Origin of the sequence: Modestobacter muralis (genome assembly GCF_010682105.1) — a bacterium.
GTDB classification, from domain to species: Bacteria; Actinomycetota; Actinomycetes; order Mycobacteriales; family Geodermatophilaceae; genus Modestobacter; species Modestobacter muralis.
On the sequence record NZ_JAAGWH010000024.1, the window covers coordinates 1 to 40,627 of the forward strand.

General features: G+C 73.9%; 38 protein-coding genes and 2 tRNA genes. 19 read left to right on the forward strand and 21 right to left on the reverse strand.

Annotated features, from left to right (window positions below; all coding sequences use genetic code 11):
• Positions 1 to 137: 137 nt before the first annotated feature.
• Positions 138 to 1,277: a glycosyltransferase family 4 protein gene (locus tag GCU67_RS09955; protein ID WP_163611073.1), complete on the forward strand. Its 1,140-nt coding sequence runs from the start codon at positions 138 to 140 to the stop codon at positions 1,275 to 1,277.
• 6 nt (positions 1,278 to 1,283) lie between these two features.
• On the opposite strand, the gene GCU67_RS09960 is transcribed toward GCU67_RS09955, so the two are convergent.
• The gene (locus GCU67_RS09960; protein ID WP_163611074.1) at positions 1,284 to 2,678 is read right to left on the reverse strand and encodes an MATE family efflux transporter; all 1,395 of its coding nucleotides are present in this window, start codon (positions 2,676 to 2,678) and stop codon (positions 1,284 to 1,286) included.
• A gap of 106 nt (positions 2,679 to 2,784) precedes the next feature.
• Positions 2,785 to 3,873: a glycosyl hydrolase gene (locus GCU67_RS09965; protein WP_163611075.1), complete on the reverse strand. Its 1,089-nt coding sequence runs from the start codon at positions 3,871 to 3,873 to the stop codon at positions 2,785 to 2,787.
• Between the two features lie 102 nt (positions 3,874 to 3,975).
• Here GCU67_RS09965 and GCU67_RS09970 point away from each other — a divergent pair, with 102 nt between their 5' ends.
• Both GCU67_RS09970 and GCU67_RS09975 read left to right on the forward strand, forming a co-directional pair.
• A complete protein-coding gene (locus GCU67_RS09970; protein WP_163611076.1) occupies positions 3,976 to 5,034 on the forward strand; it encodes a glycosyltransferase in 1,059 nt (352 codons plus the stop codon).
• Between the two features lie 91 nt (positions 5,035 to 5,125).
• Positions 5,126 to 6,010 carry a hypothetical protein gene (locus GCU67_RS09975; RefSeq protein WP_163611077.1) on the forward strand — a complete coding sequence of 295 codons (885 nt, stop codon included), beginning with the start codon at positions 5,126 to 5,128 and terminating at the stop codon, positions 6,008 to 6,010.
• A 67-nt stretch (positions 6,011 to 6,077) separates the two neighbouring features.
• Here the strand turns inward: GCU67_RS09975 and GCU67_RS22805 are convergent, their stop codons facing one another.
• On the reverse strand, positions 6,078 to 7,229 hold the full coding sequence (locus GCU67_RS22805) for a glycosyltransferase (protein WP_163611078.1): 1,152 nt from the start codon (positions 7,227 to 7,229) through the stop codon (positions 6,078 to 6,080).
• 529 nt (positions 7,230 to 7,758) lie between these two features.
• Here GCU67_RS22805 and GCU67_RS09985 point away from each other — a divergent pair.
• Together GCU67_RS09985 and GCU67_RS09990 are read left to right on the forward strand one after the other, a co-directional pair.
• Complete coding sequence (locus GCU67_RS09985) at positions 7,759 to 9,264, forward strand: sugar transferase (protein ID WP_338104911.1); 1,506 nt, start codon at positions 7,759 to 7,761, stop codon at positions 9,262 to 9,264.
• Between the two features lie 116 nt (positions 9,265 to 9,380).
• Positions 9,381 to 10,142, forward strand: a complete 762-nt coding sequence (locus GCU67_RS09990; protein ID WP_163611080.1) for an inositol monophosphatase family protein — start codon at positions 9,381 to 9,383, stop codon at positions 10,140 to 10,142.
• Here the strand turns inward: GCU67_RS09990 and cysC are convergent.
• Together cysC and GCU67_RS10000 are read right to left on the reverse strand one after the other, a co-directional pair.
• Positions 10,101 to 11,138 (reverse strand): adenylyl-sulfate kinase, encoded by a 1,038-nt coding sequence (gene cysC, locus GCU67_RS21820; protein ID WP_246214915.1) that lies wholly within the window; start codon positions 11,136 to 11,138, stop codon positions 10,101 to 10,103. The genes GCU67_RS09990 and cysC overlap by 42 nt on opposite strands.
• A 64-nt stretch (positions 11,139 to 11,202) precedes the next feature.
• Entirely contained in the window at positions 11,203 to 11,358 is a 156-nt protein-coding gene (locus GCU67_RS10000) for a hypothetical protein (RefSeq protein WP_163611081.1), read from the reverse strand.
• Between the two features lie 130 nt (positions 11,359 to 11,488).
• On the opposite strand from GCU67_RS10000, the gene GCU67_RS10005 reads away from it, so the two are divergent.
• A complete protein-coding gene (locus GCU67_RS10005) occupies positions 11,489 to 12,547 on the forward strand; it encodes an alpha-hydroxy acid oxidase (RefSeq protein WP_170311037.1) in 1,059 nt (352 codons plus the stop codon).
• Positions 12,548 to 12,667: 120 nt separating this feature from the next.
• Positions 12,668 to 13,486 (forward strand): sugar phosphate nucleotidyltransferase, encoded by an 819-nt coding sequence (locus tag GCU67_RS10010; RefSeq protein ID WP_163611082.1) that lies wholly within the window; start codon positions 12,668 to 12,670, stop codon positions 13,484 to 13,486.
• A 42-nt stretch (positions 13,487 to 13,528) separates the two neighbouring features.
• On the opposite strand, the gene GCU67_RS10015 is transcribed toward GCU67_RS10010, so the two are convergent.
• Positions 13,529 to 14,575: a glycosyltransferase gene (locus tag GCU67_RS10015; protein WP_163611083.1), complete on the reverse strand. Its 1,047-nt coding sequence runs from the start codon at positions 14,573 to 14,575 to the stop codon at positions 13,529 to 13,531.
• A 321-nt stretch (positions 14,576 to 14,896) separates the two neighbouring features.
• Between GCU67_RS10015 and GCU67_RS10020 the strand changes: the two genes are divergently transcribed.
• The 4 genes from GCU67_RS10020 (at position 14,897) to GCU67_RS22810 (ending at position 19,540) form a co-directional block, all read left to right on the forward strand.
• Positions 14,897 to 15,922 (forward strand): NAD-dependent epimerase/dehydratase family protein, encoded by a 1,026-nt coding sequence (locus GCU67_RS10020; RefSeq protein WP_163611084.1) that lies wholly within the window; start codon positions 14,897 to 14,899, stop codon positions 15,920 to 15,922.
• Positions 15,919 to 16,488 (forward strand): dTDP-4-dehydrorhamnose 3,5-epimerase family protein, encoded by a 570-nt coding sequence (locus GCU67_RS10025; RefSeq protein ID WP_163611085.1) that lies wholly within the window; start codon positions 15,919 to 15,921, stop codon positions 16,486 to 16,488. The genes GCU67_RS10020 and GCU67_RS10025 overlap by 4 nt, the downstream gene beginning before the upstream one ends.
• Positions 16,485 to 17,813, forward strand: coding sequence for a Gfo/Idh/MocA family oxidoreductase (locus tag GCU67_RS10030; protein ID WP_163611086.1), 1,329 nt, complete (start codon positions 16,485 to 16,487; stop codon positions 17,811 to 17,813). Before GCU67_RS10025 ends, GCU67_RS10030 begins: the two co-directional genes overlap by 4 nt.
• A gap of 389 nt (positions 17,814 to 18,202) precedes the next feature.
• Complete coding sequence (locus tag GCU67_RS22810; protein ID WP_163611087.1) at positions 18,203 to 19,540, forward strand: glycosyl hydrolase; 1,338 nt, start codon at positions 18,203 to 18,205, stop codon at positions 19,538 to 19,540.
• A 222-nt stretch (positions 19,541 to 19,762) separates the two neighbouring features.
• On the opposite strand, the gene GCU67_RS10040 is transcribed toward GCU67_RS22810, so the two are convergent.
• Together GCU67_RS10040 and GCU67_RS10045 are read right to left on the reverse strand one after the other, a co-directional pair.
• The gene (locus GCU67_RS10040) at positions 19,763 to 21,043 is read right to left on the reverse strand and encodes a hypothetical protein (protein WP_163611088.1); all 1,281 of its coding nucleotides are present in this window, start codon (positions 21,041 to 21,043) and stop codon (positions 19,763 to 19,765) included.
• A complete protein-coding gene (locus GCU67_RS10045; protein WP_163611089.1) occupies positions 21,040 to 21,828 on the reverse strand; it encodes a GumC domain-containing protein in 789 nt (262 codons plus the stop codon). Before GCU67_RS10045 ends, GCU67_RS10040 begins: the two co-directional genes overlap by 4 nt.
• An 812-nt stretch (positions 21,829 to 22,640) precedes the next feature.
• Between GCU67_RS10045 and GCU67_RS10050 the strand changes: the two genes are divergently transcribed.
• Positions 22,641 to 23,723 (forward strand): glycosyl hydrolase, encoded by a 1,083-nt coding sequence (locus GCU67_RS10050; protein WP_163611090.1) that lies wholly within the window; start codon positions 22,641 to 22,643, stop codon positions 23,721 to 23,723.
• 51 nt (positions 23,724 to 23,774) lie between these two features.
• On the opposite strand, the gene GCU67_RS10055 is transcribed toward GCU67_RS10050, so the two are convergent.
• Positions 23,775 to 24,689, reverse strand: a complete 915-nt coding sequence (locus GCU67_RS10055; RefSeq protein WP_163611091.1) for a glycosyltransferase family 2 protein — start codon at positions 24,687 to 24,689, stop codon at positions 23,775 to 23,777.
• A 228-nt stretch (positions 24,690 to 24,917) separates the two neighbouring features.
• Here GCU67_RS10055 and GCU67_RS10060 point away from each other — a divergent pair, with 228 nt between their 5' ends.
• The gene (locus GCU67_RS10060) at positions 24,918 to 26,276 is read left to right on the forward strand and encodes an MATE family efflux transporter (RefSeq protein ID WP_163611092.1); all 1,359 of its coding nucleotides are present in this window, start codon (positions 24,918 to 24,920) and stop codon (positions 26,274 to 26,276) included.
• Between the two features lie 37 nt (positions 26,277 to 26,313).
• Here GCU67_RS10060 and GCU67_RS22415 read toward each other — a convergent pair whose 3' ends face one another.
• A complete protein-coding gene (locus tag GCU67_RS22415; RefSeq protein ID WP_276508489.1) occupies positions 26,314 to 26,445 on the reverse strand; it encodes a hypothetical protein in 132 nt (43 codons plus the stop codon).
• A gap of 47 nt (positions 26,446 to 26,492) precedes the next feature.
• Entirely contained in the window at positions 26,493 to 27,596 is a 1,104-nt protein-coding gene (locus GCU67_RS10065) for a glycosyltransferase family protein (RefSeq protein WP_163611093.1), read from the reverse strand.
• Between the two features lie 151 nt (positions 27,597 to 27,747).
• Between GCU67_RS10065 and GCU67_RS10070 the strand changes: the two genes are divergently transcribed.
• On the forward strand, positions 27,748 to 28,626 hold the full coding sequence (locus GCU67_RS10070) for an ATP-grasp fold amidoligase family protein (protein WP_163611094.1): 879 nt from the start codon (positions 27,748 to 27,750) through the stop codon (positions 28,624 to 28,626).
• Here the strand turns inward: GCU67_RS10070 and GCU67_RS10075 are convergent.
• The 7 genes from GCU67_RS10075 to GCU67_RS10105 all read right to left on the reverse strand — a co-directional run bounded on the left by GCU67_RS10075 (position 28,591) and on the right by GCU67_RS10105 (position 34,328).
• Positions 28,591 to 29,643, reverse strand: coding sequence for a PHP domain-containing protein (locus GCU67_RS10075; protein ID WP_246214924.1), 1,053 nt, complete (start codon positions 29,641 to 29,643; stop codon positions 28,591 to 28,593). The genes GCU67_RS10070 and GCU67_RS10075 overlap by 36 nt on opposite strands.
• Complete coding sequence (locus tag GCU67_RS10080) at positions 29,640 to 30,188, reverse strand: DoxX family protein (protein ID WP_163611095.1); 549 nt, start codon at positions 30,186 to 30,188, stop codon at positions 29,640 to 29,642. Before GCU67_RS10080 ends, GCU67_RS10075 begins: the two co-directional genes overlap by 4 nt.
• A 160-nt stretch (positions 30,189 to 30,348) precedes the next feature.
• The gene (locus GCU67_RS10085; protein WP_163611096.1) at positions 30,349 to 30,531 is read right to left on the reverse strand and encodes a hypothetical protein; all 183 of its coding nucleotides are present in this window, start codon (positions 30,529 to 30,531) and stop codon (positions 30,349 to 30,351) included.
• Positions 30,532 to 30,680: 149 nt separating this feature from the next.
• Positions 30,681 to 31,106 (reverse strand): hypothetical protein, encoded by a 426-nt coding sequence (locus GCU67_RS21830; protein WP_246214916.1) that lies wholly within the window; start codon positions 31,104 to 31,106, stop codon positions 30,681 to 30,683.
• Positions 31,107 to 31,597: 491 nt separating this feature from the next.
• Complete coding sequence (locus GCU67_RS10095) at positions 31,598 to 32,140, reverse strand: DUF6318 family protein (protein ID WP_163611098.1); 543 nt, start codon at positions 32,138 to 32,140, stop codon at positions 31,598 to 31,600.
• A 161-nt stretch (positions 32,141 to 32,301) separates the two neighbouring features.
• On the reverse strand, positions 32,302 to 33,732 hold the full coding sequence (locus tag GCU67_RS10100) for a bifunctional phosphatase PAP2/diacylglycerol kinase family protein (protein ID WP_163611099.1): 1,431 nt from the start codon (positions 33,730 to 33,732) through the stop codon (positions 32,302 to 32,304).
• 65 nt (positions 33,733 to 33,797) lie between these two features.
• Entirely contained in the window at positions 33,798 to 34,328 is a 531-nt protein-coding gene (locus GCU67_RS10105) for a CGNR zinc finger domain-containing protein (protein WP_163611100.1), read from the reverse strand.
• A 102-nt stretch (positions 34,329 to 34,430) separates the two neighbouring features.
• On the opposite strand from GCU67_RS10105, the gene GCU67_RS10110 reads away from it, so the two are divergent.
• The 3 genes from GCU67_RS10110 (at position 34,431) to GCU67_RS10120 (ending at position 35,911) form a co-directional block, all read left to right on the forward strand.
• Positions 34,431 to 35,639, forward strand: coding sequence for an MFS transporter (locus GCU67_RS10110; RefSeq protein ID WP_163611109.1), 1,209 nt, complete (start codon positions 34,431 to 34,433; stop codon positions 35,637 to 35,639).
• A 98-nt stretch (positions 35,640 to 35,737) separates the two neighbouring features.
• Positions 35,738 to 35,822: transfer RNA gene (locus tag GCU67_RS10115), tRNA-Ser, on the forward strand.
• Between the two features lie 16 nt (positions 35,823 to 35,838).
• Positions 35,839 to 35,911: transfer RNA gene (locus tag GCU67_RS10120), tRNA-Arg, on the forward strand.
• Between the two features lie 75 nt (positions 35,912 to 35,986).
• Here GCU67_RS10120 and GCU67_RS10125 read toward each other — a convergent pair.
• From GCU67_RS10125 to GCU67_RS10135, 3 genes are all read right to left on the reverse strand, one after another.
• On the reverse strand, positions 35,987 to 36,265 hold the full coding sequence (locus GCU67_RS10125; protein ID WP_163611101.1) for an MSMEG_0570 family nitrogen starvation response protein: 279 nt from the start codon (positions 36,263 to 36,265) through the stop codon (positions 35,987 to 35,989).
• Between the two features lie 152 nt (positions 36,266 to 36,417).
• A complete protein-coding gene (locus GCU67_RS10130; RefSeq protein ID WP_163611102.1) occupies positions 36,418 to 37,320 on the reverse strand; it encodes a universal stress protein in 903 nt (300 codons plus the stop codon).
• Between the two features lie 67 nt (positions 37,321 to 37,387).
• Positions 37,388 to 38,677: an alpha-hydroxy-acid oxidizing protein gene (locus GCU67_RS10135; protein ID WP_338104912.1), complete on the reverse strand. Its 1,290-nt coding sequence runs from the start codon at positions 38,675 to 38,677 to the stop codon at positions 37,388 to 37,390.
• A 197-nt stretch (positions 38,678 to 38,874) separates the two neighbouring features.
• Here GCU67_RS10135 and GCU67_RS10140 point away from each other — a divergent pair, with 197 nt between their 5' ends.
• Positions 38,875 to 39,978 carry a hypothetical protein gene (locus GCU67_RS10140; protein WP_163611104.1) on the forward strand — a complete coding sequence of 368 codons (1,104 nt, stop codon included), beginning with the start codon at positions 38,875 to 38,877 and terminating at the stop codon, positions 39,976 to 39,978.
• 97 nt (positions 39,979 to 40,075) lie between these two features.
• The gene (locus GCU67_RS10145; RefSeq protein WP_163611105.1) at positions 40,076 to 40,582 is read left to right on the forward strand and encodes a MarR family winged helix-turn-helix transcriptional regulator; all 507 of its coding nucleotides are present in this window, start codon (positions 40,076 to 40,078) and stop codon (positions 40,580 to 40,582) included.
• Positions 40,583 to 40,627 lie beyond the last annotated feature (45 nt).

Genomic DNA, 40,627 nt, shown 5'->3' on the forward strand with positions numbered 1-40,627 from the left:
GCCGCGCTCTCGCCGGCCTGACCGGGACCCCGGCCGGCGTCCCCGCTCCCGTGCGGGGACGCCGGCCGGCTGCCGCTCGCACCCGGGTCGACGCGCCGTCCCGTGGTCCAGCCCCGTTCGTCGACGAGGGAGTCGTCATGCGCATCCTGCTGCTGTCCCACTCACCGAACGACCCGGACGGTGGGGCGTCGCGGATCTACCACGTCCTCTCGGCGGGTCTGCGGGCTCGCGGGCACGACGTCGAGGTGCGGCACCAGGAGGACTACGGCCTGCCGGCCGGGCGGCTCCCGCGGCTGCTCGTCGAGCGGGTGGCCCTGCCGCAGTGGATCAGCCGGTCGGCGCGCAGCGCGCTGCCGGAGGAGCACGACGTGGTGATGGCCTCTGGCGGGACCACGTACCCGCTGTTCCGGCGGTTGCGGACCGCCGGCGGACGCCGCCCGCTGCTGGTGAGCCACGCCCATGGCATGTCGGTCTACGACCGGATCGCCAACCTCGGCGAGGCGCGGCTGGGCCACTTCCCCGCCTCGGCGGCCTACCGTGCCGCCTCCGCCCCGTTCTCCGACTGGTGGGAGTACCGCGGGGTGGCGGCCGCCGACGTCACGGTGGTGCAGAACCTGCGGGACCTGGACCAGCTGCGGTCCCGGGGCACCGTCGTCCACGTCCCGGCGGCGGTGCACCCCGAGCTGCTCGCCGGCAGTGCGGTCATCACCCCGCTGGACCAGCGCGTCCCGGGTCAGGTGCTGTGGTTCGGCACCTGGGAGTCACGCAAGGGCGCCTGGTACGTGCCGCGCGCGTTCCGTCGGCTCCGCGAGGCCGTCCCGGCTGCCCGGCTGGTCATCGGCGGGACGGGCAGGAGCCACGCCGACCTCGCCGCGCACTTCGACCCCCCCGACCGGGACGCGATCACCGTGCTGCCCCGGGTCAGCCGGGCCGAGCAGATGCAGCTGATGAACCAGAGCCAGGTCTTCCTGTTCCCCTCGCTGTCGGAGGGGTTCGGGCTCGCCCTGCCCGAGGCGATGTCCTTCGGGCTCGCCGCGGTCACCTCTCCGGTGGGCTTCGCGGCCGACCACCTCACCGACGGCGTCGACGCCCGCGTCGTCCCCGCCACCGCCGAGCACCTGGGCGCGGCGCTGGTGCAGCTGGTGACCGACGACGACGTCCGGGTGCGGATCGGCACCCGGGGCCGGGAGACGGCCCGGGCGTTCACCCCCGACCGGATGGTCGACGGCTACGACCGGCTGTTCCGCGAGCACGCAGGGAGCCGGGTCACCGTCTGACGGTGCTCACCGCGCGGGGACCCGTGTGGAGCCCCCGCCCGCGGCGGTGTGGTCCAGGTCCGCGGTCGAGGGCGGCTCGGCGTCGACCTCCCGGCGGCCCAGCCGGATCGCCTGCACCATGAGCAGCCAGGTCACCGGGATGACCAGCCCGGCGGCGACGGCGAACCCGATGGCCGCGCCGGTGGCGCCGTCGAGCAGGACGCCGGCCGCGGCCAGCCCCACGATCAGCGGGCCCAGCACGATGCTGGCCCGCAGCAGCAGGTTCGACCTGTTCAGCGCACGCATCACCGCGCCGGCACCGGTCGCCGCGCTGACGAGGCAGATGAAGGCGATCAACCAGGGCAGCACGGCGCGGGCGCTCGGCCAGGTCTCGCCCAGCAGGAAGACGCCCGCGCGCTCGGGCAGCAGCAGGAGCACCGCGCCCCAGCAGAGGTCCACGACGACGAGCAGCAGGCTGATGCCCGCCGCTGCGCGGACCAGCCCGCCGGGGGACAGGCGCCGGCGCACGATCTCGGGCACTGCGAAGGCGCTCGCCGCGAAGCCGATGATGTTGAGCGGTCCGAGCAGCGTCTGGGCCGCTCGCATCGCCCCGACGTCCTCGACCGCCCCCAGCGCCGCGATCAGGACGAAGGCGATCTGGGTGCTGCCCATGGTGGCCAGGGAGTTGGCCAGCGACGGCGTGCTGACCTCGCGGTGCCCGGTGAACCACCAGCGGGCGGTGCGCAGCGTCGGGGCGGAACGGTTCTGCGCCACGCCCACCAGCGCGGAGAGGACGGCCGCGCCGCCCCAGACCGCCACGAAGGGCAGCACCGTGTCCACGCCCAGCAGCAGCAGCGTGCCGATGCCGACGGCCTGCAGCACGATCCACGACGTGTCGTTGAGGAACGCCTGCACCGGGGTGCCGCGGCTGATGAACACCGTGCGCCAGCAGTCCTGCAGCACGAAGCCCGGCAGGAGCACGCCCACGGTCAGCAGCACCGCGCGCAGGGGCTCGTCGGAGGTCAGCGCCACCGCGACGGCCACGAGCGCGCAGACGAGACCGACCAGCACGGCCCCGCCCGCGGCGGCCGAGCTGGCCCGCACGTGCTCCGACCGCCGGCTGCCCGAGTACCGGATCACGACGACCTCGCCGTTCACCGACTGGGACAGCGACAGCACCAGGCTGTAGATGGTGAAGGCGAGGGCGAACGCGCCGTAGTCGGTGGGGGAGATGGTCCGCGCCAGGACGATGGTCAGGCCGGCGTTGGCCAGGCTCGACACGGCCTGGTCGGCGATCACCCAGAACGCCCGTGACCGGGTCGACGACCGGCCCTCGGGTGCGGTCGCCGGGTTCTCCTGGCCGGGGGAGGCGGGGTCGCGTGCGGTGCGGCTCGCGGCCGCCCCGTTCTCACGTGTGGTCACCGGACTCCCTGCTGTACCTGTGCGGCGGCCGTTGTGCGGGCGCCCTGTCCGGTGACCGACGGTAGCTGCGACCAGCGGGGAACGGGCGCCGATGCACCCGAACGGGTCACCGGACGGCGGAGGACCAGGCCCCCTGCAGCATCGACAGCGACTGGGGGGTGTCCTGCAGGGTCTGACCAACGCCGGCGTCGGGGGAGTTGAAGTAGACGAGGTACTCGGCCTCCTCACGGGCCGCCCAGTCCAACACCAGGGCCACGTAGGGCGGGAAGTCGCCCAGGCCCTGCATCTGCTCGTCGCCGCCGTCGGCCTTGTCGGCGACGTTGCCCCACTCGGCCATCGCCACGCCCTTGCCGTGGGACCGGGCGAACTGGGTGAACCGGTCCAGCTGCTGGCCGAGCAGCGCGAGCAGCTCGGCGTCGCTGGGCGTCGAGCTGCCCCAGCGCTGCCCGTAGGCGTCCAGGGCCATCAGGTCGACGAGGTCGTCGCCGGGGTAGAACTCCTCGTAGTCCGCGCCGTCGGCGTTCGGTGAGAAGACGACGGACAGCGTCTGACCGGGCCGGGCGCCGGCGGCGAAGCCCTCGCGGATCAGCGGCACGGCGTGGGCCCAGGCGGCCTTGAACAGCTCCCGGTCGATCCCGTCGGACATCGGGCGCAGGTTCATCTCCCACCACACCCGGGCGTAGACGGTCGCCGGTGAGGCCGCGGCGAGCCGGGTGCCCATCGAGCGGTAGTCGGCGTCCCGGGCGCCCGAGGCGGCTTCGCGGAGCAGGTCGTCGAAGGGGGTGTCGGAGTCGTGCGGCACCAGCGGCACCCCGATGTCGGCCGCGCCGTCGGGGTGCTCGGCGACGTAGGCGACGTAGGTCGGGTTGTCGGTCAGCCACTGGCCCAGGGCCAGGTTCTCCCAGGAGTCCCGGGCCATCCAGGTGCCGATGACCGACTGCTCGACCCCGGGCACCGCGTCGGCGCTCCAGCCCATCGCCGTCCCGACCAGCTCACCGGCTGCCGGCGCCGTGGCGCCCAGCTCCGTCGACGGCGAGGACGGTGAGGACGGCGCGGGCGCCGAGGTCGTCTCGGACCCGCTGCACGCGGTCAGGACGAGGGCGAGCGCGGCGATCGAGGCGCTCGCCCAGCGCCGGGGCCGTCGGGTGACCCGGCGCGGGTGGACTCCGGATCGCGCGGGGGTCGGGGAGGACATGACGGTGAGTATCCCCGACCGGGTGGTCGGACGGTCCCTCAGACGGGTGAAGCCGCGACGGACCGCCTCCATCCAGCAGGGTCCCGATTACGCTACGTCGTCGTGAGCAGCGATTCGATGTCCGGCACACCGCCCCTGACCACAGTCGCGGCAGGGTCCGAGCGCGTCTCGGTGATCGTCCCCTCACGTGACGAGGTCCACAACCTGCCCCGCGTGCTGGCGATGATCGCCGCGCAGACCCTCCGGCCCGACGAGCTGGTCATCGCCGACGGCATGTCCACCGACGGCAGCCGTGAGCTCCTCGCCGCCGCCGAGGCCGGCGGCATCCCGGTGCGCGTCGTCGACAACCCCGACCGCATCGTCCCCGCGGGGCTCAACCGTGCCCTGGAGGCGGCCACCGGCGACATCGTCGCGCGGATGGACACCCACGCCGACTACCAGCCCGACTACCTCGAGCAGGTCGTCGGCTTCCTCCGCGCCCACCCCGAGGTGGACGCGGTGGGCGGTGCGATGGCGACCGCCGGGCGCGGGCCCTGGGGCACCGCGATCGCGGCCACGCTGTCCCGTCCCTTCGGGCTCGGTGGTGCCCGGCACCGGGTGGGCGGCGAGGCCGGCCCCATCCAGCACGTGTTCTCCGGGTGCTACCGGCGCGAGGTCCTGCTCCGTGCCGGTGGCTGGGACGAGCGGTTCATCGCCAACGAGGACTTCGAGGCCGACCTTCGGGTGGCCGAGACCGGGGGCACCCTCTGGCTCCACCCGGCTGCCCGGTCCACCTGGTACGTCCGCACCTCACCGGCCGCGCTGGCCAAGCAGATGTGGCGGTACGGCCACTACAAGGGCCTGACCCTGCACGTGCACCCGGACTCCCTGCGACTGCGCCAGCTGGTCCCCCCGGCGGTGGTCGTCGCGCTGGCCGTCGCGCTGATCGCCAGGCCGGCACTGGGAGCGGTGGTCACCGCCGCCTACCTCCTCGTCGCCGGAGCCGCGGGCGCCCGGGCCGCCGCCGCGGACGGTGCCTCGCCGCTGCGGGGCGCGTGCGTGCCCGCGATCGTCCACCTGTCCTGGGGCGCCGGCCTGATCGCGGGCTTCGTGCGCTTCGCCGGTGCCCGTGGGACGAAGATCACCGCGGGCCGTACGGCGGCCGCGGCGAGCCACCGCTGAGGCGACGTCGCCCCGGGCCGGCGGCCGGCTGCGGCCGTCCCGGTCCGGCGCACGTGAGCGCCCGGTGCCCCGCCCTCACTAGGGTCGCCTGATGCACGTCCACGTCCTGTACCGGACCCACGCCGGGTCCAACAGCAAGCCGCGCCCCTCCTGGTTCGACCGTCGCACCGCCTGGGAGTCGCTGTGCGCGAGCCTGGCGCAGGTACCCGACGTGACCGTCACCGCCGTCGTCGACGGGAGCCTGCCGCCGGAGCTGGTCGCCCCGTTGCGCTCGGTCGAGCAGGTGACGGTGCGCGGCGGGCAGGCCTCGTCGTCCTTCCGGCGCGCCCTGACGCTGGCCGGGCAGCTGGCCGACCGGGCGCCGGAGGACACGCTCTTCTGGCTGGCCGAGGACGACTACCTCTACCGGCCCGAGGCGATGAGCAGCCTGCTGGCGGCCGCAGCGGCCGTCCCCTCGGCCGACTACCTCACGCTGCACACGCCCGACGACGCGGCCTGGCACGCCACGCACCCCAGCCAGCCGGACCCGCAGCCCCCGTCGCTCGCCGGCGGACCGGTGCAGGCCGGGAGCGCCACCTGGCAGCGGATCGGCAAGACGACGTCCACCTTCGGCGTCCGGGCCGCCGCCCTGCGCGAGGACCGCTGGCTGATGGACCTGGGCAGCCGGGTGGGCGCGCCCTTCGACATGGCGACCTGGCACGCCCTGCAGGGCTGGCAGCCCTTCCCGTGGGCGCACGTGCTGGACGACGTCGACCGGACGCCGGGCCTGCGCGGGTCGGCGAAGGTGGTGGCCAAGCCGGTGATGCGCTCGGTGCTGAACGTGGTGAGCCGGCGGGTGGCCCGGGAGCGCGTGCTCCTCGCGCCGACCGAGGACCTGGCCGTGCACATGGAGCTGGCCCAGGTGACGGACGACGCGGCCTGGGCCACGCTGGCCCGGGACACCGCCACCGACGCCGGCCGCCCCGCCGCCTCCTGACCCGGGCGGCCCCGCCGCCTGTCCACTCGGGCGGCCGGGCCGCCCCGCGACCCCGGCGGCGGGCCGGTCAGGCCGGGGTGCCGCCCTGCAGCTGGGCCAGCAGCGGCTGCACGGCCGCGCGCCAGCTGTGGTCGGCGTCGACCGCCTCCGCCCCCTGCAGGCCGAGCCGCTCACTGCGCGCCGGGTCGGTGAGCAGCGCAGCCACCTCGCGGGCCATCTGCGCCGGGTCGTCGGCGACGACGACGCCGCGGCCGACGAGGTCCTCGAGGCCCTCGACCCCGATGGCCGTCGACACGACCGGGCGGCCGGCGGCGAGCGCCTCCAGGATCTTCAACCGGGAACCACCGCCGGCCAGCAGCGGGGCGAGCGCGACCCGGGTGCGGGCGTACCAGGGGTCCAGGTCCGGCACCGTCCCGGTGACCTCGACGGAGGCACCGGCCAGGGCGCGCACCTCGTCGGTCGGGTTGCGGCCCACCAGCTGCAGGCGCGCGTCGGGCACGTCGGCGACGACTCGCGGCCACACCTCGGTGCAGAACCACACCGCCGCCTGGACGTTGGGCGTCCACGACAGCAGGGCCACGAAGCTCGCGACCGGACCCTCGGCCGCCGGGAGCGGGCGGGAGGCGTCCCAGGCGTTGGGGACCACCACGACACGGGGGTGCGAGACCAGCTCCTGCAGCGCGGTGCGGTCACCGTCGCTGACGACGGCGATGACGTCGACGTCGGTCACCCGGCGCTCCATCGCACGGAGGGCCCGCGCCTCCGCGGCGAGCACGACCCGGCGCAGGCCGGAGGAGGTGCGCGCCGTGCGGGCCGTCAGGGAGGACTCGATGTTGTGCATGTCGAGCACCCGGTGCCCGGCGCGGAGCCCGCGCGCGTAGGGCAGCAGCTGCACGTGCTCGACGAGCAGCACGTCGGTGTCCTCCTCGACCGCCTCGGCGACCTGGCGGGCCAGCTCGCCGTCCCAGAAGCGGGCGGCGGTGAGCGAGCGGCTGCGGGCCAGCCCGCCGGCCAGGTCGGCCGGGCGACGGCGCAGCGGGACGGCGCGCACGTCGATGCCCTCGGCGGTCAGCGCGGCGACGTCCTCGTCGGGACCGGCGAAGGCGCACAGGGTGACCGGCCCGAGCTCGCGCAGCGCACGGACGATCCCCAGCGTCCGGCGCTTGTCACCGCTGTTGGGAGGGGTGGGGACGAACTTGGCGACGACGACGCTGCGCACGGGCACACCTTCAGCTCAGGAGCGGGGATCCCCGGCAACGTAGCCCGCGCCGAGCCGTGAGCACGGGTCCGGACCGGCCGTCTCACCCGGTGAGGCGAGCCCGCGGCCGACTCGAGCCGGCTCCGTTGCGGGTCGACTCCAGCGCCGACGCCACACCAGGCCTCGCGGCGGTCGCTCCGTGCACCGCACCGGTTACCCCGATCGGGTGTACCTGTAGATCGACCCGCTGTCCTCCCTCGCCGTGAGTCACCTCACGACACACAGCCGATTCCTGGGACTCGCTGGGCAGTCCGCCCCACCGGGCCGCGAGTCGTGACGCATGGTGATCGTCCGAGCCCCCCCTGCCACGTCGTTCGCCCGGACGGGTAAGCGCGGGTCGCGTGTGGCCTCCTGGCGCCAGGGCGCTGGGGCAGCAAGAACCGCCCCATCTCCGCTACGTTCACGCTGGTCGGTCGAACAAAGACGTTTTCCGGCGCAGTCAGACCGCGTGTGCCGCGCGGTCTCCGCCGAGCACACCGGGGGCTACTCAGTGTCACTTCTCGACTCTCCTGATGAGGTCACCGTCACCCCGTCGGCGGATGCTGCGACGCGGCGCCGGTTCTGGTCGGCGACCCGGTTGCGTGGCGAGGGCACGGCCGCCCGCCGCTCCTGGCGGAGCGCCTACGTCCGCCGCATCGTGCTGGGCGACGTCCTGGTCGCGGTCATCGGTGCCCTGGTCGGCCGGCTGGGGGTGGACTACGGCCCGCTGGCCACCAACGGCTCGCCGTGGCTCGTCCTGGCCCTGCCCCTCGTGTGGCTGGCCGCGATGACCGTGGCCCGTTCGTACGAGGAGCGCTTCCTCTGGGTGGGCCCGGAGGAGTTCCGCCGGGTGTTCACCGCCTCGATCCTGCTGCTGGCCGCGGTCGGCACCATCTCCTGGGCCTTCAAGCTCGAGGTGGCCCGCAGCTTCGTCGTCGTCGCACTGCCGCTGGCCGCGGTCCTGACGCTCGCCCAGCGCTACGCCCAGCGGGTGTGGCTGCACAAGCAGCGCGAGCACGGCCGCTTCCAGCAGACCGCCATCCTGGTCGGCCACCGCAACGGCACCGCCGAGCTGCACGCCCAGCTCGTCCGTCAGGCCCGGCACGGCCTGCGCGTCGTCGGCGTCTGCCTCCCCTCCGCGGAGCCCGAGGGCACCGTCTTCGACGGCCTCCCGGTGCTGGGCGACTTCACCGCCATCGCCGACGTGGTCCGCCGGTACGAGGTCGACACCGTCGCCGTGCTGCCCTCCCCGGAGCTCGACGGTGCCGCCCTGCGCCGCCTCGGCTGGGACCTCGAGACCACCGAGGCCGAGCTGCTGCTCGCCCCGGCCGTCACCGAGTTCGCCGGCCCCCGGGTCGCCATTCGGCCGGTCAACGGCCTGCCGCTGCTGCACCTCGAGCGTCCCGAGTTCCGTGGCCTGCGCCGCGTGACCAAGGACGTCTTCGACCGCACCGTCGCGCTCGTCGCCGTCATCGTGCTGCTGCCGGTCCTGCTGGGCCTGGCCATCGCGGTGAAGACCACCAGCCGTGGGCCGGTGTTCTTCATGCACGAGCGCATCGGCCGGGCCGGCGTCCCCTTCCGCGTGTTCAAGTTCCGCAGCATGAAGCCGAACTCGGACGCGCTGATCGCCGAGCTCATGGCGCAGAACGAGGGCAACGCCGTCCAGTTCAAGATGAAGCGCGATCCCCGGGTCACCCGCGTGGGCGCCGTCATGCGGCGCTACTCCCTCGACGAGCTGCCCCAGCTGTTCAACGTCCTCCTCGGCACCATGTCGCTGGTCGGCCCCCGGCCGCACGTGACCCGCGAGGTCGAGCAGTACGGCTTCGACATGCGCCGCCGCCTCCTGGTCAAGCCGGGCATCACCGGCCTGTGGCAGGTCAGCGGCCGGTCCAACCTCTCCTGGGACGACTCGGTGCGCATCGACGTCCGGTACGTGGAGAACTGGTCGCTCGCCTTCGACCTGATGATCCTGTGGAAGACCCTCGGCGCGGTCCTCCGCGGCTCCGGCGCCTACTGACCGACCCGCGGGCCCGGCCGGGCAGCCGGCCGGCCCGTGTCGTCGGTCCCGGGTGGGCAGCCGGTCCGGCCGGGCGGCGAGGATGGGCGGCCACCTCCCCCGACGGAAGACCGCCCGTGACCTCTCCCGACCACTCGACCGCAGCCTCGCTGGCCACCGCCGCCGGCGAGCTGCTCCTCGCCGTCCGCGCCCGGCACTTCGACGACGCCGACGCGCGCAAGGCCGCCGGAGACGCGGAGGCGCACCGGTTCCTCGTCGCCCGGCTCACCCAGCTGCGACCCGGGGACGCCGTGCTGTCCGAGGAGGGCGCCGACGACCCGGTGCGGCTGGTCAGCGACCGGGTCTGGATCGTCGACCCGCTCGACGGCACCCGCGAGTTCTCCGAGCCCGGGCGCGCCGACTGGGCGGTGCATGTGGCGCTGTGGGAGCGCGGCGAGCTGGTCGCCGGTGCCGTGGCGCTGCCGGCGGTGGGGCTGACGCTGGGCACCGGCGACGGTCACCGGGTGCCGGCCCGGGCCGACGGCCCGGTACGGCTGGCGGTCAGCCGCAGCCGGCCGCCGTCCCTGGTGCAGGCGTTGTCCGTGCGGCTGGGTGCCCAGCTGGTGCCGATGGGCTCGGCCGGAGTGAAGGCGATGTCGGTCGTCCGGGGGGAGACCGACGCCTACGTCCACGGTGGAGGCCAGTTCGAGTGGGACTCGGCCGCGCCCGTGGCCGTCGCCCGCGCCGCCGGCCTGCACACGAGCAGGCTGGACGGCTCACCGCTGCGCTACAACCGGCCCGACCCGTACCTGCCCGACCTGGTGGTCTGTCGTCCCGAGCTCGCCGACGGGCTGCTGTCAGCGATCGCCGAGCAGATGGGCCAGCACCCGTCGCGCTGACTCCTCGGCGCTGGTCGACCGGGTGTCGATCGTCAGCTCCGCGTCCGTGGGCTCCTCGTACGGGTCGCTGATCCCGGTGAACTCGGCGATCTCCCCGCGGCGCGCCCGGGCGTAGAGCCCCTTGCGGTCCCGCGCCTCGCAGTCGGCCAGCGAGGTGGCCACGTGCACCAGCACGAAGGAGCCGGGCCCGGCCTGCTCCTCCACCAGCCGCCGGGCGTCCGCGCGCGTGGCGGCGTAGGGCGCGATCGGGGCGCAGACGGCCAGCCCGCCGTGCTTGGCGATCTGCGCGGCGACCCAGCCGATCCGGCGGACGTTCGCGTCCCGCCCGGCCTTGGAGAAGCCGAGCTCGGCGGACAGGTGGGTCCGCACCTCGTCACCGTCGAGCAGCGTGACCGTGCGGCCGGCCTCCTGCAGCAGCTCGACCAACCGGCCGGCGATGGTGGACTTGCCCGCCCCGGACAGCCCGGTGAACATGACGGCCCGGCCGCCGGTCGACGGTGTCGTGGGGTCCACCCGGCTGGCCACCGGCCCGGCGCCGTAGGCGCGGGCCAGGTCCGGCCAGCTGACCTCGGGGTCCGCGGCGGTGACCGGTACGGGCACGAGGAGCAGTTCCGCCCCGGACCCGGCCCAGGCGGCGGCGGCCAGCGAGACGACCGCCGAGTCCGGTGCCGTGCCGGCGGCCGGCAGGAGCACCAGCAGCTGCGCGGGCAGCCCGTCGGTGTGCTCCGGCGGAGCGCCCACCCAGGCATCCGGCTCCGACCAGCCGCGCCGGTCCAGCTCCGCGCGGACGGCGTCCGGGGACCGCCAGCGCGGGACCTGGTGCACCTCCAGCCCGGCGGGACCCAGGGTGGCGACCAGCACGCCCTGGGCGTCCTCGAACTCCGCGACCGTCGCCCCGTCGGGCAGGTCCAGGGCCGGGGGACCGGTGAGACCGAACGCGGAGCGGGCGAGCGCGGCGACCTCGAGGTCGGTCAGGCGTACGCGGGTCGGGGCCATGACCGCAGTCTCGCAACGTCCGGTGTCGGGCGGGGCGGGGGGCCCGGCGGGGGTGCCGGCGGCGTCACATCGCGGGACGGACGACCCCGCACCGGCACACATAGAGCGAGCCGTTGCCGAAGGGGGCGTCGCCCTGGCGGGAGAAGAGGTGGAGGTGCGGCCGACGGGTGCCCGTACCGGTCGCCGACCGGCTGATCAGGTCGCCGGGAGTGCGCTGCATGCGCCGAGTCTCGCATCGGACCGCCGTTCCCGGGGGTCTGGCGCCGTCCTGTGACCGATCCGCGCGGACGCGGCGACGGCGGACCGGCCCGGTAGGGTGCGCCGACGCGCGACCGGTGGGAGGAAACCCGATGCTCACTCTGCTCTCCGACCAGCACGAGGAGGCCCGGCGGCAGCTCGGCCCCGCCGTGTACGACTACTACGCCGCCGGCTCCGGCGAGGAGGTCACCGTCGGGGAGGCCGAGGCGGCCTGGCGCACGTTCCGGCTGCGGCCCCGGGTGCTCTACGACGTCTCGGCGGTCGACGTCGGCGTCGAGCTGCTGGGTGACCGGCTCGTCACACCGTTCGTCGTCGCGCCGATGGCCTTCCACGGACTGGCCCACCCGGACGGCGAGTGCGCCACGTTCGCCGGCAGCGGTGCGGCCGGGGCGCTGGGGGTGCTGTCGACGCGCTCCTCCCGGCGCATCGAGGACGTGGCCGCGGCGGCGACCGCCCCCTGGTGGTTCCAGGCCTACGGCATGCGTGACCGCCGCCTGACCCACGGCCTCACCCGCCGCGCGGCCGAGGCCGGTGCCTCGGCCGTGGTGCTCACCGTCGACACGCCCTACGTCGGCAGGAAGGGGCGGGTCAGCGGCACGCGGATCCAGGTCCCCGACGACGAGTTCCTGGTCAACCTGGCCCAGCACCTGCTGCCGGGGACGGTGGGCCGCGAGGCGGCCGAGCAGGACCCGTCACTGACGACGGCCGTCATCGGCGAGCTCGCCGAGGTGAGCGGGCTGCCCGTCCTGGTCAAGGGGGTCCTGCGGGGGGACGAGGCGCGCCGCTGCGTCGAGGCCGGCGCCGCAGGCGTGATCGTCTCCAACCACGGTGGCCGCCAGCTGGACCGGGCGGTGCCCAGTGCGCTGGCCCTGCGCGAGGTCGTCGAGGCGGTGGGCGACCGGGTGCCGGTGCTGGCCGACGGGGGCATCCGCAGCGGCACCGACGCGCTCGTCGCGCTGGCCCTGGGCGCCTCGGCCGTGCTGGTCGGCCGGCCGGTGCTGTGGGCGCTGGCGTCCGGCGGGGCTGCGGCGGTCACCGCGGCGCTCGACGGGCTGACCGCGGACCTGACCCATGTGCTCGCGGTCGCCGGCGCGGCGTCGGTCGACCAGCTGGACCCGAGCATGGTCGTGGGCGGTCGCCCCGGCCGCTGAACGGCCGCCCCGTGCGTCGTCCGTGTCACCCGGTCGTGGTCGAAGGGGTTCCGCATCCAGGACGGGGCGACCTATGGTCCGGCGAGGACGTGGGACCGCCACGTCGCCGAGGAGGAGCTCATGACCGACCGTCCTGACGTCGACCCGGCGGACATCCCCGTCGTCATCCTGTGCGGCGGCATGGGGACCCGGTTGCGGGAGGCCAGCGAGCAGCTCCCGAAGGGCCTCGTCGACATCGGTGGCCGGCCGGTGCTCTGGCACATCATGAAGACCTACAGCCACTTCGGCTTCCGTCGCTTCGTCCTCTGCCTGGGCTACAAGGGCGACATGATCAAGGACTACTTCATCGACCACCGCACGCGGATGAACGACTTCACCCTGCGGCTGCGCGGTGAGCACGAGCTGGAGTTCCACACCAACGTCGCCGACGAGGACTGGGAGATCACCTTCGCCGAGACCGGGCTGACGACGGCGACCGGCGCCCGCATCGCCCGGGTCGGCCAGTACCTCGACGCACCCCGCTTCGCGTTGACCTACGGCGACGGCATCGGGGCGGTCGACCTGCCGGCCGTGCTCAAGGACCACGTCGCCTCGGGCCGGCTCGGCACCCTGACCGGCGTGCACCCCAGCGGCCGCTACGGCGAGATGGTGCTGGAGGGCGACACCGTCACCCAGTTCAACGAGAAGCAGTCCCAGACCGGCTACGTGAACGGTGGGTTCTTCTTCTTCGAGCGCGAGTTCGTCGACCGCTACCTGGACGCCGACGCCACGGAGGAGATGCTCGAGCACGCGCCGCTGCAGCGGCTGGCCCGCGACGGCCAGCTCGGGGTCCACCGCCACGAGGGCTTCTGGATGGGGATGGACACCTTCCGGGACTGGAAGGAGCTCAACAGCCTCTGGGACGACGGCGTGGCCGAGTGGCGGGTCTGGGAGAACTGAGGGACCGGGGCCTCCCGGGCCCGTCCGCCGGTGGTGCCTCCGTCACCGGCGGGCGCGCCACCGGCGGGAGCGCTCGCGGGCCACGTCCAGTGCGCCCTCCCAGAAGCCCAGTCCCCAGCCGACCTGCATGGCGACGAGCGCGGCCGGCACGACCGGCCGGGCGGTGTCCGCAGGCGTCTGCCGGGCGATGACCGCACCGGCGCCCGCCACCGTCAGCGCGTAGGGCGCGAGGCAGACCAGCGCGACGCCCGGCCGTCGGGAGGCGGTCACCGCGGCGAGGGCCAGCCAGGCGACCAGGGCCGGTGGCGCCAGGTGTCGCACGCGCACGCTGCCCGGGTGCCGCAGGGCGACCGGGGGCTTGCCGCGGCCGTACCGGCGGTACTGGGTGAACAGCTGCCCCACGGACTCCCGGGCGTTCCAGGCGATCTCCAGTGCCGGGTCGAAGAGCAGCTCGCCGTGCTCCCGGAGCCGCTGGTCGAACTCGAAGTCCTCGTTGTTGGCGATGTCCTCGTCCCAGCCGCCGAGCTCCCGCGCCAGCTCGACGGGGTAGGCCCCGAACGGGACGTGGTCGACGACCTGCTCGGTCGTCCCGTAGTGGTACGTCGACCCGCCCACGGCCAGCGGCGAGTTCAGCACCGCGGCCACGGCGCGGCCCGTCGGGGTGCGCCCGACTGCTGTCTTCCGGCCGCCCACGCCGACCCACGGCCCGTCGGCGAGACGGCTGACCGCCCGGGCGAGGTAGCCCGGCGGGATGGTCGAGTGCGCGTCGACCCGCACGAGCCACCGGCCCCGGCACGCCGCGAGCGCGGTGTTCAGGCTGGCCGGGATGGAGGGGACGGGGTTGCTCAGCACGCGTACGCGGGGGTCCTGGGCGGCCCGGGCCCGCAGCACGTCCGCGGTGCCGTCGGTCGACCCGTTGTCGACGACCAGGACCTCCATCAGGACGCCCTGCTGACCCAGGACCGAGTCCAGACAGGCGCCGATGGTGGCCGCCTCGTCGCGGGCGGGCACCACCACGCTCACCTCGGGCAGCGCCGTCCCGGTCGAGGGGTCCTGCTCCGGCCCGTTCTGTGCGCGGGCACCCGGCACGAGTCTGACCTCCTCAGTCCGCGGGCTGCCGCACCGCCGCTCCGTGGGGTCGACCGGGGACGCCCGGCCGACCTGCGCGCCGCGAACACTAGCGCGAGCCCACCTCGGGCCGGGCCCTCCCTGCCTCGCCCCCGGTCCCGTCCCGGGACGTCGCCGGGGGACCCGCGCAGCCGTCGTCCGGCCGCCGGCGGGGGCTGTGACGGTGCGGAGCCCGCCCGCGGCCGGGTCACCCGTTCGGTCTAATCGCGGTCACTTTCCGTGACCTCCGTCGCACTGCGCCCGGTAACCTCCGTTCTCCACGACGACGATCAAGGGGCGAGCGTGCGAGTACTGGTCACGGGCACAGAGGGGTACCTCGGGTGCCTCACCGCGCAGGAGCTGTTGCGGGCCGGACACGACGTCGTCGGTGTCGACACCGGCTACTACAAGAACGGCTGGCTCTACCCGGGCCTGGACCTGGTGCCGGAGACGCTGGCGCTGGACATCCGCAAGCTGGGTCCCGAGCACCTCGAGGGCGTCGAGGCGATCGTGCACATGGCGGAGCTGAGCAACGACCCGATCGGTGACCTGATCGGCGACGTCACCTACGACATCAACCACCACGGCTCGGTCCACCTGGCCAAGGTCGCCCGCGCAGCCGGCGTCCAGCGGTTCGTCTACATGTCCTCGTGCAGCGTCTACGGCGTCGCGGAGGGCGTCGTCGACGAGTCCAGCCCGGTCGACCCGCAGACGGCCTACGCCCGCTGCAAGGCGCTGGTGGAGCGGGACGTCTCGGCCATGGCCACCGACGACTTCTCCCCGACGTTCCTGCGCAACGCCACGGCCTTTGGGGCGAGCCCCCGGATGCGCTTCGACATCGTGCTGAACAACCTCTCCGGGTTGGCCTGGACGACGGGGGAGATCGCGATGACCAGCGACGGGTCGCCGTGGCGGCCGCTGGTGCACGCCCTCGACATCGCCAAGGCCATCCGCATGACCCTGGAGAGCCCCCGGGAGCGGGTGCACGGCAAGATCTTCAACGTCGGCAGCGAGTCGAACAACTACCGGGTCCGCGACATCGCCGAGATCGTGGCGGCCGAGTTCCCCGGCTGCCAGCTCACCTTCGGCGACCCCAGCGCCGACAACCGCAGCTACCGGGTCGCCTTCGACCGGATCCGGCAGGTCCTCCCCGGCTACGAGACCGACTGGGACGCCAAGGCCGGCGCCGCCCAGCTGCACGGGGTCTTCCAGTCGATCGCCATGGACGACGCCACGTTCACCGGCCGCGGGCACACCCGGCTCAAGCAGATCGAGCACCTGATGCGCACCGAGCAGGTCGACAGCCAGCTCTACTGGGCCAAGCGGTGAGGTACACGCCGCTGGGGGTGGACGGCGTCCACCTCGTGGAGATGGAGCCCTTCTCCGACGACCGGGGCTTCTTCGCCCGGTCCTTCGACACCACGGGGTTCACCGAGCACGGCATGCGCCCGGAGGTGGCGCAGTGCAACGTCTCGTTCAACCACCGTGCCGGGACCGTCCGCGGACTCCACCTGTCGCTGCCGGGTCACCCCGAGTCGAAGTTCATCCGCTGCACGCGGGGCGCGATCGTCGACGTCGCCGTCGACGTCCGGCCGGACTCCCCGACCTACCTGCAGCACGTCCAGGTCGAGCTGACCGCCGAGAACAGGCACGCGCTCTACCTGCCCCCGCACCTGGCGCACGCGTACCAGACGCTGACCGACGACACCGAGGTGCTCTACATGGTCAGCGTCCCGTACGCGCCGGGCGCGGAGACCGGGTTCCGGCACGACGACCCCGCCTTCGGCATCTCCTGGCCGGTGCCGGTCTCGATGGTCTCGGACAAGGACATGTCCTGGCCGGACTTCGACCCCGAGGCCAACCGGGCCGCGTTCGCCGGGGGTGCCCCCGCGTGACGATCGTCGACGCGCTGCTGCGGCAGCGCCAGACCGAGGGCCGGCCGGTGGGCGTGGGCCTGGTCGGCGCCGGGTTCATGGCCCGCGGGCTGATCAACCAGATCGTCAACAGCACGCCGGGCATGCAGGTCGTCGTGGTCTGCAACCGGACGCCGGGCAAGGCGGCCGAGGCGATCACCACGGCCGGTGCGACCGCCGTGTCCGCCGGGACGGGCGCCGACGTCGACCGGATCGCCGGCGCCGGGGACGTCGCCGTCACCGACGACATCACCGTGCTGCTGGCCAGCGACCGGGTCGACGTCGCGGTGGACGCCACCGGTGCGGTCGCCTTCGGCGCCGAGCTCGCCCTGGCCACGTTCGCCGCGGGCAAGCACCTGGCGCTGCTCAACGCCGAGGTCGACGCCACGCTGGGGCCGCTGCTGGTCACCAGGGCCGACGCCGCCGGGGTCGTCTACACCGGGGTCGACGGCGACCAGCCGGGCGTGCAGATGAACCTCATCCGGTTCGTCCGCCAGCTCGGGCTGACCCCTCGGGTGGCGGGCAACATCAAGGGGCTGCAGGACCCCTACCGCAACCCGACCACCCAGGAGGGCTTCGCCAAGCGGTGGGGTCAGGACCCGTGGATGGTCACGAGCTTCGCCGACGGCACCAAGGTCAGCGTCGAGCAGGCACTGGTGGCCAACGCCGCCGGGCTCACCGTGCACCGTCGCGGGATGCTGGGTCAGGACCACCACGGTCACGTCGACGAGCTGACCGGCGTCTACGACGTCGAGGTGCTGCGCGAGCTCGGCGGCGCCGTCGACTACGTGGTGGGGTCCAAGCCGGGGCCGGGCGTCTACGTCCTCGCCGAGCACGACGACCCGAAGCAGCAGCACTACCTGGAGCTCTACAAGCTGGGCACCGGGCCGCTGTACAGCTTCTACACGCCCTACCACCTGTGCCACTTCGAGGTGCCGATCACCGTCGCCCGGGCGGCGCTGCTCGGCGATGCGACGATCCGGCCGATGGGTGCGCCGCAGGTCGACGTCGTGACGGTGGCCAAGACCGACCTGAGCGCGGGCACCGAGCTCGACCGCCCCGGTGGCTACCACTACTACGGCGAGGCCGAGCGGGCCGACGTGACCCACCGGGACGGTCTGCTGCCGGTCGGGCTGGCGGAGGGCGCCCGCCTGCTGCGCGACGTCGGCAAGGACGAGGTCATCGGCTACGCGGACGTCGAGCTGCCCGCCGGCCGGCTGGTCGACCGGTTGCGCGCCGAACAGGACACGATGTTCTTCGGCAGCGCGGCACAGCCGGCCGTCGGGGGTCCCGCACCCCGAGGCTGAGGCAGTAAGACACGGAGCCCCCACCGGCTGGTCGCCGGTGGGGGCTCCCTGCTGTCCGGCCCGCGACCCGCTCGGAGACGGACCGTCCCGTCCGCCCTCATGGGCGCGTCCGCCGACGACATGCCGAGGAGTGAGCAGGGTCACGTTTGTCTCGACTCAACTCTGTTCGTGCAGGTCATCGGGCAGTCAGGCCGCGTCGGACGGCCGAACACGCAGGCGAATGACACCGATGTGACTCGTGGGGCGGTTGAGGACCCAGCGTGATCTGGACGTTGCTGTGCGTCCATGTGAGAGTTCCGTTCCGTTGTTGACGGATCGGATGGGCGGCTGCGGAGCCGCCTCGATTGTGGGGTTTGTCCTTGAGGCGGAATGGTCGCGTCATCCTGACCGTGTCGACGTCGGTGATGGTCATCGCCACCGCGTGCAGTGGCCTGCTGGGCCAGCTCGCCGGCGCCGGCAGCCAGACGGAGGGCACGCAGACCAGCTTCGCCGAACCGACCGGTGCAGCCCCGTCCCCGGCGGCCGGTGACGCGGCCGGGTCCACGGCGGCGTCCCGCGCCGGCCGGGGGTCCGCCGCGGCGACGTCCGGTCCGGCTGACCTCCCGAGCGCGTCGGTGGCCGTGCCCGAGGGCGCGACGGTGCAGGACGCCCGGTCGACCGCCACGACTGCTCCCTCGACCGCGAAGTCGTCGACCGCTGCGACCGCCAAGCCCTCGACGTCCACGTCGTCGGCGTCCAAGCCCACCGCCGCCAAGCCGGTGGCGCCGAAGCCGGTCGCTCCTGCGCCGTCCCCGGTGAAGCCCCCGGCCCCCGCACCATCGGCCCCTGCCGGTCCCTCGCTCCCGGCGGGCTCCTGGCTCTCCGGCGCCTCGGGTCCGGGCATCGTGGACGGTGCCTTCGGGGAATGGCGCGGCCGGGACGTGGACATCGCAGGCACCTGGTCGGACAACAACACGGCCATGGTGAACGTCTGGCAGCTGCAGCGCGGGGCCGAGTACGGCTCCTGGCAGAAGCCGATGGACGTCGCCATCGGCGCCATCGGTCCGGGTGAGACGTGGTCGAGTGCCCGGGCGGGTGCCTACGACGCCCGGTGGCGCGAGTCCCTGACCGAGCTCAAGGACGTCTGGGCCGGCCGCGCGGGGACGCTGTACATCCGGTTCGCCCACGAGTCCAACAGCAACTGGTACCCCTGGTCGGTCGACGCCTCCGAGAAGGACGACTTCGTCCAGGCGTGGCGGCGCTTCCGCGCCCTCCAGGAGGAGATCTTCCCGGCGGCCCAGCTCGTCTTCTGCGTCAACCGGGAGTCGGTGGGCACCGGCTTCGACTGGCGTCAGTCGTTCCCGGGCGCCGAGTACGTCGACGTGATGGCCGTGGACTACTACAACCAGTACCCCTTCGTCGCCGACGACCGCACGTGGAACGAGAGCGTGACGCAGACCGACGAGTTCGGCGCCCCGAAGGGCCTGCAGCAGCACCTGGACTTCGCGAAGAGCGTCGGGCTCCCGCTGGCCGTCCCCGAGTGGTCCAGCGTCGCCGACCACGGTGACTCCGCCGTGTACGTCGAGCGCATGCACCAGTTCTTCAGCGAGCACTCCGGCAGCGGCGCCGGTCAGCTGCTCTACGAGATCCTCTTCGACGTCGACAACGGCGACTACAAGGGCAACTTCCAGCTGATGGGCAACGGCCGGCTGACCAGCTCGGCCGCCGCGTACCAGCAGGCGTTCTGACGGCTCACCCCCGTTGCGGCGGTCCGGCTCCGTGCCGGGCCGCCGTTCCGCCGTCGGTGGGGTGACCCGACCCCGACGTCGTCAGGCGGGGGGCCTCGCACGCCTCGGCGGTCGCGGAGCCCGACCGGGCGCCCTGTGCCGCGCGAGGCGGGTCACCTGCGGCCGGAGCTCGACGGCCCGCAGCTGCGCACGCCGGTCGCCCGGAGCAGGAGCGCTGCGGACTCAGGTCCGGGTGGTGTCCTGTTCCTCGTCGACCGGAGCCGCGAGCAGCTCCCCGGCGTCGTCGGGCGCCGGCCGCGCCGGCATCAGGCTGATCCAGAACAGGGTCACCAGGACCAGGGTGTTCTGCAGGAACGAGGCGTTCACGTAGACGTAGGCCACCAGCAGGCCGACCGTCCACGGCCGGGTGCGCACCTGGCCGCCGAGGAAGGCGATCAGGGCCGCCAGGATGCCGAGTGCTCCCACGAGGCCGTACTCGTACAGGACCTTGGGGATGACCGGGCCGGTGACCTGGTCCTTGCCGACGGTCAGCAGGTAGTCGTCGGCCGAGCCGGCGCCATGGCCGAACGCGGCGCCGAGCGGGTCGTCCAGCGCCGGCGGGATGAGGGCCCCGTAGGGCTGGACCAGGCGCGCGCTCGAGCTGGTGTTCGTGTTCGACGCCTCCAGCGACCGGTCCAGGTACCGCTCACCGAGCGGGGTCACCAGGGCCACGACGATCGCGATGAGCAGCGCCGGCAGCGCGGACAGCAGCCGGCCCCGGTGGCGCCCCAGGGCCAGCGCGATGAGCGCGGGCCCCAGGACGACGAAGCCACTGCCGGCCAGCGGCGGGATCATCCCGGCCAGCAGGATGGTCACCCGGAACCACGACCGGTGCCGGAAGAGCGCGAGCGCCACGGCGAAGCCGAGGAACAGCGAGACGAACGAGGGCTCCAGGAAGACGATGCCGTTGGAGCGGTACAGCGGGTCGCCGTAGGCGATGGGGTCGCCGGTGTTGTACCCGACGAGCAGGAAGGCCTCGGGGACGATCCGCAGCAGGTAGTCCTCGTACGCGACGCCCACGAACTGGATGGCCATCTGGCCGAGGGACACCAGCGAGAAGACGGTCATCACCCGGATGAACAGGTCCTCGACCTTGGCCACACCGCCGGCCGACAGGTCGGCGGCCAGGCCGATGAGCGGGTACAGCGCGAGCAGCAGGCACAGGGACAGCAGCGACGGCAGGTTGCCCGAGGCGACCTGGAAGAGGGTGCACGCGGTCGCGGTGAACCAGATCACCAGGAGCACGCGGACCTTGGAGGAGTCGATGCGGAACTCACCGGTCGCGAGGCCCACGACGATGATGCCGAGCGCGAGCGGCACGCCCAGCGGGATCTGGTCGGCACCCAGCGGGATCGCGAGCCGCTGCAGGAAGATGCTGACCAGCAGCAGCGCCATCGAGCACGGGGCGCTGCTGCGGTCGGCCCGCAGCGGCCGCAGAGCGGGCTGCGTCGCCAGCTGGGTCACCGGCTGGTCGAGGAGCCGGTCCCCCCGGCCGCCGGAGGACGACGGCGTGCGCGCGCCAGTCCGACGAGGCAGGCGCCCAGGATGGCGCCGAGGACGCCACCGACCATCGCCGAGGTCGCCGGCGACAGGGACGACGGGCCCTCGGGCTGCGAGGGCTGCCGGAGCACGAACGCCGCGCCGGGGTAGGCGGCCGCGGAGGACCGCAGGCTCTCCTGCTGCTCGACCAGGTCGGAGTTGCGCGCGGACAGCTGTGCCACCTGGTCGGCCAGCCGGTCGAGCTGGCCCTGGACGACGCCGTAGGCGGCCCCGGTGGGGCTCAGCCCACCCAGCCGGTTGGTCAGGTCGGTCAGCTGCTGGTTGAGCCCGGCGAGCTGGGCGTTCTGGCGGTCGATCGTGCCCTGCAGGATGTCGGCCCGCTGGGTGATCGCCGCGACGCTGTTGCCCTTGACGTAGGCGAGGTAGGCGTCGGTGACCGAGCGGGTGACCCCGTTGGCCGCCTCGGCGGTGTCGCCGGTGGAGGCGATGGTGAGCAGGCTGCTGCCGTCGCCGACGTCCACGGACACGATCTCGCGCAGGTCCTCGGTCGTGGTGCCGAGGACGCCGGCCGCGGCCCCCAGGACCGCGTCGGACGTGACGACGTCGGCCTGGTCGGCGACCTGGCGGTCGAGCAGGTTCGGGTCGGTGGCCGGTGCGTCGGCCAGCTGCACGGTCGTCGGGTCGTAGAGGACGTCGGCCTCACTGGTGTACGTGGGGCCGGCGGCGCTGCTGCCCAGGGCGCCGGCCACGGCGCCGAGCAGGGTCGTCCCGACGATGACCGCTGCTGCCTTGCGGCGGAACCGGTCGGTCGGCCGGGGACCGACCGTGCGCCGCGGAGCGTCAGCGGGGGGAGTCTGCGGGCGGTCAGCGGGGAGCGGCTCGACCGGCTGCGCGCGGTCGGCGGGGAGCGGCTCGACCGGCTGCGCGCGGTCGGCGGGGAGCGGCTCGACCGGCTGTGCGGCACGGGCGAGGGCGCTGCTGCCGTTCGAGGCCGCGCCTCCCGGTGTGGTGCGGGGGGTCTCGCCCCCGGCGTCTGCGATGCTCTGCCGGACGGGGCGGGACTGGTCGTCGGACTGGTCCCCAGGCGTCGTCGGCGTGCGGATGTCAGTCAGCGGAGACTCCCAGGATCAGGCTCGTGAGGCGCGTCGACCTCGGTGAACTCGGCTGCTCACTGGTCGTCGTCACGGGGGCCAGGGTACTGGAACCCACCCGTCTGACGGGGTCGTCGACCACACGGACGGGTGATGTGGGCAGCCGCATCGAGGGTGCTCTTGACCACTCCACCGGCGCCTCGTCGCGCGCCCCGGTCGGCGTTGCGTGCCCGACCGGCGACACAGTGTCAGAGCCCACGGCGCGTCCGTCGTCCGGCTGTCCGTTCGCAAGCCGATCACCGCGCTCCCTGCGAATCCCGGGAACGGCGGCCGCGTCACGCCCGTTCTGGGGTGGACCGCGTGCTCGCGCCAGCAGCGGTCGTCGTGTGCCCGTGCTCCGATCGTGGCCGGCCTCGGCCTGCCGCGACGCCCGCTGACCGACGCGTCGAGGACCGACCCTTGGGGACCATGTGACCAGCTCGTCCAGCACGCCGCCCCCGCAGGACCACCCCGCCGAGACGGCCGATCCCTGGTGGCGGCGACGGCGGCTGGTCGGCGCTGCGGGGCTGTCGCTGGTGGCGGTCGTGGTCGGCACGTCGGTGCTGGTGACCCGCGACCCGGACGGCGGCGCCCCGCCCACGACCGCCGTCCCGGGCGCCTCGGTCGGTGGTGACTGGATGTCGGGTGCCTCGGGGCCGGGCGTCGTGGAGGGCGACTTCGCGGAGTGGCGTGGGTCGCCGGTGGAGATCGCCGGGACCTGGTCGGACAACACCGAGGCGATGACCGAGCTGTGGCAGCTCCAGCCCGGCGCCGAGTACGCCGACTGGCAGAAGCCGATGGACCTGGCCATCGGGGCGATCGGTGAGGGCGAGACCTGGGCAGAGGCCGCCGCGGGCGCCTATGACGCCCGGTGGACCGCCACCCTCGAGGAGGCGCGCGAGGTCTGGGCCGGCCGGGAGGGGCAGCTGTACCTCCGGTTCGCGCACGAGTCCAACGGCAACTGGTACCCCTGGGCGGTCGACGCCAGCGAGAAGGACGACTTCATCGCGGCGTGGCGGCACTTCCGGGAGCTCCAGCAGGCGGTCATGCCGGAGGCCGAACTGGTGTTCTGCCTGAACCGCGAGTCGGTGGAGACCGGGTTCGACTGGCGCGAGTCCTTCCCGGGCGCGGAGTACGTCGACGTCCTCGGGGTGGACTACTACAACCACTACCCCTACGTCGACACCGCCGAGGAGTGGCAGGAGTCGCTCCTGGCCACCGACCGGTACGGCGCCCCGAAGGGCCTGCAGGGCTACGCGGACTTCGCCGCGTCCGTCGGCCTGCCCCTCGCCGTGCCGGAGTGGTCGGGTGTCGCCGACCAGGGCGACTCGCCGGTGTTCGTCGAGTCGATGAACGACTACTTCGCCCAGCACGGCGGCACCGGGCCCGGGCAGGTGCTGTACGAGATCCTGTTCGACGTCGACAACGAGGACTACGACGGCAACTTCCTGCTCTACGGCGCCACGAAGATGCCGGAGTCCGCGGCGGCCTACCAGCGCCGGTGGGCGGGCTGACCCGCTGCTGACCGGCCCCGCTGTGCGCCCCGCGGCGCACCGCGGGCCGGCTCAGGCCGGCAGGTCGTGGGCGAGCAGGTCCCGGTCCTCGGCCCAGGCCATCGTCTCGGCCGCGGTGGCCGCCCAGTCGGTGCCGGGCGCGATGTAGCCGAGCTCCACGTGCGTGGCGAGGCTGGGCTCGGCGGACACCAGCAGCCGGCGCCGGGACGCCCGCCGGTGGGAGCGCAGGTTGGTCGCGAGGTAGAACGGCGACATCACGACCTCGCGGAGCCGCTCCTTGGGCGTGCCGGGGTGCAGTCCGAGTGCGTCGCGGGCGATGCGGCCGTAGGAGTAGGTCTCGAAGCCCTGGTACATCAGGCAGGTGTCGTGGTCGCGGAACATGTTCTTGTGCGGGACGGTGGCGAACCGGAAGATCGGCAGGTCCTCGCGCAGCGGGCCCACGCGGCCGCCGAAGGTCGCCGTCGTGCTGTACAGACGCACCCAGCTGTGCCCGTCCACCTCTCGCGGCCCCAGGTCCTGCCAGCCCCGCGGCCGGTGCGGCAGGGGCTCGGGGCGCGGGTGCGGGTTCTCCGGGTTGCTGCCGTAGAGGCCGAAGTACTGCGCGTCGGGCAGGGCCGGCACGGCGTCCTGGAGCCGGCGGAAGGAGTCCGGCTGGTACAGGTAGTCGTCCTCGCTGAACCAGACCACCTGGTCGTCGTCCCAGCGGCCGGACGTCGCCAGCTCCAGGGCCGCGAGGTAGGACTGCCGGATGCCCAGGTTGGGCAGGTCGACGATCTCCCCGCCCGCACGGCGCATCACCTCGAGCCGGGGCTCGGGGATGGGCCCGTTGTTCACGAACACGAGCTCGGTGTCCGCGGCCTCGGCGGCGCGGACGGCGGACAGCAGGCACACCAGCTTGCTGAACCAGTCCGGGCGGCCCTTCTGGTTCTCACCACCGTGTGATCGGAACAGGACCGGCAAGGTCATGGGGTGGAGCCTCCGTTCTCCGCGCCGGTGAGCCGACTCACCCGGCCGGCGGAGCGTATCGGCAGCCGGCGGCCGTGTGGCCGGTCGCACGCCTCCGGACGTCGGAGCTGTCACCCGTGTGGGTGAGGGCCGCTACGGTGAGGCCATGGAGGGAGTTCCGGTGCCTGGGCCGCTGCCCGGACCCTGCTCCTGAGTGGCCGCCACCGTGCCGACGAGGACGACGCGCCGGTGACCCGCCGGCAGAGCGGCATCCTGCGGCTGGCCCGCCGGGCGGGCTGGAGCGTGGTCGACCAGGCCCTGTCCAGTCTCGGGAGCCTGCTGCTGTCGGTGATGGTCGCCCGCGCGGTGGACGCGCACGCCTTCGGTGCCTTCACCGTCTCCTTCGCCGTCTACTCCGTCGCCGTCCTGGTGTCCCGGGCGCTGGTGAGCCAGCCGCTGACCATCACCTTCGCCGGGGCCGACCCGGCCACCTACCGGGTCGCGTCGGGCAGGTCCACCGGCGCAGCTGTCGTGGTGGGCATCGCCGTGGGGCTGGTCGTGCTGCTGGTCGGGGTGCTGATCGGCGGGCCCGTCGGGACGGCGCTGGGGGCGGTCGCCCTGGTGCTGCCCGGCCTGCTGGTGCAGGACGCCTGGCGGGTCGCGTTCCTCGCCGGTGGCCACGCCGAACGGGCCGCCCTCGTCAGCGCGGTGTGGATCGCCCTCCAGCTCAGCGCCGTGGCCGCGTTGACCGCCGCCGGCGCGGGCTCCCCGGCTCCCTACCTGCTGGCCTGGGGTCTGGCGGCTGCCGCGGCCGCGGTGCTGGGCGCCGTCCGCGGGGGCACGCGCCCGCTGGTCACCCAGACCCGGTCGTGGGTCCGGGAGAACTGGCAGCTCACCCGGTTCCTCGTCCTGGAGTCGCTGCTGGTGCAGGGCGCCTTCCAGGGCATGCTGCTGCTCATCGGCGCGTTCGGCGCGCTGAGCGACGTGGCGGCCATCCGCGGGGCCAACGTGGTCGTCGGGCCGGTGTCGCTGCTGGGCATGAGCGCCACGGCGTTCGCGGTGCCCGAGCTCGCCCGTCGTGCGCACCTGCCCGGGCGGACCAGGCTCCTCGCCGGCGTCGGCATCAGCGGCGTGCTCGCCGTGGTCGCACTCGCCTGGGGCGCCGTCGTCCTGCTGCTGCCCGACGTGGCCGGGGTCGCTCTCCTGGGTGACTCCTGGCCCGGGGTGCGCGCGGTGCTGCTCGCCACGGTCGTCGGGCAGCTGATCAACATCAGCTACTCCGGCGCCACCTACGTCGTCTACTCCACCGGTGCCACGGCGGTCGCCATGCGGATCAACGCCCTCGTGTCCGTGCTCCTCGTGGTCTTCGGGCTCACCGGACTGGCGCTCGGGGGCGCCGAGGGCGTCGCCTGGGGCATCGCCGCGACGTACGCGACGGTGCTGCCGCTGTGGTACCTCGCCGCCGCCCGCGTGACCCGCCGTCCGGCAGCCGGCCAGCCTCGTCCGGCGGGCGGCGAGCCGGACGGAGCAGCTGCCGGACCCGCCGTGGACGAGCAGTCACCGGCCGACGGACGCGGCCTCAGCGCGGGTCGGACGACGTCCGACTGAGCGCCGGACCCGCAGCCCGGGACCGGTCAGTCAGGGGTCAGCGGGTCGCCGGTCGGCTCACCGGCAGCTTCACGCGCTGGTGACCCGCGCGCTGTGCGGCGAAACCGGACTGCAGGGCGTCGGCCAGCGCGAGTGCGGGGTCGACCGGGGCGGGCGCGGTGCTCGTCATGGCGGCACGCTATGGCCGCGGCGCCGTCCTGCACCGGCGACACTCGGTCACTCGGCGTTACGAGATGGTGACGGGTGCACTCCTGTCACAGCGGGCGGACGATCTCCCAGCGTGGCGTCCAGCCAGGCGTCCGTGCGGCGGTCCCAGGTGCGCGCGCCTGCCCAGCCGATCCGGTCCGCGACCCAGCCGGCCGGCTCGTCGGCGGCGGCCTGCACGGCCTCGGCCATGGCGGCGGCGCCGTCCACCACGTAGGTGTGCGGCGGGACGTCGCTGCTGTGCTCGAGGTGGCCGGCGGTGGCGACCACCGGGACGCCGCGCGAGCAGTAGTCGTAGGTCTTCATCGACGACTGGCCCAGGGCGCGGCTGGCCACGTCGGGGATCAGCCCGACGGCCGCGGCGTCCAGCACCTCGGGGAGCCGGTCGCGGGAGAGCAACCCGGCGTAGCGGAACCGGCCGGGGAACTCGCGCTCCAGCCCGAGGAACTCCTCGGCCGCAGCCTGCGCGCGCAGCGGGAACACCAGCTGGCCGTGCACGGTGAGCGTCCAGTCCGGCAGGGCGGTGAGCACCGACCGCACCAGGTCGACGTCGAACCGCTCGGCGATGCTGCCCACGTAGACCGCCGACCGCGGCACCCGCTGGACCGTGCGGGGGGCGGTGAGCAGCTGCTCGTCGGTGCCGTTGGGGACGACGACCGGCGTGCGGCCGGGGAAGAGGTCGGCGAGCACCTGGTTGACCACCACGACCTCGTCGGCCTCGTCGGCGATCCGGCGGAGCTGGTCGCGCAGTCCGCGGGCCTGGGGGAGCAGTCGCGCCCAGTCGTCGGTGCAGTCGAAGACCACCCGGCCGCTCAGGCCGCGGGTGGCCCGCCACTCCCACGGGAACATGACGACGGTCAGCTGCTCGGCCCAGTCCGACCGGCGCAGGAACCGGTTGTAGAGGGCCGCGTCGACCCGCTCGGCGACCGGGCCGCGCAGTCCCGGCCGCAGGGTGGAGCGTTCGGAGACCTCGATGCCGGGGGCGACGGGGAGGAAGTGGCCGCGCCCGACGTGCCGGGTCCAGTTGCCCGGGTCGGTGGTGAGCCGGCGCCAGTCGCTGGGGGCCTGGACGAAGCGCACGGGCATGCCGCGGCGGACCAGCTGGGCGGCGATCATGTGCTCGCGACGGATCGCGGGGTTCCACGGGTCCTTGGCGAGGAAGCCGATCCCGGGGCGGGGGTCCGACGTGGTGTTCAGCGCAGGCCTCCGGAGGTCACGGCTGCACCCTAGAAGGAGGGCCCGCGGTGCGCCCCGGCAGACTGGTGGTGTGCGTCCGATCGCCGCGTCGTTGCCGGACGCCGTCCTCGTCCGGCTGCCGCTGCGCGCCAAGCGGGCCGTGCTCTACCGGCGGGCGCACGGCCGCTGGCCGGGCCGTCCACCGCGAACGTTCACCGAGAAGGTCAACTGGCGGGTGGTGCACGACCGCCGGCCGCTGATCGGGCAGCTGGGCGACAAGCTGGCGATGAAGGCCTACGCCGCCGAGGTGGTGCCGGCCGTGCAGGTGCCGCGCGTGCTGTGGACCGGCACCGACCTCGCCACGCTGGCCGACGCCGCGCTGCCCGAGCGCTGGGTGCTCAAGTCCAACCACGGCACCATGCGGGTGCACATCGGCACCGGGACGCCCGACGTCGGCGAGCTGCGGCGCCTCACGGCCGGCTGGCTGGACGAGCCGCTGTTCCGCGACCGCGGCGAGTGGGTCTACAGCCAGGCGCGCCGCCTGCTGCTGGTCGAGGAGTTCATCGGCGCGGACGGCGCCGTGCCCGCCGACCACAAGTTCCTCGTCTTCGGTGGCCGGGTGCGCCTCGTCCAGGTGGACACCGGCCGGTTCGGGTCCCACCAGCGGCGGCTCTACGGCCCCGACTGGCGGCCCGTGACGGTGACCGAGACCGTCGCCGCCGGGCCGGTCACCGCGCCGCCGGCCGGGCTGGCGGAGATGACCAAGGTGGCCGAGGCACTGGGCGCGGCCTTCGACTTCGTGCGCGTCGACCTGTTCGACGTCGACGGTGAGGTGTGGTTCGGCGAGCTCACGCCCTACCCCGGTGGCGGGCTCGACGCCTTCGACCCGGTGCTCGACGAGCAGCTGGGCCGGTGGTGGCGGTTGCCGGCGCGGTCAGCCGTGCGTGCGCGCCAGCAGGGCGTCCGCTGACAGGGTGTTGACCACCCGGTCGGCCGGGACGCCGCACTCGACGGCCCGGGTGCAGCCGTTGTCCTGCCAGTCCAGCTGACCGGGGGCGTGCGCGTCGGTGTCGATGGCGAAGTCGCAGCCCAGTTCCACGGCCTGGGTGAGGAGGCGCCGCGGCGGGTCCAGCCGCTCGGGGCGGGAGTTGATCTCCACCACGGTCCCGTGCTCGACGCAGGCCCGGAAGACGGCGTCGGCGTCGAACTGGCTCTCGGGCCGGGGCTTCTGGCTGCCGTTGCGCTGCCGGCGGCCGATGACCAGCCGGCCGGTGCAGTGCCCGAGGACGTCGGTGTGCGGGTTCTCGACGGCGGCGAGCATGCGCTCGGTCATCTGGGCGCTGGCCGCGCGCAGGTCGGAGTGCACACTGGCGACGACGACGTCGAGGCGGCCGAGCAGCTCGTCGACCTGGTCGAGGCTGCCGTCGACGTTGATGTCGCACTCGATGCCGGTGAGGACGCGGAAGGGCGCCAGTTCGGCGTTCAGCGCCGCGACGACGTCCAGCTGCTGCTCCAGCCGCTGCGGGCTCAGCCCGTTGGCGACGGTCAGCCGGGGGGAGTGGTCGGTGAGGGCGAGGTACTCGTGCCCGATGGAGAGGGCCGCCTCGGCCATGTCGCGGATCGGACTGCCGCCGTCGGACCAGTCCGAGTGCGCGTGCAGGTCGCCCTTGAGCGCGGCGCGCAGGGCTGCGGCCTCGTCGGCCAGCGGGGCGAGTTCGGCGTACGTCTCCTCCAGCCCGCGGAGGTAGGCCGGCAGCTCACCGCGGTGCGCCTCGACGACCACCGCGGCCGTCTTGTCGCCGATGCCCTTGAGCTCGGTCAGCGTCTTCGTGCGGACCCGCCGGTCGAGCTCGGCGTCGTCCAGGCCGGCGACCACGGCTGCCGCGGTGCGGAAGGCGTTCACCCGGTACGACGGCTCGCGGGCGCGCTCCAGGAGGAAGGCGATCCTCCGGAGCGCGCCCGCGGGCGGCAGTGGTGCAGTGCTCAGCGGCCGACCTTCTTGACCTGCTTGCTGGCCCGCTTCTGCGCCTTGGCGGCCTTCTTGGAGGCCTTGGTGTAGCTGGCCTCGGCGGCAGCGGCGGCGGCGGTGGCGCTGCGACGGGCCCACCAGCCGACCGACGGCTTGCCCTCGGTGTCGACGGCGGCGAGCAGCAATCCGCCGAGCATCGAGGTGTTCTTCAGGAAGTTGCTGGTCTGCCCGAAGCGCTCCTTCGGGTCCGTGTGCTCCCAGAAGCGGTGACCGGCCAGCGTGGTGGGCACCAGCGAGGTGGCCAGCACGAGGGCGGAGAAGCGCGGGAAGCGGCCCAGCGCGAACAGGGAGCCGGCGCCGACCTGGGCGGCGGCGTTGAACTTCACCCACTGCTCGACGTCGTGGGTGACCTGGACGGGGAGCTGCTTGTCGGCGATCTCGGTGAGCTGCTCGACGATCGGGGCAGCACCGGGCACGCGGCTCTGCGGGTGCCGGAGGGTGTCGATGCCCCCGTAGAGGAACGTGCCGGCGATCAAGGGCCGGGCGATCCGGCGGACCAACATGGAGATACCTCTTCCCATCGGTGACGTCTGCAGTGCGGTTCCCCGGTGCTGACCGGGACAACCTCCTGCTGAGTGACCGTAGTGAGAAGTGACGATCATCGCTGGGCGAGCGTCGGGCGCTGCTGCCGCCGTCGGGGTCGGGCCGGCGGACGACGGACCGTCAGAGGCTGGGCTGGGCGGTCCGCGCGCCGAGGACGGCGGCGACGGTCAGCTCCACCGGGAGGCCGATGAGGTGGTCGGTGAACGGCGCACGCGCGTCGGCCGTGCGGATGCCCCGCCCGACCACCAGCGCGAGCCCGGCGGAGGCGGTGACCCAGACGGCGGAGATGACGGCGATGACCACGTGTCCTGTCTAGTCGTCCAGGGTTGCGGTCCGATGCACGATCGTCCGGCAAGTCATGCCAAAGTCTGTGCTGCGTCTTGGGGTGTGACGTGGTCGCTCCACCGCCCGATCGACCAGGTGGCACAGTTCTTGCTGGTGGGTCGATCCGGTCAGTCGTAGGGGTTGGTCAGCACGGCGCGTGCCTCGCGGACGGTGAAGGTCGCCGGGGCGCCGTCCGTGGTGGTCGTGCCCGGGACGTCGGCTGCCGCGCCGCCGTCGACGGAGAACGTGCCGCCCCACGTGGTGGTGAGGCCGGCGGTGTACGTGCCGGCGGCGTAGTCGTGCGTGATCGTCTGGTCGGGGTAGGGCGCACCGGCGTCGGTGGTGATCAGCGTGGTGCCGTCGCCGGTGGTCCAGGCGAAGGACGTCGCCCGAGCGGTGATCGTGACGGCGAAGCCGCGGATGTCGACGGTGAACACCTGCGTCGTGGGGCTGTCGGTGAAGAAGATGACCGGCAGCCCGACGAGCGCCTCCCCGGGCGGCTGCTGGCGGGTGGTCAGCTGCGGCAGGGGGAGGGTCTGGAAGTAGCGGAACACCTCGTCCGGCGACGGCGGCGGGTTGAGGTCGGTGATGTCGACGCAGGCTGTCGCGAAAGGTAGCCACGCACCATAAGCCGACCCGACTTCGGCATCGGGTGGCGGTGGCGGTGCATCCTCAGGCTGAGCTCCCGGCTGCACCAGTCTTTGACGCTGGACAACGTAGTAGGTGATGACGCGTCCTTCGGCGACTGGGCACGTTTCGCCGCCAGGCTGGCAACCGCCCAGTGCTAGGTCGTCAACCTCGCAAGGTGTGCGGAGTCGCCAGGTATATAGGACTGGCCCGGTCGCCACAGCGCGTTGGGCGCTGTAATTTCCCGACTCGTCGGGGCCAACGATGTCTCCGGCTGTCAGGTTGACGGCGCCACCACTGAGTCCAGTCTCAGGAGTGCAGGAGAGGCCTCGGCAATCCGCAATGGCGGGCGCTGTGGCCCACGCCATGAATCCAAGGATGAGAGCGACCACCGCCAGTGGCGCGGCGGCTCGATGCCCTAGTTGACGTCCCACTGATTCAACACCCAGCTGTTGGTGGTCTCGTCCCATCCAAGCAGTGCTCCGGAACCGGAGCTGGTCCGCTCATCAAAGATCAAGCTTGGAATCGGTTGGCCCGTGGAGTCGATAACTGTGAGCGGTGATTGTCTGATCGATAGGACAGCCTCAACTACTGAGCCCTTAACAGGACTGCTATCCAGGTAGTCGACTGAGATTTGGCCACCGCGATATGAGTAGCCAGTTGCGGCATCCTGTCGAATCTCCTCGATGATCCGGTCGCAAGTGGCGCAATCTTGGCTGAACTGATCTAGGTAATCAGCATTCATAGAGGCCTGTGCGGCGCTGTAGAGCTGCATGTAGTAGCGGAGGAAAGCTTGTGCGCCAGCTTCGCTCTGCTGTCTTGCTTCCATAGGCATAGGAAGGTCAGGGGGACCCAGCGGCTGGAGGGTGTCGCTCGTCGGGGCAGCTGACGACGACACCGGGGGCAGGGTCTCGTTCGCCGTCTCTCCGCTCGAACAGCTCGTGAGCACCGCGATCGCCACGGCTGTCGCTGCAGCCGTTCGCCCCCACCGCATCCGTCGTCCTCCCGTACGTCCAGAAAGTCCACCGGACACTACGCAGCTCAGCGCCCTGTCCGCGTCGCCCGAAAGGCCGAACTGTGGACAGTCGAGTCCTGCCCCCGGTGGGGGGCAGGGCTCTGCTGTCAGCGCTCGCAGTAGACGGTCAGCCGCTGGCGCTTGCGGAACACGAACTCGGTCGCGAAGTCGCCGGTCTCCCCGTCGTAGGCCACCTGCTGCGGTCCCGACAGTGACCGCACCCGCAGCTCCGCGACCTGGAACTGCGCGTACGTGCGGCTGTGCTCGCTCACCCCGAACAACGTGGCCAGCACCGCCCGGGTGCGGCCGAAGTGGAGGTCGGCACGCAGGTACTGCACGTCCAGCAGTCCGTCCTCGAGCCGCGGACGCCAGGCCGGTGACATGCCGCGGGGCACGTAGACGCCGTTGCCGACGAACAGGATCCAGGCGGAGATCCGCTTGCCGTCGACCTGCAGCTCCACCGGCGACCCGTGCCGCAGCACCTGCGCCGCGGCGACGCTCAGCGCAGTCCACTTGCCCAGTCGCCCCGACAGCGCATCGCGGCGCTCGACCATCTCCGGGTACGAGCCGATCGAGGCGGTGTTGAGGAACGGGACGCCGTTGACCTCGGCGACGTCCACCTGCACGGCCGAGCCGTGCACCACCGCGGCCGCTGCCTCCCGCGGCGTGGCCACCCCGAGGTCGCGGGCGAAGTGGTTGAGCGTCCCGGCCGGCACCACGGCCAGCGGGAGCCCGGCCTCCAGCGCCACCGCCGCGGCGGCCGCGACGCTGCCGTCGCCACCGGCCACGCCCAGCGCCCTGGCCCGCCCCGACCGCACCGCCTCGCCCAGCAGCTCGCGCACGCCGGCGTCCTCGGTCAGCTCGAGCACCTCGGCCCGCGGCAGCAGCTCGGCGATGTCGGCGGCGGGGGAGTAGTCCTCGCGCCCGGACCGCGGGTTCACTGCGATCACCAGCCCCTCGCCCTCGGGCAGTGCCGGGGCGTCCCACGCCGTCCGGACCCGGGCCGGGTCGGTCGGGCGCACCCGCCACCAGTGCTGCGTGGCAGCGGCCACCGCGCCGCCGACCGCCATGCCGGCGAGCACGTCGCCCGGGTAGTGCACGCCGACGTGCACCCGGGAGTAGCCGACGCCCAGCGCCACCGGCGCGATCAGCGCACCGGCCAGCGGGCTCTCCATCGCCACGCCGGTGGCGAAGGCCGCCGCCGACGCCGAGTGGCCGCTGGGGAAGGAGAGGGTGTGCGGCGCGCGGCGCAGCGACCGGTCGGTCGCCACGGTGGTCAGGTCCGGCCGTACCCGGCCGAAGACCCGCTTCAGGACGACGTTGACCAGCGCGCTGGAGAAGGCCAGCGACCCCAGTCCCCGGACGGCGCCGCGCCGCTGCTGACCGCGCTGGAGCCCGAGCGCCAGGGCGAGGACCAGCCAGAGCTTGCCGTGGTCGGCGAAGGTGGACAGCCGGCGCAGCCAGCGGTCGACCCGCGTGGTGGGCAGTCGGCCGACGCGCTCGAGCAGCATCGCGTCCCAGCGGCGGGGTGAGGCCATGCGCGGACGCTAGTGGAGTCCCAGCGCGACGGGATGCGAGCGCTGGGACTCCACACCCCGAGGGGTCATGTGCGCTGGCGGGCCCGGTAGGCGGCGACGGTCGAGCGGCTGGAGCAGGTGTTGGAGCAGTACCGGCGGCTGGCGTTGCGCGAGGTGTCGACGTAGACGTTGCCGCAGCCCTCGGCCGAGCAGACCCCCAGCCGCTGCCAGCCGTGCTGCACGACCACCTGCGACAGGCCCATGGCCACCGTGGTCGTCAGCTGCTCGACCGCCCCGGCGTCGGGCCGGGCGTAGTGCAGGTGCAGCTCGCCGTCGTGGTCGGTGGCGTAGGGCCTGGGGGAGGCCAGGGCCAGCAGGGCGTTCAGCCGGGTCATCACCTCGGGCTGACTCCCGGCCAGGGCGACCTCGCGCACGAGGGCCGACGTCTGCCCCACCGCCTCGTCCTCGGCACTGGTCAGCTCCAGGGCCGTGCCCTCGGTCCACCACTCGTCGTGGGCGACCAGGAACGTGTGCACCCAGGTCGGATCGGCCCGGTCGACGTTCGCCAGGTCGATGGCCAGCTCGACGGCGTTCGACCCGTAGGTGTCGTAGTCCATTTGACTCCCTACCCTCGTGCTACCGTCGGGATGCTGTAGGGGGTCAACCGGTGTTGGACCCCTACGATTCCCCGTCTCGACTGTGCTGAAGTGAGTCCGTTCATGCGTTCCTACCTCGCCGTGTGGCAGCTGCCGTCTGCTCCGGTGCTGCTGCTGTCCGCCTTCGCCGGGCGACTGCCGTCTGCGATGGTGCCCCTGGCACTGCTGCTCATGGTGCAGGAACAGACGGGCTCCTACGCGATCGCCGGCGGCATCTCCGCCACCTTCGGCATCGCCACCGCGATGGTCGCGCCCGTGCTGGGTCGGCTCGCCGACCGCCGCAGCCCGCGCCCGGTCCTGCTCCTGCAGGCACTGGCCTACCCGCTGCTGCTGACCACCGTGGCCGTCGTCGTCCTGCGCGACGCCCCGGTCCCGGCGATGTTCGCCGCGGCCGCCGCCGTGGGGATGAGCACCCCGCTGGTCTCGGGCACCGTGCGCGCGCTCTGGTCCCGGGTCGCCCCGGAGGTCCGCCCCACCGCCTACGCCCTCGACGCCACGCTCACCGAGCTGGTCTTCGTCGCCGGCCCCACGCTGGTGGCCACCCTCACCTTCCTGCTGAGCCCGGCCGTCGCGCTGGCCGTCGCCGGCGTGCTCGGGATCGCCGGCGCGCTCGGTGTCGCCACCAGCGCGCCGATGCGGGCCTGGCGGCCGGTGGCCGCCCCCCGTCGCCGGCTCCTCGCCACCGTGACCCTGCCCGGCATGCCGCGCGTCCTGCTCAGCGGGACGGCGCTGATGCTCGCCGTCGGCGGTCTCGAGGTCGCCGTCCCGGCCTTCGCCGACGCCGCCGGCACACCGGGGATCTCCGGTCTGCTGCTGGCCGTCTGGGCACTGGGGTCCACCTTCGGCGGGCTCTGGTTCGGCGCCCGCGTGCTCAGCGCCTCGCTGCCGCGCCAGTACCGCTGGGGCCTGCTCGGCGTCACCATCGGCCTGGCCCCGCTCGCCGCGGTGTCCAGCCCGTGGGTCCTGGGTGCGCTGCTCTTCCTCGGCGGGACGGCGATCGCGCCGACGCTGACCGTGCAGAGCTCGCTGGTGGGCTCGATCGCCCCGGCGTCCGCGGTCACCGAGGCGTTCACCTGGTTGTCCACGGTCGCCTTCGGGGCCTCGGCGATCGGCGCCGCGGTGGGCGGTGCGCTCATCGAGGGCCGCTGGGGCGTGGCCGGCGCCCTCGTCATGGCCACCGTCGCCGCAGCCGTCGCGGTGGCGGTGACGCTGGTCCCCGGGCGGGGTCCGAGCCTGCCGGCAGCGCCCCGGCGGGACGTCGTCCATGCCTGAGTCGGTGCCCCGGCGCCCGGTCGGCCACCCCCGTGGAACCCGGGCGCCGGGCACTGGTAGCCTTCCTTCTCGGTGGTTCCGGGGAGACCCGGGCCCCGGGAGGCTTCGCCTAGTGGCCTATGGCGCCGCACTGCTAATGCGGTTTGGGTAAAACCATCCCGGGTTCAAATCCCGGAGCCTCCGCGCAACAACTGAACACGCACCCGTAGCTCAACGGATAGAGCATCTGACTACGGATCAGAAGGTTAGGGGTTCGAGTCCCTTCGGGTGCACGTCTGGTTGAGACAGCGAACGGCCCCGTACCTCTTCGTGAGGAGCGGGGCCGTTCGTGTTGTCGGGCCGTGCCCTCAGCGGCGGAAGCCGGCGACCTGTACCTCGCCGGTCGGGAACCGGGCCGCAGTGGCCTCGACCGAGGCGAGCGTGGCGGCGGCGCGCGAGCACGGGAAGCCCCAGCGCTCCTGCACGCGGCGGCTGGCCTCGCCCATCGCCTCGCGGGTGAGTGCGACGAACTCGCCCACCGGGTACGCCACCCCGGCCGTGAAGACGTCCTCGACCACGGTCGAGGGCGAGTAGACCCACTGCTGCGACCCGTCCGGCCAGCGGACGTCGAACTCCACCTCGGGCACGAACTGAGTGTGCGTCAGGGAGGTGTGTGGCGGGCGGGGGGCCGGCCCTGACGGTCTGGCCGCGTTGGTCGGTCCATCCCCAGGAACTGGATGGCCATGTGTACCGGCTTCCCCCACCCGCACCTCACTGTGACCCACGGCACACGTACGAGTCAAGGGGTCGTCGGCGTGCCGCGCGGGACGACGAGCAGCGGCACCGTCGCCGCCCGCAGGACCTTCGTCGCGGTCGACCCCACGAACACCCGGCCAGGTGGTCCGAGGCGCGAGGAACCGACCACCAGCACGTCGCCCGGAGCCCAGGGCACCTCGGCCACCGCCCCGGCCCAGCCGGCGCCGCGGGCCAGCAGCGTCCTCGGCGCCGGACCCGGCCCGGGCCAGTCCGCCACCACCTCGTCCAGCGCGCCCTGCACCTGCCCGGCCCACTCCTCGCTGACCACGTGCTCCAGCCGGTCCCCGCCGCCGGAGGGCAGCAGCGCCGCCCGCTCGGGCACGAAGGTGACCAGCCGGACCGGCACCCGCCACCTGTCGGCGAACCCCAGGGTCGCCGCCAGCGCCTCCGCCGACCGCGCCGTCCCGGCCCACGCACAGGTCAGCCGGGCCGGTGCGGCGTCGGCCGACCAGGCGCGCGGCGCCAGCGCCAGCGGCACCGGCGAGCTGTGCAGCAGCCGCTCGGCCACCGACCCCGCCGCGAAGCGCCCGGCCGGGGCCTCCGCCGCCGCGCCCAGCACCAGCAGCCGCGCCCGGTAGGTGGACGCCGCCTCGACCAGCCCCGCGGGCACCGAGGACGCCGGCACCACCGCCGTCCGGACGTCGTCGACCCCGGCCGCCCGCAGCGCGGTGAGCGCCTCGGCCTGCCGGGTCGCGGTCAGCGCTGCGCGCCACTGCAGGTACTCCCGGTCCAGCCGGGACGCGACCGGGGTGGCCGGGTCCGGCGGCACGACCGTGGTGACCACGACCGACGACTGCTCGGCGCGGGCCAGCCGCACGGCCAGCCGCAGCGCGGCGTCGTCCCCGCCGCCGTGCTCGGCGGCCTCCCAGCCCAGCAGGACGGTCATCGTGGCCTCCTCGGCAGCGGGGTGTCCCCAGCCTCTCCCGGCGGGCGCCGGGGAGCCACCGGGCGGCTCAGGACCGGCGTCGCAGCACCTCACGGGAGAGCTGGTCGACCGCGGTGTGGCCGGTCAACCCCAGGGTCAGGTCGAACTCGGCGAGCACGTCGTCCACCACCTGCCGGACGCCGTCCTCCCCGGCCAGCCCCAGGCCCCAGACGAACGGGCGGCCCAGCAGCACCGCGCGGGCGCCGAGCGCGACGGCGACCAGCACGTCGGCGCCGCTGCGCACTCCGCTGTCCAGCAGCACCGGCACCCGGTCGGCGACGGCGTCGACCACGTCGGGCAGGGCGTCCAGTGCGGCGATCGACCGGTCGACCTGGCGTCCGCCGTGGGTGCTGACCACCAAGCCGTCGACGCCCTCGTCGACCGCGCGCCGGGCGTCGTCGGGGTGCAGGACGCCCTTGAGCACGATCGGCAGCCGGGTGTGCTCCCGCAGGAAGGCCAGGTCGTCCCAGGTGATCGAGGGCCGGGAGTAGAGAGCCAGGAAGGTCTCCACCGCGACCCGGGGGAGCGGGGAGCGCAGGTTCTCCAGCAGCGGGCCGGGCCAGGCGCGGGCCATGCCGACCAGTGCGCGCACCGCGGCCGGGGTGGGCCGGGGCTGCGGGTCCCGCGGGGTGCTGGCCGAGGCGGCGACCCGCTCGACGACCAGCCCGCGGAACACCGGGTCGGAGGTGTACTGCGCGATCCCCTTGCCCAGGGCGAAGGGCAGGTGGCCGAGGTCCAGGTCGCGCGGGCGCCAGCCGAGCATCGTGGTGTCGAGGGTGACGACGACGGCCTCGCAGCCGCTGGCCTCCGCCCGGCCCAGCAGGCTGGCGACCAGCTCGTCGGAGCTCGACCAGTACAGCTGCATCCAGCGCGGCGCGTCGCCCATCGCCGCGGCGGTGGTCTCCATCGGCACCGAGGCCTGGTTGGAGAAGACCATCGGCACGCCCAGCTGGGCGGCGGCCCGGGCCACGGCCAGGTCGGCCTCGGGGTGCACGAGCTCCAGGGCGCCCACCGGACCGAGCAGCACGGGTGCGGGCAGTCGCCGTCCGAACAGCTCGACCGAGGTGTCCCGGGAGCTGACGTCGCGCAGCACCCGGGGCACCACCGACCAGCGGTCGAAGGCCGCCCGGTCGGCGCGCTGGGTGTCCTCGTCGCCGGCGCCACCGGCGACGTAGTCGTGGGCACGGGCGCCCAGCCGGCGTCGCGCCTCGCGGGCCAGGGCGCGGTAGCTGGTGGGCACGCGCGGGGTGTGGCCGTACACGCCGGCCCGGTAGACCGCGTCCTGCCGTCGCCGTCCCGTCCCGGCCGCTGAGCTCACGGGACCACCGTAGTGACGTGGGTCTCGCGGGCCCTCATGCACCTGACGGTGCGACACGCCCGTCGCGACACGCGCGCGACACGGAAGTGACTGGAGTGACGGAGCGGCAACTGAGCGCATGCAGCGGAGATGATCGGGGCAGTGCAGCCAGGGTGTCGGGGCAGTCGCCCTCCGGCTGGCGAGATCGGGGGTCCGCGGTGCCGACGTCGTACCCGCGTGTCCTGGTCGTCGCCGTCCTCTCGCTGGTCGCCGGCGGGGTCGCCCTCGCCACCCCCGCCGCCGCGATGGAGGACGCGCGCCGGCCCACCGCCACGGTCACCCACGGCCCCAGCTGCGGCCCCGACGTCGTCCGCGCGCTGGTCACCAACGGCACCCAGCCGCACCGGGTCGCGCTCGTGGTGAACGGTGGCGACGAGCAGGCCTCCGCGGTGCTCGCCGCCGGTCAGCAGGTCGAGCTGGTCAGCGAGCCGATCGGCTGGGGCGAGACCGTCGACGTCCAGGTCGCCGTCACGGCCGGCGACGGGACGCCGGAGACCCCGCTGGACCTGGAGACCTACACCCGGCCGAGCGCCGAGGACTGTGCGCTGGTGGCCGCGCCCCCGTCCGCGACCGGCACCGCCCCGCCGGCCACCTCGGCGGAGCCCGGGCCCGTCACCAGCGCGGGGCCGGAGACCACCCCGCCGACCACCGGCGCACCGGGCTCCCCGGGCGTACCGGCCACCACGGGGCCGGGCAGCTCGCCGTCGTCCGACCCGGCGACCTCCGCCCCCGGGACGACGCCCGGCAGCACGTCCGGCACCACGCCCGGGCCCACCGGTGGGACGCCGACGGGGACGCCGGACACGAGTGCCCCACCGCGTACCAGCAGCCCCGGCACCGCGAGCGGCCCGGCCAGCAGTGTCCCGGCCGCGAGCAGCTCCGCGGCCGCCGTCTCCCCGGGCGGTGTGGTGACCGTCCGGGCCACCGGTTTTACTGCCGGCGAGCCGGTGGCCGTGACGATCCCCGGCGTCGACGAGCCGCTGACCACCGTCACCGCAGCCGCCGACGGCAGCGTGGAGACCGTCGTCCAGATCCCGCGCGGCGCGGCCCTGGGCTCGACCACGGTGCAGTTCACCGGCAGCGACTCGGCCGCGACCGCCGGGCTGGACCTCGACGTGGCCGCCCGCGACGGGGTGGTACCGGAGAGCACCGGCTCACCGGCTGCGGTCGCCGCCGGACTGGCGCTGGTCGGTGCGGCGGGGACGCTCGGGTTGATGAGCGCGCGGCGCTCCCGCGGCCGGCACGCCGACGCCGACCGCTGAGCCGCCGGGCCACCCCGGCCACACCGGCCGGATGATCCGTACCGACATCCCGCACCGACACCCCGACGGAGACGTGGACCCGCTCATGGACCAGCACATGGACCGCCTGCACGACGGCGCGCCGCCCCGAGGCGTGCCCCGTGACGTGCGCGGCCTCGCTGCGGCCGGGCCCAGCGCCACCGAGACCTGGCTGCGCATCGTGCAGGTGCACGACCGCATCACCCACCGCGTGGACTCTGCCCTGCACCGCCAGCACGGGCTGTCGCTGACCGGGTTCGAGGTGCTGCGCCGGGTGGCGGAGTCGCCGGAGGAGTGGGCGTCGATGGGCGACCTGGCCGAGGCGGTCGGGCTGAGCCGCCCGGGCATCACCAGCACCGTCAACCGGCTCGTGGACGACGGCCTGGTCACCCGCGAGCGGCTGGGGGAGGACCGGCGGCTGCTGCACGCCCGGCTCACCGACTCCGGCCGGGAGCGGGTGCGCGCCGCGACGGCCACCCACGACGACCTGGTGGCCCACCTGCTCACCATGCTCGGCGACGACGCCCCCGTGGTCACCGACGCCCTGGCGCGCGTCTCCGCGGCCACCCGCCGCCCCCGCTCGTAGCGTCCGCCGTCCGCCGTCCGCCGTCCGCCGTCCGCCGTCCGCCGT

Excerpts from the sequence above, each read along its gene's own strand:
- GCU67_RS09955 (WP_163611073.1), top strand. The coding sequence starts at position 138 with ATGCGCATCCTGCTGCTGTCCCACTCACCGAACGACCCGGACGGTGGG.
- GCU67_RS09965 (WP_163611075.1), bottom strand. The coding sequence starts at position 3,873 with ATGTCCTCCCCGACCCCCGCGCGATCCGGAGTCCACCCGCGCCGGGTC.
- GCU67_RS09975 (WP_163611077.1), top strand. The coding sequence starts at position 5,126 with ATGCACGTCCACGTCCTGTACCGGACCCACGCCGGGTCCAACAGCAAG.
- cysC (WP_246214915.1), bottom strand. The coding sequence starts at position 11,138 with ATGGCCCCGACCCGCGTACGCCTGACCGACCTCGAGGTCGCCGCGCTC.
- GCU67_RS10000 (WP_163611081.1), bottom strand. The coding sequence starts at position 11,358 with ATGCAGCGCACTCCCGGCGACCTGATCAGCCGGTCGGCGACCGGTACG.
- GCU67_RS10005 (WP_170311037.1), top strand. The coding sequence starts at position 11,489 with ATGCTCACTCTGCTCTCCGACCAGCACGAGGAGGCCCGGCGGCAGCTC.
- GCU67_RS10010 (WP_163611082.1), top strand. The coding sequence starts at position 12,668 with ATGACCGACCGTCCTGACGTCGACCCGGCGGACATCCCCGTCGTCATC.
- GCU67_RS10055 (WP_163611091.1), bottom strand. The coding sequence starts at position 24,689 with ATGACCTTGCCGGTCCTGTTCCGATCACACGGTGGTGAGAACCAGAAG.
- GCU67_RS22415 (WP_276508489.1), bottom strand. The coding sequence starts at position 26,445 with ATGACGAGCACCGCGCCCGCCCCGGTCGACCCCGCACTCGCGCTGGCC.
- GCU67_RS10065 (WP_163611093.1), bottom strand. The coding sequence starts at position 27,596 with ATGATCGCCGCCCAGCTGGTCCGCCGCGGCATGCCCGTGCGCTTCGTC.
- GCU67_RS10080 (WP_163611095.1), bottom strand. The coding sequence starts at position 30,188 with ATGTTGGTCCGCCGGATCGCCCGGCCCTTGATCGCCGGCACGTTCCTC.
- GCU67_RS10100 (WP_163611099.1), bottom strand. The coding sequence starts at position 33,732 with ATGGCCTCACCCCGCCGCTGGGACGCGATGCTGCTCGAGCGCGTCGGC.
- GCU67_RS10105 (WP_163611100.1), bottom strand. The coding sequence starts at position 34,328 with ATGGACTACGACACCTACGGGTCGAACGCCGTCGAGCTGGCCATCGAC.
- GCU67_RS10110 (WP_163611109.1), top strand. The coding sequence starts at position 34,431 with ATGCGTTCCTACCTCGCCGTGTGGCAGCTGCCGTCTGCTCCGGTGCTG.
- GCU67_RS10130 (WP_163611102.1), bottom strand. The coding sequence starts at position 37,320 with ATGACCGTCCTGCTGGGCTGGGAGGCCGCCGAGCACGGCGGCGGGGAC.
- GCU67_RS10145 (WP_163611105.1), top strand. The coding sequence starts at position 40,076 with ATGGACCGCCTGCACGACGGCGCGCCGCCCCGAGGCGTGCCCCGTGAC.